General features: G+C 57.9%; 54 protein-coding genes (1 of these 54 running past the window's edge). 30 read left to right on the top strand and 24 right to left on the bottom strand.

Annotated features, from left to right (window positions below; genetic code table 11):
* From G411_RS20135 to G411_RS20140, 4 genes are all read left to right on the top strand, one after another.
* Positions 1-989, top strand: partial view of an alpha/beta hydrolase family protein gene (locus G411_RS20135; protein WP_022959187.1) — the 3' portion only. The gene continues 160 nt to the left of window position 1, outside the view; 989 of the gene's 1,149 nt are visible here — the last part of the coding sequence; its start codon lies off the left edge, out of view; its stop codon occupies positions 987-989.
* A gap of 83 nt (positions 990-1,072) precedes the next feature.
* The gene (locus G411_RS0110635) at positions 1,073-3,733 is read left to right on the top strand and encodes a CehA/McbA family metallohydrolase (protein ID WP_022959188.1); all 2,661 of its coding nucleotides are present in this window, start codon (positions 1,073-1,075) and stop codon (positions 3,731-3,733) included.
* A gap of 137 nt (positions 3,734-3,870) precedes the next feature.
* Positions 3,871-4,542 carry a YiaD family glycine zipper/OmpA-like lipoprotein gene (locus tag G411_RS0110640; RefSeq protein WP_022959189.1) on the top strand — a complete coding sequence of 224 codons (672 nt, stop codon included), beginning with the start codon at positions 3,871-3,873 and terminating at the stop codon, positions 4,540-4,542.
* Positions 4,543-4,610: 68 nt separating this feature from the next.
* Entirely contained in the window at positions 4,611-5,072 is a 462-nt protein-coding gene (locus G411_RS20140; protein WP_022959190.1) for an LEA/WHy family protein, read from the top strand.
* Between the two features lies 1 nt (position 5,073).
* Here the strand turns inward: G411_RS20140 and G411_RS0110650 are convergent, their stop codons facing one another.
* Both G411_RS0110650 and G411_RS0110655 read right to left on the bottom strand, forming a co-directional pair.
* On the bottom strand, positions 5,074-5,868 hold the full coding sequence (locus G411_RS0110650; protein WP_022959191.1) for a ParA family protein: 795 nt from the start codon (positions 5,866-5,868) through the stop codon (positions 5,074-5,076).
* A gap of 75 nt (positions 5,869-5,943) precedes the next feature.
* Positions 5,944-6,198: a DUF1145 domain-containing protein gene (locus G411_RS0110655; RefSeq protein ID WP_022959192.1), complete on the bottom strand. Its 255-nt coding sequence runs from the start codon at positions 6,196-6,198 to the stop codon at positions 5,944-5,946.
* Between the two features lie 107 nt (positions 6,199-6,305).
* On the opposite strand from G411_RS0110655, the gene G411_RS0110660 reads away from it, so the two are divergent.
* Complete coding sequence (locus G411_RS0110660; RefSeq protein WP_022959193.1) at positions 6,306-6,929, top strand: riboflavin synthase; 624 nt, start codon at positions 6,306-6,308, stop codon at positions 6,927-6,929.
* Between the two features lie 26 nt (positions 6,930-6,955).
* On the opposite strand, the gene G411_RS0110665 is transcribed toward G411_RS0110660, so the two are convergent.
* Positions 6,956-8,083, bottom strand: a complete 1,128-nt coding sequence (locus tag G411_RS0110665; protein WP_022959194.1) for a nitronate monooxygenase — start codon at positions 8,081-8,083, stop codon at positions 6,956-6,958.
* Positions 8,084-8,309: 226 nt separating this feature from the next.
* Between G411_RS0110665 and G411_RS0110670 the strand changes: the two genes are divergently transcribed.
* A complete protein-coding gene (locus tag G411_RS0110670) occupies positions 8,310-8,510 on the top strand; it encodes a YdcH family protein (RefSeq protein WP_022959195.1) in 201 nt (66 codons plus the stop codon).
* 246 nt (positions 8,511-8,756) lie between these two features.
* Positions 8,757-9,521 carry a methyltransferase gene (locus tag G411_RS0110675; protein ID WP_028968346.1) on the top strand — a complete coding sequence of 255 codons (765 nt, stop codon included), beginning with the start codon at positions 8,757-8,759 and terminating at the stop codon, positions 9,519-9,521.
* Between the two features lie 3 nt (positions 9,522-9,524).
* Here G411_RS0110675 and G411_RS0110680 read toward each other — a convergent pair whose 3' ends face one another.
* The 5 genes from G411_RS0110680 to G411_RS0110705 form a co-directional block, all read right to left on the bottom strand.
* Positions 9,525-9,983: an Mpo1 family 2-hydroxy fatty acid dioxygenase gene (locus G411_RS0110680; RefSeq protein ID WP_022959197.1), complete on the bottom strand. Its 459-nt coding sequence runs from the start codon at positions 9,981-9,983 to the stop codon at positions 9,525-9,527.
* 99 nt (positions 9,984-10,082) lie between these two features.
* Entirely contained in the window at positions 10,083-10,457 is a 375-nt protein-coding gene (locus G411_RS0110685; protein ID WP_022959198.1) for a PPOX class F420-dependent oxidoreductase, read from the bottom strand.
* Between the two features lie 348 nt (positions 10,458-10,805).
* Positions 10,806-10,928, bottom strand: coding sequence for a hypothetical protein (locus G411_RS22510; protein ID WP_022959200.1), 123 nt, complete (start codon positions 10,926-10,928; stop codon positions 10,806-10,808).
* A 263-nt stretch (positions 10,929-11,191) separates the two neighbouring features.
* On the bottom strand, positions 11,192-12,367 hold the full coding sequence (locus G411_RS0110700) for a glycerol-3-phosphate dehydrogenase/oxidase (RefSeq protein ID WP_022959201.1): 1,176 nt from the start codon (positions 12,365-12,367) through the stop codon (positions 11,192-11,194).
* Positions 12,360-13,094, bottom strand: a complete 735-nt coding sequence (locus G411_RS0110705; protein ID WP_022959202.1) for a glycerophosphodiester phosphodiesterase family protein — start codon at positions 13,092-13,094, stop codon at positions 12,360-12,362. The genes G411_RS0110700 and G411_RS0110705 overlap by 8 nt, the downstream gene beginning before the upstream one ends.
* A gap of 140 nt (positions 13,095-13,234) precedes the next feature.
* Between G411_RS0110705 and asnS the strand changes: the two genes are divergently transcribed.
* A complete protein-coding gene (gene asnS / locus G411_RS0110710) occupies positions 13,235-14,632 on the top strand; it encodes an asparagine--tRNA ligase (RefSeq protein WP_022959203.1) in 1,398 nt (465 codons plus the stop codon).
* Here the strand turns inward: asnS and G411_RS0110715 are convergent.
* Complete coding sequence (locus tag G411_RS0110715) at positions 14,629-16,545, bottom strand: VacB/RNase II family 3'-5' exoribonuclease (protein WP_022959204.1); 1,917 nt, start codon at positions 16,543-16,545, stop codon at positions 14,629-14,631. The two genes, asnS and G411_RS0110715, sit on opposite strands and share 4 nt — an antisense overlap.
* 373 nt (positions 16,546-16,918) lie before the next feature.
* Here G411_RS0110715 and G411_RS0110720 point away from each other — a divergent pair, with 373 nt between their 5' ends.
* A complete protein-coding gene (locus G411_RS0110720; RefSeq protein ID WP_022959205.1) occupies positions 16,919-18,304 on the top strand; it encodes a PhoH family protein in 1,386 nt (461 codons plus the stop codon).
* 105 nt (positions 18,305-18,409) lie between these two features.
* Positions 18,410-18,652, top strand: coding sequence for a hypothetical protein (locus G411_RS20145; protein WP_022959206.1), 243 nt, complete (start codon positions 18,410-18,412; stop codon positions 18,650-18,652).
* Here G411_RS20145 and G411_RS0110730 read toward each other — a convergent pair.
* From G411_RS0110730 to G411_RS0110755, 6 genes are all read right to left on the bottom strand, one after another.
* Complete coding sequence (locus G411_RS0110730; RefSeq protein WP_022959207.1) at positions 18,649-19,050, bottom strand: gamma-butyrobetaine hydroxylase family protein; 402 nt, start codon at positions 19,048-19,050, stop codon at positions 18,649-18,651. The two genes, G411_RS20145 and G411_RS0110730, sit on opposite strands and share 4 nt — an antisense overlap.
* Positions 19,051-19,065: 15 nt before the next feature.
* Positions 19,066-20,382 carry an ATP-dependent protease ATPase subunit HslU gene (hslU, locus tag G411_RS0110735; RefSeq protein WP_022959208.1) on the bottom strand — a complete coding sequence of 439 codons (1,317 nt, stop codon included), beginning with the start codon at positions 20,380-20,382 and terminating at the stop codon, positions 19,066-19,068.
* A 28-nt stretch (positions 20,383-20,410) separates the two neighbouring features.
* Positions 20,411-20,950, bottom strand: a complete 540-nt coding sequence (hslV, locus tag G411_RS0110740) for an ATP-dependent protease subunit HslV (protein ID WP_022959209.1) — start codon at positions 20,948-20,950, stop codon at positions 20,411-20,413.
* 127 nt (positions 20,951-21,077) lie between these two features.
* The gene (locus G411_RS21470) at positions 21,078-21,677 is read right to left on the bottom strand and encodes an SPOR domain-containing protein (RefSeq protein WP_022959210.1); all 600 of its coding nucleotides are present in this window, start codon (positions 21,675-21,677) and stop codon (positions 21,078-21,080) included.
* A gap of 2 nt (positions 21,678-21,679) precedes the next feature.
* On the bottom strand, positions 21,680-23,437 hold the full coding sequence (gene argS / locus G411_RS0110750) for an arginine--tRNA ligase (protein ID WP_022959211.1): 1,758 nt from the start codon (positions 23,435-23,437) through the stop codon (positions 21,680-21,682).
* A gap of 76 nt (positions 23,438-23,513) precedes the next feature.
* A complete protein-coding gene (locus tag G411_RS0110755; RefSeq protein ID WP_022959212.1) occupies positions 23,514-25,682 on the bottom strand; it encodes a primosomal protein N' in 2,169 nt (722 codons plus the stop codon).
* 244 nt (positions 25,683-25,926) lie between these two features.
* Between G411_RS0110755 and rpmE the strand changes: the two genes are divergently transcribed.
* The 3 genes from rpmE (at position 25,927) to G411_RS0110775 (ending at position 28,415) form a co-directional block, all read left to right on the top strand.
* Complete coding sequence (gene rpmE / locus G411_RS0110765; RefSeq protein WP_028968347.1) at positions 25,927-26,145, top strand: 50S ribosomal protein L31; 219 nt, start codon at positions 25,927-25,929, stop codon at positions 26,143-26,145.
* 73 nt (positions 26,146-26,218) lie between these two features.
* Entirely contained in the window at positions 26,219-27,022 is an 804-nt protein-coding gene (locus G411_RS20155; protein ID WP_022959215.1) for a thermonuclease family protein, read from the top strand.
* A 145-nt stretch (positions 27,023-27,167) separates the two neighbouring features.
* A complete protein-coding gene (locus G411_RS0110775; RefSeq protein ID WP_022959216.1) occupies positions 27,168-28,415 on the top strand; it encodes a malic enzyme-like NAD(P)-binding protein in 1,248 nt (415 codons plus the stop codon).
* Between the two features lie 75 nt (positions 28,416-28,490).
* On the opposite strand, the gene G411_RS20160 is transcribed toward G411_RS0110775, so the two are convergent.
* Positions 28,491-30,098 (bottom strand): FAD-dependent oxidoreductase, encoded by a 1,608-nt coding sequence (locus G411_RS20160; RefSeq protein ID WP_022959217.1) that lies wholly within the window; start codon positions 30,096-30,098, stop codon positions 28,491-28,493.
* 14 nt (positions 30,099-30,112) lie between these two features.
* Positions 30,113-32,314 carry a TonB-dependent receptor gene (locus G411_RS0110785; RefSeq protein WP_022959218.1) on the bottom strand — a complete coding sequence of 734 codons (2,202 nt, stop codon included), beginning with the start codon at positions 32,312-32,314 and terminating at the stop codon, positions 30,113-30,115.
* 219 nt (positions 32,315-32,533) lie between these two features.
* Between G411_RS0110785 and G411_RS0110790 the strand changes: the two genes are divergently transcribed.
* The 3 genes from G411_RS0110790 (at position 32,534) to G411_RS0110800 (ending at position 34,282) form a co-directional block, all read left to right on the top strand.
* Entirely contained in the window at positions 32,534-33,112 is a 579-nt protein-coding gene (locus G411_RS0110790; protein WP_022959219.1) for a TetR/AcrR family transcriptional regulator, read from the top strand.
* A gap of 79 nt (positions 33,113-33,191) precedes the next feature.
* Entirely contained in the window at positions 33,192-33,626 is a 435-nt protein-coding gene (locus G411_RS0110795; protein ID WP_022959220.1) for an OsmC family protein, read from the top strand.
* Positions 33,627-33,757: 131 nt separating this feature from the next.
* A complete protein-coding gene (locus tag G411_RS0110800) occupies positions 33,758-34,282 on the top strand; it encodes an outer membrane beta-barrel protein (protein WP_022959221.1) in 525 nt (174 codons plus the stop codon).
* A 24-nt stretch (positions 34,283-34,306) separates the two neighbouring features.
* Here the strand turns inward: G411_RS0110800 and G411_RS0110805 are convergent, their stop codons facing one another.
* On the bottom strand, positions 34,307-35,206 hold the full coding sequence (locus G411_RS0110805; RefSeq protein ID WP_022959222.1) for a LysR family transcriptional regulator: 900 nt from the start codon (positions 35,204-35,206) through the stop codon (positions 34,307-34,309).
* 119 nt (positions 35,207-35,325) lie between these two features.
* On the opposite strand from G411_RS0110805, the gene G411_RS0110810 reads away from it, so the two are divergent.
* Both G411_RS0110810 and G411_RS0110815 read left to right on the top strand, forming a co-directional pair.
* Complete coding sequence (locus G411_RS0110810) at positions 35,326-36,546, top strand: acyl-CoA dehydrogenase family protein (RefSeq protein ID WP_022959223.1); 1,221 nt, start codon at positions 35,326-35,328, stop codon at positions 36,544-36,546.
* A gap of 10 nt (positions 36,547-36,556) precedes the next feature.
* Positions 36,557-37,384: an SDR family oxidoreductase gene (locus G411_RS0110815; RefSeq protein WP_022959224.1), complete on the top strand. Its 828-nt coding sequence runs from the start codon at positions 36,557-36,559 to the stop codon at positions 37,382-37,384.
* Between the two features lie 5 nt (positions 37,385-37,389).
* On the opposite strand, the gene G411_RS0110820 is transcribed toward G411_RS0110815, so the two are convergent.
* A complete protein-coding gene (locus G411_RS0110820; RefSeq protein WP_022959225.1) occupies positions 37,390-37,812 on the bottom strand; it encodes an MAPEG family protein in 423 nt (140 codons plus the stop codon).
* Positions 37,813-37,895: 83 nt separating this feature from the next.
* Between G411_RS0110820 and G411_RS0110825 the strand changes: the two genes are divergently transcribed.
* The 8 genes from G411_RS0110825 to G411_RS20170 all read left to right on the top strand — a co-directional run bounded on the left by G411_RS0110825 (position 37,896) and on the right by G411_RS20170 (position 47,676).
* The gene (locus G411_RS0110825) at positions 37,896-38,645 is read left to right on the top strand and encodes an SDR family oxidoreductase (RefSeq protein WP_022959226.1); all 750 of its coding nucleotides are present in this window, start codon (positions 37,896-37,898) and stop codon (positions 38,643-38,645) included.
* Between the two features lie 27 nt (positions 38,646-38,672).
* Positions 38,673-39,179, top strand: coding sequence for a protein tyrosine phosphatase family protein (locus G411_RS20165; RefSeq protein ID WP_022959227.1), 507 nt, complete (start codon positions 38,673-38,675; stop codon positions 39,177-39,179).
* Between the two features lie 123 nt (positions 39,180-39,302).
* Entirely contained in the window at positions 39,303-40,964 is a 1,662-nt protein-coding gene (gene ettA / locus G411_RS0110835; protein WP_022959228.1) for an energy-dependent translational throttle protein EttA, read from the top strand.
* A gap of 172 nt (positions 40,965-41,136) precedes the next feature.
* Positions 41,137-43,134: a transketolase gene (gene tkt, locus G411_RS0110840; RefSeq protein ID WP_022959229.1), complete on the top strand. Its 1,998-nt coding sequence runs from the start codon at positions 41,137-41,139 to the stop codon at positions 43,132-43,134.
* On the top strand, positions 43,134-44,135 hold the full coding sequence (locus tag G411_RS0110845; RefSeq protein ID WP_022959230.1) for a type I glyceraldehyde-3-phosphate dehydrogenase: 1,002 nt from the start codon (positions 43,134-43,136) through the stop codon (positions 44,133-44,135). Before tkt ends, G411_RS0110845 begins: the two co-directional genes overlap by 1 nt.
* Before the next feature lie 105 nt (positions 44,136-44,240).
* Positions 44,241-45,404, top strand: coding sequence for a phosphoglycerate kinase (locus tag G411_RS0110850; RefSeq protein ID WP_022959231.1), 1,164 nt, complete (start codon positions 44,241-44,243; stop codon positions 45,402-45,404).
* 70 nt (positions 45,405-45,474) lie between these two features.
* A complete protein-coding gene (gene fba, locus G411_RS0110855) occupies positions 45,475-46,539 on the top strand; it encodes a class II fructose-bisphosphate aldolase (RefSeq protein ID WP_022959232.1) in 1,065 nt (354 codons plus the stop codon).
* A gap of 153 nt (positions 46,540-46,692) precedes the next feature.
* Positions 46,693-47,676, top strand: coding sequence for an alpha/beta hydrolase (locus tag G411_RS20170; protein ID WP_022959233.1), 984 nt, complete (start codon positions 46,693-46,695; stop codon positions 47,674-47,676).
* A gap of 86 nt (positions 47,677-47,762) precedes the next feature.
* Here the strand turns inward: G411_RS20170 and G411_RS0110865 are convergent, their stop codons facing one another.
* The 3 genes from G411_RS0110865 to G411_RS0110875 all read right to left on the bottom strand — a co-directional run bounded on the left by G411_RS0110865 (position 47,763) and on the right by G411_RS0110875 (position 49,982).
* Positions 47,763-48,344, bottom strand: coding sequence for a YceI family protein (locus G411_RS0110865; protein WP_022959234.1), 582 nt, complete (start codon positions 48,342-48,344; stop codon positions 47,763-47,765).
* A gap of 67 nt (positions 48,345-48,411) precedes the next feature.
* On the bottom strand, positions 48,412-48,978 hold the full coding sequence (locus G411_RS0110870) for a cytochrome b (RefSeq protein WP_022959235.1): 567 nt from the start codon (positions 48,976-48,978) through the stop codon (positions 48,412-48,414).
* Between the two features lie 125 nt (positions 48,979-49,103).
* On the bottom strand, positions 49,104-49,982 hold the full coding sequence (locus G411_RS0110875) for an LLM class flavin-dependent oxidoreductase (protein ID WP_022959236.1): 879 nt from the start codon (positions 49,980-49,982) through the stop codon (positions 49,104-49,106).
* Between the two features lie 152 nt (positions 49,983-50,134).
* On the opposite strand from G411_RS0110875, the gene G411_RS0110880 reads away from it, so the two are divergent.
* On the top strand, positions 50,135-51,118 hold the full coding sequence (locus tag G411_RS0110880; RefSeq protein ID WP_028968348.1) for a zinc transporter ZntB: 984 nt from the start codon (positions 50,135-50,137) through the stop codon (positions 51,116-51,118).
* A 161-nt stretch (positions 51,119-51,279) separates the two neighbouring features.
* On the top strand, positions 51,280-51,750 hold the full coding sequence (locus G411_RS21475; RefSeq protein WP_157581229.1) for a hypothetical protein: 471 nt from the start codon (positions 51,280-51,282) through the stop codon (positions 51,748-51,750).
* A gap of 67 nt (positions 51,751-51,817) precedes the next feature.
* Here the strand turns inward: G411_RS21475 and G411_RS0110890 are convergent, their stop codons facing one another.
* Both G411_RS0110890 and G411_RS0110895 read right to left on the bottom strand, forming a co-directional pair.
* Entirely contained in the window at positions 51,818-52,480 is a 663-nt protein-coding gene (locus G411_RS0110890) for a fumarylacetoacetate hydrolase family protein (RefSeq protein WP_022959239.1), read from the bottom strand.
* Positions 52,481-52,492: 12 nt separating this feature from the next.
* Entirely contained in the window at positions 52,493-53,905 is a 1,413-nt protein-coding gene (locus G411_RS0110895; RefSeq protein WP_022959240.1) for an FAD-binding oxidoreductase, read from the bottom strand.
* 91 nt (positions 53,906-53,996) lie between these two features.
* Between G411_RS0110895 and serA the strand changes: the two genes are divergently transcribed.
* Positions 53,997-55,223, top strand: coding sequence for a phosphoglycerate dehydrogenase (gene serA, locus G411_RS0110900; RefSeq protein WP_022959241.1), 1,227 nt, complete (start codon positions 53,997-53,999; stop codon positions 55,221-55,223).
* Positions 55,224-55,369: 146 nt separating this feature from the next.
* On the top strand, positions 55,370-56,392 hold the full coding sequence (locus tag G411_RS20180; RefSeq protein ID WP_022959242.1) for an LLM class F420-dependent oxidoreductase: 1,023 nt from the start codon (positions 55,370-55,372) through the stop codon (positions 56,390-56,392).
* Positions 56,393-56,472 lie beyond the last annotated feature (80 nt).

Consider the following 56,472-nt stretch of genomic DNA (forward strand, 5'->3'; position numbering starts at 1 on the left):
CCGATGACACGCGTGTTACCCAGGCGAATGGTGATTTTGCCGGCAGCGATCAGCGGTTACTGAAGACGCGCATCTGGCATGCCAATCCGATTCACAGCCGTGCGCCGCTGATTATTTACAGCCACGGTTTTATGTCGACGCGCACGGGTGGCACCTACCTCGCTGAGCAGCTTGCCAGCCACGGTTACATTGTTGCGGCCATGGATTACCCCCTTACTAATTTCAACGCGCCCGGCGGCCCGTTGGTGAAGGATGTCGTCAATCAGCCGGGAGATATCCGTTTTCTGCTCGACCAGTTTCTGAGCTGGGATCAGGAAAAAGGGCATGACTTTTACGAGGCCATAGACAGCAACCGTATCGCGGTGATGGGGCTGTCGCTGGGCGGAATGACCTCCACAATGGCCGCTTTTCATCCCCGGATGCGCGACCCTCGAATAGCCGCCGCGATTTCCATTGCCGGGCCAAGTTATGTGTTTGCGCCAGATTTCTATCGCCAGCGCTCGCTGCCCTACATGATGATTGCGTCGCCAATCGATGCGCTGGTGAACTATGAAGACAACGCGCAACACCTGCCTGAGCAGGTGCCCGGGGCTACCTTGGTGAGTATTGATAAAGCCTCACACACTGGTTTTGCTGATATGGCGAAATGGTTGCGCTGGCTGGATAACCCGGACAGCATTGGCTGCCATCAGGTCAAGCAGGGGCTGGAGAAGAGCGAGGGCGACGACTGGAGCGCGGAAATTGGCAGTGTGGAAGAGGGAATCCTCTACAACAGGCAGCCGAGGCTCTGCGAGCTGGACCCGCTGCCTTCTGCAATGAACCCCATTCGCCAGCATTGGTTGACCCGCGCGGCGGTGTTTGCCTTTCTGGAGGAGCAGTTTGCGCTCGGCGAGCAGCGTCGTCTGGATGCCTCGCAGTTTCTCCGCCAACAGTTTCCGTCGGAACAAGCTGATGTGCATGTGCGCTTCAGCTCTCCGCGTGTACCCTGAGCGGACGGAGTACAGTGGTGCAGCATAAGGGATTGACGTTGCGTCTAATCGGTTTGGCTTGTGTATTGGCGGCAGGATTTTCTGTGAGCAAGGTTTTCGCGCAGGAGCCGCTGGCGGAATTTTTCCCCCCGCCGGAAATGGGGAGCGAGCCTGTCCGCAAATCGCTGTTGCGGGCGGAGCGTATGAACGCCGACCGCATGGACAGTTATCCTCGTGGAGGCCCGGATGCCATTGGTGGCGTGGGCGATTGGTGGCTGTCGAATGGTGTGATCTGCGCCGTGGTGAGCGATGTTGAGCACGATGCGGGCATCGTTCGCGGAGGTGGCAGTCTCGTGGATCTCGGCTATTGTGACCGCGACGACGATCAGTGGACCTATGCCAACCTGCTCACCGGCCTGAGCAAAGATACGGCGATTCCCGTGCAGCGCGTCAAGGCAGAGCTTTCTGCGGTTAAGGCGGAGATCACCACGCTGGGACAGCGCGATGGCCTGCAACAGCTTATGCGTTTTCGCCTGACTCCCGACAGCACCGCGCTGGAGATGGAGGTGGAGATTCGCCGGACAGCGGACGGCGCGCCGCTTCGCATGAGCGGCTTGTTTACACTCTATTCTCAGCGCTCGTTGTCGCCATTCAGCTATTCCAGTTATGCGCCGTTGGCGACCCTGGGGTTTGAGCACCGTAAAATTGATCGTCACGATACCGGCTCTTTGATTTCCGGACTGATGCCGGCTGACTGGAATATTCTGGTCGGCAGTGAGCAATATCCCAGCGGAATCAGCTACGGGGTGCAGTTACAGTCCGCAGAATTAATTAAAGCGAGTGGAACGAGACTGGCGCTGCCGCGCTTTCTGGCCGTATTTCCCGACTACAGCCTGCACGGCTGGATGAGCCGCCCGCTGTGGTTACAAAGCGAGCGTCTCAACTGGCTGTCGATGATTCAGAACCAGTTTATGGATCTCGACAAAAATGAGCGGCTGTTGGCTCGCTTTCGAATTGTGGTGGGCAAGCGCAGCGATGTTGCGGCGGTGACGGACCAGATTTATCGCGGACCGGTGTTGCGCGGTTACAGCAATCACCCCGATGTTTCCTTCAGTATTCGCGATGAAGATCAGATTCCCGTGACACAGGTTCGGCCTGATGCCGATGGCAGCTTTACGGTACGTCTGCCAGACCGGGCGATGCGGGTGCGTGTTGAAGGCGTCAGTCCGGGGGGGCAAATGCTGGCCCGGGAACTGTCGGTAGTCGACAACCGCAATGACAGTGGCCGTTGGATATTTGATCGCAAGGGCAGCTTCAAATTGCCGCGCAGTGCGCCGATGAGTCTGTACTTCTACGGCCTCGGGGAGACCGCTGACCCCGAGTTCCGCGATGACCTTCTGGGTTTCCGGCTTGACGGTGAGCCCTTGCCAGGCAGTGACCAGCGCAATCGTATCGATCTTGCCGGCGTGGACTCGGACCCTGAAACGGTGGCATTGCCAGCGGGTAATTACCGGGTGCTGGTAGGGCGGGGGATCGAGTATGACGTCGACGAATACCTGCTCACCGTGGTGGCTGGGGAACAAAGCCAGCTCCCTGTTCGTCCGCCGCGGCGTGTCTGGTTTGGTGAAGACTGGCGCAGCGCTGACCTTCATGTTCACAGCGGCGCCAGCTTCGATTCGGCACTGCCCTTCCCTGAGCGTTTGCGCAGCTTTGTCGCGCAGGGTGCGGAGTTACTGGTGGCGAGCGAGCACAACCGGATCGTCGACCCGCGCCGAACCGTGGCCAAGATGGGCTTGAGTGACCGCGTGCAGGTGATTGTAGGGTCGGAAATCACCGGGCTTTCTCACAGTCCTGCAGCGCCGTTCACTATAGGTCACAGCAATGCTTTTCCGCTGCGTGCGCGTCCAAAAGAGTTCGCCGGCGGGCTGGTCAAAGTCGAGGGGCGGGCACTGCGTGAAGTGATTGCCGACGTGAAAAGTCGTGATCCAGGTGCCTTGTTCCAGCTAAATCACCCCCGTTCTACCGCGCCACTGGATAAAGATCTGGCGTTCTTCGAACACCTTTCCGTGGGGCGGGAATATGATCGCAGAGAACTGTTAAACAGCCCTGCTAACGAAAGCCTGCTGGCGGTTGATCCGGTCAGTGGTGCTCGCGATATCGATTTTGATTTGCTCGAAGTGCTCAACGGCAGCGAATTTGACGTATACGAAGCTGTGCGCGATGACTGGTTCTCACTGTTAAATCAGGGAGCGCGTCGCAGTGCAACGGGTAACAGTGATACCCACGGTCTGGCTCAGTTGGCCGCGGCGCCACGCAATTATATTTATTTGCCGGAGTCGGGGCCTCTGCCTGTCAGTGAATCGTCCTTCGTAGAGGCACTGGCGGCGGGGCGCAGCTATATGACGACCGGGCCGTTCATGGACGTCACCCTCCGGCATGGCGAGCAGCAGCGGGGGCTCGGGGAGCGATTTGAAGGACGGCGCGGCGAACTGCATGTGCAGGTCCGCGCGGCACCCTGGGTAACGGTGGACCGCATGACGGTGTGGGTAAACGGTCGTATTTATCGACAGCTACCCTGCCGTGGCAACGATCACAAAACCATCGAGCTGCATGTTGAGAATGACGCTTGGGTGGTCGTTGAGTTGAAGGGACCCGCAGGAGAGCGCTATCAGCAGATGTTGCCGGGCTTATCGCCACTGGCGCTGAGCAATCCCATCTATATCGATGCGGACAGCAACGGACGTTGGCAGCCGCTGGGGAACTGAGCCAGCTATACATTTGTCATTAGTTCGGACAATACTTCAGCATGTGAATAGTGGCTGTTTTTTACGGGAATCACTGTGCCATTATCTCGTCAAAGGCTATATATCTGTGGAAACAGTAAAAACAAGCAGGGGGAATCATGATTCGTTTGACTAAACCAGCGCGCCTGGCGGCGCTGATGAGTGCGGCAGTATTTATGGCCGCGTGTAGTATCGATCCGTACACCGGCGAGGAAAAAGCCAGCAACACCGCGAAAGGGGCGGGTTGGGGTGCTCTCGGTGGTGCCATTCTGGGTGCAGCGGTTTCCGATAAGGATCACCGCGAGCAAGGCGCCTGGATAGGTGCAGCGGCGGGCGCGGCCGCGGGTGGTGGTTACGGTTACTACATGGACCGCCAAGAAGCCAAATTGCGTGCCCGTCTTGAAGGCACAGGCGTTGGTGTCCAGCGTGTAGGCGACAGCATCAAGCTGATTATGCCCGGCAACATCACGTTTGATACCGGCAGCTCTGCGATTCAGGGCGGCTTTACCAGCGTGCTGGACAGCGTCGTGATGGTGGCCAAGGAGTTCGACAAGACGCTGATGCAAATCAACGGCTACACCGACTCTACCGGCAGCTTCCAGACCAACCAGTCGCTCTCTGAGCAGCGTGCGGGCAGTGTGGCGAGATACTTCATGAATCAGGGTATTCCTGCCAGTCGTATCCGCTCAACCGGCTACGGTCCACGTGATCCGATTGCCGATAACAGCACGGCGTCTGGCCGTTCGCAGAACCGCCGCGTAGAAATTGAAATGCTGCCCATGCAGCAGTAATGCTCCGGCAGGGGCGCCTCCCGGCGCCCCGTTTCCCCACCTGATATTCCATTCCACAAGGTCTTGTTGTGAAAAAACTGTTTCTTTTCCTGGCGACATGGCTGCTGGCTGCCTGTGCGACTTTTAATCCCGTCAGCAAGCCTGAAGTGGCAATTACCAGCATTAATCTCGGTCCGTCGAATGGTTTGCAGCAGCAGCTGTTGATTGGCTTGCAGCTGGACAACCCCAATGCCTTTGATTTGAAACTGGGGCGCCTGCGCTACGACATGCAAATCGCGGGGAGTAAGCTGGCATCCGGGCGCTTCAATGAGGCCATTTCGGTGCCGGCTAATGGGCAAACCGTTATCGAAGTTCCGGTGGGCATCAATCTGCTCAGTGGCCTGGGTTTTCTGAAAACCCTGATGACCAGCGCCAGCGATGAACTGGAGTACACGCTTAATCTGAGTGCGGACGTGGGCAATTTCGGCTTTGGTGATGTCAGTCTGGTGAAAAGCGGGGTGGTCAATATCGGTACCGCCCCCGCCAAATAGCCTAGCGGCGTTTGCGGCGCCCTTTGTTGGGTGTCAGGCTGTCGTGAAGTGCCACCAGCTGTTGCGTTAACTTGTGTGACGGCGCCATGTGGATCAGCGGCAGCTGCCGATTGCGTGATTCCTTCATTTTGACCGAGCTGCTCAGATGGGGCTCAAAAACCGGCAGGCCATCGGCCTTCAGTTTCTCAACCAGTTGCGTGGGCAGGCTCGCCTGACTTTGGAACTGGTTAACCACAATACCTTCCAGCGTCAGCCCCGGATTGTGGTCCTCACGAATTTCCTCAACAGTCTCCAGCAGGCCCATCAGTGCGCCCTGTGAGAAGCTGTCGCAATCAAAAGGAATCAGCAGGCTGTCTGCGGCAATCAACGCGGATCGACTGTAGAAGTTGAGCGCTGGCGGCGTGTCGATGTAGATGTACTCATACTCTTTTTCCAGCTCGGCCAGTGCATCGCGCAGCTTGTATATCTTGTGCCGGCTTTCCAGCTCGCGCTCAATCACGGCCAGCTCGGGGCTGGCGGGCATCAGATAAAGGTTTTCAAATTCGGTTTCGTAAACGCAGTCGCCCGCGTCCTTGCTCTTTTTACCGAACAGGCTCAGTTTCTGCTTAAAGAAACTGGCAGCGTTGTCTTCCAGGTCTCGGAATTGCTCACCGACCAGGTATTCGCTGCTATTCCCTTGAATATCGAGATCAATCAGCAGTGTTTTGGCGCCTTTCCAAGCGCTGATTGCCGCAAGGTTGCAGCTGATACTGGTTTTACCAACACCGCCTTTCTGATTGAAAATCACCCGCTTCATTGTCTGGCCCTATTGCACATTGACTGGAGTCATTAATGCTAGCAGCTCTGCGTAAAGCGGGCTACGACTCTGTACTCAGGCGGCGCTTTTGCGCTCGTTGAGCCAGTGTGAAGTGCGACCAAAGCCAAGCAGCAGCACGGTGATATAACCCGCGGCGAGCTTGCCTTGGTAGTCTCGGTGTAGCTCTTTGCGGAAAAACAGACACTCACCGAAATGGGCCGCCAGGAGTGCATAGCCTACCCAGCTGATCCAGTGGCTGTTTTCGCCGACTAGCGGTTGGAAGAAATTGACGACGAATGCCACCCAGAAGAGCAGAGTGACGGCGTTCATGATACGTAGTCCCATAGTTGCCTCGTATTCAGTATTGTTCTTGTTGGCTGGCCGCGCATAATGCAGGGCTGAGGTATTTTGCCGTTTTACTGCACAGGGGGCCAGCGATGTATACCGGTATTGTTCATGGGGCGTATCCGCTCAGTGGTTTGACTGAAGAGCCGGGGCTGCGACGCTTTGTTATGGCGCTGCCAGAGGTGCTGCGCGATGGGCTGGAGATCGGTGCCAGCGTGGGGCTGAACGGCGTGTGCATGACGGTGACACGCATTGAAAATGATCGTGTCCACTTTGATGCGATGCAGGAGACCCTGTCTTTGACCACGCTTGGGCAGCTTGCCGTCGGCGATCTGGTGAACGTGGAGCGATCCGCCAAACAGGGGGCGGAGATCGGGGGGCACCTGATTTCGGGGCATGTGGATGGCCGAGCCGTTGTGACGGCTGTGGAGCGCAGTGAAAATAATCTGACGCTGTTTTTCCAGCTGCCGAAAACGCTGGTGAAATATGTGTTTCGCAAGGGCTTTATCGGACTGCACGGCTGCAGCCTTACCGTGGCGAGCATGGACAGTAGTCGCGGGGTATTTTCGGTGTGTCTGATCCCGGAAACCTTGCGCAGTACCAATCTCGGCGCGCTGTCGGTGGGGGCAGAAGTGAACATCGAAGTGGATCGCCAGACGCAGGTAATTGTTGATACGGTCGAGCGGGTATTGGCAGAAAGAGAGGCGGCGCAGTAAGCTCTGCGCCGCCGCAGCGAGGCTTATTAGGCCTCGGGCATCAGGCTGTTAACGTGCTCCAGCGCGTCAACATACTCGGTGATCAGGCGGAAGATCACGTTGCGGGTAGATTCCACTTCGTTGATCTGGCCAACCACCTGGCCAACGGGGTTAAATGCGACCTTCTGGCACTCGCCTACGGCCGCATATTTTGCGGTGCGTCGAATACCGTCACCCGTTACCAGACCCTGCAGCGGCATGCCCAGGGGCTCCGGGTTGCCGGGGGTCGCCCAGGCGTTGGTCCATTCGTTCTTCAGCATGCGGCAGGGCTTGCCAGTCCAGGAGCGTGAACGCACGGTGTCTTCGCTGGTGGCCTTGAGCAGAGACTCTTTCTGCGCGGGTTCAGCGTGTGCTTCTTCCACGGTCAGCCACAGAGAGCCGGTCCAGGCGCCAGCACAGCCCATCGCCATCGCTGCCAGCATTTGTTTGCCGTTGCCGATACCGCCGGCCGCCAGTACGGGAATGCCTTCAGCCGCTGCAACGGCTTGTGGCCAGAACACGATCGAGCCGACATCACCGGTGTGACCGCCACCCTCGCCACCCTGTGCGATGATGAAGTCGAGACCGGCAGCAACGTGTGATTTGACCTGTTTTACCTTGCCGCACAGCGCGCCTACCAGGCGGCCGCTGTCTTGGATTTGTTTAACTTTCTCAGCCGGCGGAGTGCCCAGTGCATTGGCGATCAGCTTACACTTCGGGCGGCGCAGTGCTTCTTCCAGCAGTGGGGTGGCGGTGGCTTCAGTCCAGCCCAGCAGCCCCATGCTCTTGGTGCCGTCTGGCCACTCGGGTACGCCGTGATCAGCCAGCAGTTTTTGTGCGAATTCGACGTGCTCTTCCGGCACCATGTCCCACAGTTGTTTCTCAAGGTCTTCCGGGCTCATGTCGCCCATGCCTTCGTATTTCTGCGGGATAACAATATCGACGCCGTAGGGCAGGTCGCCAATGTGCTCGTCAATCCAGTCCAGTTCTTCTTTCAATTCTTCGGGAGAAAAACCTACCGCACCGAGTACACCAATGCCGCCGGCCTTGCTGACGGCCACCACCACGTCGCGGCAGTGGGTAAAAGCAAAGATAGGGTATTCAATACCCAGTTTCTTACAAAGTTCCGTTTGCATGATGTAACCTCTGTCTGAACGTACTTGTTGTACCTGCACCGCGCAGGTCTGTTGATAGTGGCCGACAGTATTGCCAAGCGCGTGAGCGCCAACAATGGCCTAAGCTATCAATGCCCAGTGACGAAAAAGATCAGAGGACACGCTGGCCGCGCTTGTTTTACGGGTGATGCCAGAGTAAAAATAGACATTCCGCTGCCTCTCCAGCCACAGGATCTGGCCCACAACTATGGATAACTGTCTGTCTCCCGCCGGACGTTTGCTGCTCCTTCAACGCCGCCATAGGGCATTGGATGATGAGATCACTCAGTTGTCGGAAAACCCCTGGCAAAACCAGTTGCTGTTGCGCCGCCTGAAAAAAGAGAAGCTGATGTTGCGCGATACCATTGAGCGGATGAAGAGCGGCTTGATTCCCGATATGGATGCCTGATGTTTGTGAGATATCTCTCACAAATCGTGGTGCTTATGGCGACTGTTTTGATTTTTCTAGTAGTGGTCTAATTAAAAACGTCAGGACGACGTCGGCATTCAACGGATTGAGTGCGACAGCGGATGTCAAATATTGTAAAGCCGGTGCCACGCACCGGCTTTTCTGTTTCTGGCCCTCGTGCACCAGCGTTGCTCCGCGCTAAGCGAGCCCTTACACTCGCGATTCCTCGCAAGATTGTTTATCACCATGTCTGACCGCAATTTCGACGGTATTGCCCAGCGCTTCCACCGCAATATTTATCACAGCCCAAAAGGTGAGCTGCGTTTGGCCAGTTGTCGCCGGGAACTGCAAGAGCAATTGCCGGAACGCCTGCTGGCGCCTGATATCCGGGTTTGGGATGCCGGCGGAGGGATCGGCCAGATGTCGGCCGACTGTCTGGAGCGAGGGCAGTCGGTAGTACTCAATGACGTGTCGGGCGATATGTTGGCACTGGCCGCGACGGAACTCGCGGTATACTCCGACAGTGGCCAGTTGTCGCTGGTTCAGTCGCCCATTCAGGCGTTAGCCATCGATGCGCCGTTTGACCTGGTGATTTGTCACGCCGTGCTGGAATGGGTGGGCGATATGGAGGCGGTGCTGGACGCTCTCACCGATGGAATGGCGCCTGACGGTTATATGTCGTTGATGTTCTACAATCTCAATGCCTTGATTATAGGGAATATGATCAAGGGTAATCTCTACAAGCTGCGAGACGAAGACTTTGCCGGGCATCCCGGTGGGCTGACCCCTCCAAAGCCGAGAGATCCGGTAGAGGTGATTAATGCATTGCAGGCACGGGGGTTGGAAATTGTCGCGCGTCGGGGTGTGCGTCTAAGTTACGACATGATGTCGAGAAGCCTGAGGGCGGAGCGCAGTGTTGACGATATGCTCGCTATTGATTGGCAATACGGCGCCCGCGAGCCATTCTGGGCTCTCGGGCGCTACGTGCACCTGTTATGCCGACGCGCCTGAAACTCAGTGGCGGTAGCGGATGCCGAGTTTGTCAAAGACCGCGCCGAGAATCCAAAGTGGGCCAATCAGCAGAAACAGAACATCGGTAAAGAATGAAGGCTTTTGTGCTTCAGCTTTATGTCCGACAAACTGCAGGAACCAGGCAACAATCCAGATGATTGCCGCGGGAATCCACATCGCCAGCGCTACATGCTGTTGGTAGGCGACAATCCCTGCGGCCATCGCCAGCACCAGCGGTAACATACCCAGTGCCAGCTTGCTTGACAGGTAGCCGTAGAAAAACATCGCGGCAATCAGCGTCAATTGCCCGAGATTGGCCGGTGTGCCCGGAATGGGGACAAGCCAGAGCAGCGCTACTGTGGTTACCGCAATGGCGGGTACACACCAGTAGTGTATTTGTTTGTTGCGGGGATTTTGGTGGGCATCGCTATATTCATCGAGCCACTGTTCCAGAGTGCGCATGGGAATCTCTCGTCGCAAATGATTACAACGCACAACCATACAAACTGTGCATTGCTGTTGGCAATGACTGCACTGACACCCTTTTGTGTGGCGCTGGGGTCAGTCCTTGGGCAAATCAATGCGAATGTAGCGGCGTTTGCGTATTTTTCCGCTCAGCCAGGCGGCCAAGTCCAATAAACGCATCTGTAAGCCATATTTTTTCAACAGCTGACGATGGGCTTCTCCGGCGTCTGTGTCGTCAAGGACAAAGCCCTGCGCAGCAATTTCAGGCCCCAAGGGCTTCCCGGTGACGGTACAGGGAGCCAGTCTGATGTCGGCAAAGTTGCGGAGTCGTTTGATTTTTCCCGCCTTACCTTCTGAGACGACAAAGAGTTGATGAGCGTCGCCCGCGGCCCATACGGGTGTGGCGACCCAGCTGCCATCGCGTTTGCGGGTGCTGAGTAAAAGGTAGGACTGCGTGTGGAGTGTCTGCATGGCTCGCCTCTTGTGAAGCGAAGAGAAAAACAGAAAGCCGCCCGCTGTGCAATAGCGGGCGGATGGCTCGGCGTGATGACGATGTTCAGTAGCCTTGCCGCAGGACGGGTAGTCGGTCCTGTTTAGCGGTGATCACTGTGCGGTACTGGATGAACGGTGTGCACAGTTTGTTGCCTGTCGATAGTGATGACTTAGCGTCGGTGGTGATTACGGTTTACAGTGCCATCAGGCAGACGCTAAGGCCTGCAGTAACAATGCCTAACAGGCCAAGGCGTGCACCGATGTCGGCAGCGACTTCAATCTTGTGGCTCATGGTCTCTCTCCTATGGAGTTGCGGATTTCGTTTGCTTACAGTGCAACCAGGCAGGCAATGAAGCCGGCGGCAACAATGGCGGCCATGGCAACACGTGCGGCAACGTCGGCAATGGCTTCGGCTTTGTTTACTTCTTGAATGCTAATGCTGTGGCTCATGGTGTTTCTCCTGTGTTTGTCTTGATGACGGGGTCAGTATAGGGAGAACAGGCCATAAACGGGGTTACAGGCAAGTTGATCAATCTCGCGCGTCAGCGACGAAATATGACGAAATTTAAGCTGGGATTTTTGATAAAAAACCAATAAAAACAGTAGGTTAGTGGTTTTCTAAGCAAAAGTTCACAATGCGGTAAAGGTCCTGCAATCATGGCACTTTGCTTAAATTGTTGTAATACAAGGAAAAATGCCGCTGTCACTAGGGTTCAGGCCTTCGACAGAGGTTGTTTTCGGGTGTCAGCGATGGCCTCTCGCCCCCCCAGTTTTCGGCTGGCCAGTTGAATGCAGCGCTCGGCGGTGTGGCGGTAGGCGGTGAGTTTCCCGCCGTAGACGGCAATGACATTGGGGGCGCGATCGTCGTCGCAGAGCAGAATCGTATCGCGCGGTCGTTTGTTGGCTGAGCCGTCAGCTTTGGGAAGGACGCGCAGACCGGCCCAAGCATCCAAAAGCGTTGTCTCGGTACTCGGAAAATAGTGCTCCACAGCCTGAAGCAAGTAGGCAATTTCTTCGTCGCTTGCGGAAACCTGATCGGCGCTGGTGGTGTGCAATTGCTCGGTAGTACCAACCAAGCTGTGTTCTCCCCAGGGCATCACGAATAACGGGCGCTGGTCCAATGGTGACTCTAGATAGAGTATGCCTGTACTCAGTTTGGGAGTGAGCACAATGTGGCTGCCCCGCACCAGATCGATGCCCAGTTGCGGGGCACCCTCGATGCGATGGGCACAGTCATTGATCCAGGGGCCGGCTGCGTTGATCAGGCACCGACATCGGCCCTGCCGCTGTTCCCCCGCCTGGTTGCGCAGCTCCATCTGGTAGCCGTCGTCAAGGCGTTTTGCCGAGACTAACTCCCAGCCACTCAGTGGTTCGGCGCCGAGTGACTGAGCCGCACTAACGACAGCCTCCGTTAACAAACGGTCGTCAGTCTGGCCATCCCAGTATTGAAAAACGGCTTGCAGTCCTTCGGTTTTCAAGCCCGGAAGGTTGGACCAGCTCTGGCGGGAGAGGCGCCGGAAGCGTCCCAGCTTGCTGCCGCCACTCAACAGGCAATACAGGCTCAGTCCGGCAAAGATCTGCCAAGGTCGCCGACTGCTGTCGCGATAGACAGGAATATAAAACGGCACGGCCTTGACGAGATCGGGCGCATTGCGGAGCAGAAATTTTCGCTCTTGCAAGCTGTGGTAGACCAAGGGAAGTTGACCTGTCTCAAGGTAGCGTAAACCGCCATGAATCAGCTTGCTGGAACGCTGGGAGGTGCCCGCCGCCCAGCGATCGCGTTCAAATAGACTGACCCGATAGCCTGCCGCAGCGGCGGCCTGGGCGATGCCCGCGCCGTGAATGCCGCCGCCAATAATGGCGATCTCCGTGTCGAAAGGGTCAGACAAGTTTGGCCTCCTCAAGCAGTTCACCAATCAGAAAAGTTTCTATGCCCGCCGCGCCGCGAGCCAGCCAATCCTTCGCTTCCAGCAGGCTGCCGACCTCGTAGACCACGAGTGGAAAAGGCAATTGCCGAAGGTCGGCCTCCACGGGAATGCAGTGACGGTCAATAAAGACGACCTCGGGCGCAAGTTCAGCCAGTGATGCCAGTTGCCAGTCAGGCCAATAATCGAAAACCGCACCGCAGCGTTGCCAGCCTCGTGTTTTGGCTTCCAGCAGAGCCTCCAGCTCGAAACTGATCAGCACGCAGCGCTCTTCAATGCCTGCCAGCGCGCTAAACGTGGCATCCAACATTGGGCCGCAGCCAAATTGCATCAGGCTCTCGCCCTTGAGCTCGACGTAGGCATCCACACCGGGATGGTCCTGCAACAGCGATGCCAGTTCACGGAGAGGGCTCAGTGGTGTGCCCTTAAACTGGTCGCCAAGTCGGCAAGGTTCATGGGCGGAAAGCTTGGCGAGGGCGTCTGCGGGATAGTCCCAGATCAGGCCCTCCCGGTCGCAGAGACGGGTGAGTGTGGGATCGTGAAAGATGAATGCCTCGCCGTCAGCGCTGAGCTGGACGTCCAACTCGATATTCACCGCACCGGCCAATACAGCTTCGCGCAGGGCCAGCAAGGTGTTTTCGGGGTAGCGCTGGCGCCAGCCTCGGTGGGCGACAAAATTATCGGCTTGCATAGTGTTTTCCTGATCGCCAGCAGCACACCCTCGTGCCGCTGAATAGTATCCACTGTAGCTTGTGTTGCTGACAGGAAAAAGCCGGGTGATGCACAATACGCCCTTGTTTTAATCAGCCAGCGCTCAACCGGGGAGACACCATGCAGGCAACATCCATCAAGGCTTTACTGACGGCGCCGGACGCGCAAATCGGCGAGCAGATTGAAGTGCGGGGCTGGTTGCGCAGTCGCCGGGACTCCAAGGGCGGATTCTCCTTTCTGGCCGTACATGACGGCTCTGCCCAGGCGGCAATTCAGGTCGTCGCCCCCGGCGAACTGGAGAATTACGAAGGCGATGTACTGCGGTTGACGGCGGGCTGCTCCCTGCGGGTGCGGGGCGAGCTGGTAGCGTCTCAGGGTAAGGGGCAGTCGGTTGAAATTCAGGCATCGGAAATCGAGGTTTACGGCTGGGTGGATGACCCCGACAGTTATCCGATTGCCAAAAAGCGGCACAGCTTTGAATACCTGCGCAGTGTGGCTCATCTGCGGCCACGCACCAATACGTTTGGCGCGGTGACTAGGGTGCGTACCGTGCTGGCCAATGCAGTACACCGCTACTTTTTTGAGCGGGGTTTTCAGTGGATTAACACGCCGCTGATCACTGCCAGCGATTGCGAGGGCGCGGGTGAAATGTTTCGGGTCAGCACTCTCGACATGGCGAACCTGCCTCGCAGGGATGACGGGCGGGTGGATTTTGGCGAGGATTTTTTCGGTCGCGAGGCCTTCCTGACCGTCTCGGGCCAGTTAAATGCCGAGGCTTACTGTCTCGCCATGAGCAAGGTCTACACCTTTGGGCCGACCTTCCGCGCAGAGAATTCCAATACCAGTCGCCACCTGGCGGAGTTCTGGATGGTGGAGCCGGAAGTCGCCTTTGCCGATCTGAATGATGACGCTGCACTGGCCGAGGATTTCCTGCGCTACTTGATCTCTCAGGTGCTGGAGCACTGTGAAGATGACCTTGCCTTTTTCAACCAGTTTGTCGACCAGGGTGTATTGGCGCGATTGCAATCGGTGTCGGGCAGTGAGTTCGTTCGGCTGGACTACAGCGAAGCGATCAAGGTGTTGTCGTCCGCCAAGCGCAAGTTTGAGTATCCGGTGAGCTGGGGGCTGGATTTGCAGTCGGAGCACGAGCGTTATCTTTGCGAGGAGTATGTTGGCGGGCCGGTGATCGTTTGCAACTACCCCAAAGACATTAAAGCCTTTTACATGCGTCTCAATGACGATGGCAAAACCGTGGCGGCGATGGATGTGCTGGCGCCTGGCATCGGCGAGATCATCGGCGGCAGCCAGCGCGAGGAGAGGCTGGATGTACTCGACCAGCGTATGGCAGAGCAGGGCTTGGACGGGCTGGAGTGGTACCGCGATCTGCGTCGCTATGGCACCGTCCCTCACGCCGGTTTTGGGCTGGGCTTTGAACGCCTGCTCAATTACATCACCGGCATGGAGAATATCCGCGACGCGATACCGTTTCCGCGCACGCCGCGGCACGCAGACTTTTAAGCGGCGGGCGACTCGGCCAGCGCAAACATCAGTTTGCGTTGGAAGGGGTCGACGTCTGCCACTTTGACCTGCACCGCCTGTTCCAGCTGGAACTGCTGCTTGTCGTTGAATAGCCGCAGGGTGTCGGCATCAAAGCTGAGTTTTTCGGGAATGGAACGCGCCTCAACAAAGCCACTGATGCCGGTGTCGTTCAGCTCAACGGTAAAGCCGCCGCCATTCAGGTGGGCGATGCGTCCTTCATATACCGTATCTTTGTCTTGCTTGCTCAAATACTCGCAGAGCAGCCATTGCTCCATATCTCGGGTGGCCTGACGCAGGCTGCGCAATTTCTCCTGCATGGTGCTCAGTACTTCATCGCTCGCGGCGCCGCCATTGTTGCCGTCAAGGCAGGCGCGGATGCAGCGTTGCACAATCAGATCGCTGTATTTGCGCAGCGGCGAGGTAAAGGTGCTGTAGGCCTCGAAGCCCAGCCCAAAATGCGGCTTGGCGGTTGCACTGAGCTCGCCGGGCTGCAGCATGCGCGCCATGATGCTGCGCAGCGGCAAAGCATGGTCGCCATTGGCGGCAGCGCGCAATACCTTGCGGTAGTCATCGAGGGTGTCGATATTGGCCTCGGCTAATTCGGGCAGGGCCTGTTGCAGCAGCTTGCGTACACTGTCGAGGCGCTCTTCCCGGAAGCCCGCGTGAGCGTTATACAGTGCGCGACCCTCCGGGCGTTGCTCCTTCAGCCATTCTGCGGCGCTGCGGTTGGCGGCCAGCATGCATTCTTCCACCAGTCGGTGGGCGTCATTGCGATCCTGGCGCGCAATCGCGGTGATGTGGCCCTTGTCGTCAAGCGTGTAATGAAAGTCAGCCTGTTCGGGCATGATCAGGCTGTTCACGTCGCGCCACTGCCGCAGGGCATCGCTGACGGCTTTCAGTGCATCGAGCTGTGGATACGGCAGTGCGTTGTTGCCCGCCAAGTGCTCGGCGACGTCGGCGTAACTCAGCTTGGCTTTTGAGCGAATGAGGACCTCGCGAAACTGAACGTCGCTGACCTCCCCCGTGGGGCTGACCTGAAGACTGCACAGTAGGGCGGCGCGGTCTTCGTCGGCCACCAGCGAGCAGGCCTGTTGGCTGAGGGATTCCGGCAGCATAGGCTGGGTGCAGCCGGGCAGATAAACCGTGCTGGCGCGTTGGCGGGCGGCCTTGTCGAGTTCACTATCCTCGGGAATGAACGCACCGGGGTCGGCAACTGCGACATCCAGGCGCCAGCCCTGAGCATTGGCTTCGGCGTAGAGGGCATCGTCAATGTCACGGGTTTCCTGCGAATCGATGGTGACAAAGCCGTGCTCGCGAAGATCGTCGCGCTTTTCTTTGCGGCTGTCGGCAGCAGCTTCTGCCCCTTTGGGCCACTGGCTGTCGATGCCGAATTTACAGAGGATATACTTGCCTTCCACGCCGGCGTCGTCAGGTGCACCGATACGGGCCAGCACCTTGACCTGAGACTTGCCGTCGCGCCAAGGGTGCCGTTGCACTTTGCAGTGCAGGTAGTCACCGGGCTGTGCCTTCTTGCGCTCCGAGGGCGGAATAAACAGCAGCTTGTTAAAGCGGGGCAGATCGGGCTCGACGAAGTGGCCCTGGCCGCGCACGACATAGCGCCCGGTAAATTCCTTCAGCGGGCTGTCGATCAACTTTTCCAGCTCGCCTTTGAATTTGCCTTTATCATCGGTCAGTACATTCACCTTCACCCGATCGCCAGGGAAGACGCGCTGCATGGTTTCCGGTGGCAGGAAAACGTCGCGGCCATCATCCAGTCGGACAAAGCCGAAGCGGCGCTGGCTGCCACGCACTTCGCCCTCGCCCTGATCTTTATTATCTTCAATGTCTTTTTTAAGCTGGCGCAGCTGTTGCAGGGTGTTCTGGTCGAGCATGGTGAGGGCGTACCTTGGATTGGCTGATAGCAAAGGGGCCATAGAGTAGCCGAAATCGCCGCCGACGTCTTGCGTAGCTCAGTGACAGCGTTGCCGGGCTGCGCCCTGAATCCGGAGTCCGATGATAAGTGGTTGACATTCCGAGCGGCGACGTGAACTATCGAAAGCGTGGATGTTGTTCATGGAGCGCGCGTTTGCCCCGTCGTGAAGTGGCCCCCGGCCCGACACCAGTTTCTTCTCAATGCTGCCGTACCCCTCTGGCAGCAGGCCCGCGACACAGCCAATGTTCGCATCTTCTTACTGTCCGCTTTTCCCCGGTTTTTACCCAATCGTTTTGCCGTTTTTCCCTCCCCCTGCCTGTAGAGAGTCGCTGATGGAAAAAATCTACGTACTGGATACCAACGTCCTGCTGCACGACCCGATGGCACTCAGTGCCTTCCATGAACATCGCGTGGTCATTCCCATGACCGTGCTGGAAGAGCTGGATCACATTAAGGATCGCCGTGATAAGGACGTCAGTCGCGAGGCGCGTATTGCAATCAATGCCATCGACAAAATTCTGTTTAATGCCAATCCCAAACAGATTCAGGAAGGGGTGGAAATTCCCACTATGCGTGAGGGCGACAGGGCGGGCACCCTGGCGATATTCCCCGACCAGTTAATTAACCACGATACTGCGGCCCCTTATCTGGATGGCAGTCAGCAGCAAGCCAACGACAATCGCATTATTAATGTGGCGCTGCATTTGCAGCTCAAAAATCCCGAAGCCTATGTTTGCCTGGTGACCAAAGACATCAATATGCGGCTCAAGGCCAAAGGCTCGGGCTTGGAGAATGTTGAGGATTATCGCCGCGACCGCGTACTGGACGATATTCAGTTTATGGCCAAGGGCTATGAACACATTCCGGGCAACTTCTGGAGTAAGGTCGAGAGCGTCGACACCCAGCGTGAAGGCAGCCAGACGATACATATTCTGGATCGCTCGTTACTGCCTGCGGCTCATGTGAATCAGTTTATCTACGACGATCAAGGCTTTGTCGGGTTGGTGAAGAGTCTGGACGGCGATCGCCTTACCTTGCTGGATCTCTGTCGCGATCAACTGATGCACCAGAGTATGTGGGGCTTGCAGCCTCGCAATATGGAACAGGCCATGGCCTTTTTCCTGATTTCTCAACCCAGTATTGATATGACGGTGCTGACCGGGCCGGCCGGTTCGGGTAAAACCCTGATTGCTCTGGCCTATGGACTGCATGCCATCCTTGAAGAGAAGCGTTATGACAAGCTGATTGTGGCGAGATCGACGCCGCCGATTGCTGAAGATATCGGCTTCCTGCCGGGTACTGAAGAAGAGAAAATGGCGCCTTGGCTGGCGGCGTTTGACGATAACCTGGAGGTGCTGCACGGTACGGATGAGTCGCCGTTCAGCAGTATCGATTACGTTAAAGATAAGGCCAATATCCAGTTCAAATCGCTTAACTTCATGCGCGGTCGCTCATTCAATAATGCCTATATCGTGATTGACGAAGCGCAGGGGCTGACGCAATTTCAGTTGAAGTCGATCATTACCCGGGTCGGGGCCAACTCGAAGATTGTTGTGTTGGGCAACCTTGCTCAGATCGATAACAAGTACATCTCCCCGCTGACCTCGGGCCTGACCTATCTGGTTGAAAAGAGTAAAAACTTCCCCCACGCGGGCATTATGCATGTGAATGGTATTGAGCGTTCGCGCTTGGCTGCATTCGCCGAGGAGAACCTCTGAGCCATCGTCTAACACCTGTCAATAGGGTTTATCCCTGCTGCTGCACTGGTTTGAGCCGGTGTAATGTGGGCGCAGTAAGAGAACCGTTCTTTGACAGGAGTTGCCATGATGGAAGAGAAGCGCATTGGTGTTGAGCCCGTGCCAGCTAATCTCGAAGAGCTGCTGACCGATTCGCAGCGGGCAGCCCTTCGTCGTATCGAAAACTTCGGCTGGCAAATCAAATTTATTCGCCGTCCGCGCTTTCAGCCGCCACTGGTGGTGGTAGAAAACACGACCGGTATGAATGTTGGTGTGCTCGAAGAAGATGGCGGCGTTAACCTGCGTCCAGCCATCTGTTTGCGCGATTAATGGGGTTTGGCGGCCGGGTCGAACAGGGTAACAATCTGTTCGTCCGGATCGCGACTGGCGCCCGCCGCATTAAGTCTCTGCAGATAGGTTTCCCACAGTACTGACTGCTGGTCGGCCAGTTCTTCCAGATAATCCCAGGAATAAATGCCGCTGTCGTGACCGTCGTCGAAAATCAGCTGCAGGGCATAGTTCCCCACCGCCTTCACATCGATAATCTCCACGTTCAGCTTGCCCGTTTGCAGCACTTCCTGGCCGCGACCGTGCCCCCGAACTTCTGCCGAAGGGGAATATACCCGCAGGAATTCGGCAGGCAGCCGGTGTTCGCGGCCATCCTTGTAGTGCAGGGATAGCTCGCGGGATTTGCGATGTAGCTTGATCTGCTGCGGCACGTTCGCCATGTCGACCTCGTAGGCTTATAGAATGAAGCGGCTCAGGTCTTCATCTTGAGACAGCTCGCCGAGCTGCTTGTCGACATAGGCGCCGTCAATAGTCAGGCTGTCGCCACTGTCTCCCGCGCTGAAAGAGACTTCTTCCAGCAGTCGCTCCATTACGGTGTGCAGGCGGCGGGCGCCGATATTCTCGGTGCGCTCGTTCACTTCCCAAGCCGTTTCGGCAATGCGGCGAATACCGTCTGCGGTGAACTCTACTTTCAGTCCCTCGGTGGCCAGCAGCGCCTGATATTGCTCGGTAATGGAGGCGCGAGGCTCGCTGAGAATGCGCTCGAAGTCATCCGGGGTGAGGGCTGACAGTTCTACACGTATCGGCAGACGGCCCTGCAACTCCGGAATCAGGTCGGACGGTTTACTGAGGTGGAAGGCGCCTGAGGCCACGAACAGAATATGGTCGCTGCGGATCATGCCGTGCTTGGTGCTGACCGTGCAGCCTTCTATCAATGGTAGCAGATCGCGCTGTACACCTTCGCGGCTGACGTCGGCGCCGCCGCTTTCCTGACGTTTGGCGACCTTGTCGATCTCGTCGATGAAGACGATACCGTTCTGCTCGGCGGCCTCGATCGCGCGGGCTTTGAGCTCGTCCTCATTCACCAGTTTGGCGGCTTCTTCGTCCTGAATCTGCTTGTATGCGGCTTTTACGGTCATACGGCGGGTCTTTTTGCGGTCGCCGCCCATACGCGAGAACATCCCCTGCAACTGGTTGGTCATCTCCTCCATGCCGGGAGGGGCCATGATCTCCACGCCCATGGGTGTCGCGCTTATCTCGACCTCAATTTCCTTGTCGTCCAGCTCCCCCTCGCGCAGCTTCTTGCGGAATATCTGCCGGGTCGAACTGTCGCGGTCGGTCTCGCCCTCGCCGCGTGCGGGCGGCAGCAGGGCATCGAGAATGCGTTCTTCGGTAGCATCTCGTGCCCGGTGAGAGACTTGCTCCATCGCCTGCTCGCGGTGCAGCTTCAATGAGACGTCGACCAGGTCGCGAATGATAGATTCCACATCCCGGCCCACGTAGCCTACCTCGGTGAACTTGGTGGCTTCCACTTTAATAAAGGGGGCGTTAGCGAGCTTGGCCAGGCGGCGGGCGATTTCGGTTTTGCCGACCCCGGTGGGGCCAATCATCAGGATATTTTTGGGGGTGATTTCGCTGCGCAGATCATCGCTGAGCTGCATACGGCGCCAGCGGTTGCGCAGGGCGATGGCCACAGCGCGCTTGGCGTCTTGCTGGCCGACGATATGTTTATCGAGTTCGTGAACGATTTCTCGGGGTGTCATGACTGACATGATGACTCCATGCGCCGGTTATCCGGCCTCAGTATTCCAGGGTTTCGATGCGGCGATTGTGGTTGGTGTAAATGCAAATGTCGCCGGCGATATCCAGGCCTTTTTCGACAATGTCCCGGGCGCCCAGCTCGGTGTTATCCATCAGCGCGCGGGCGGCGGCGGTGGCGAAAGAGCCGCCGCTGCCAATGGCGATCATATTGTCTTCGGGTTCAATGACATCGCCGTTGCCACTGATCACCAGCGTGGTTTCCTTGTCGGCGACAATCAGCAGGGCTTCCAGCTGGCGCAGCGAGCGTTCGCTGCGCCAGGCCTTGGCCAGTTCTACGGCGGCGCGAACCAGCTTGCCTTGGTATTTTTCCAGTTGCGCTTCAAACAGTTCGAACAGGGTGAAGGCATCGGCGGTGCCGCCAGCAAAACCCGCCAGCACCTGATCGTTGTACAGGCGCCGCACCTTGCGGGCGTTGCCCTTCATAACGGTATTGCCCATGGTGACTTGTCCATCGCCACCGACAACTACGCAGTTGCCCCGACGCACGGAGAGAATAGTGGTGCCGCGAAACTGTTCCACGCGGGACTCCTTCTTTGAGATGAAAACGGCTTGGCCGATGCTGGACCGGCTTGAATGGCTATCAATGAGGGCGCCGCCTTTAAATTTCAAGGCGACGCTGCCGATCAAGGAGTGGCAAAAGGTGTGGTCAGGGCGTCTTCTGACGAATGACGAGGGTATCGATGCTCTCGTTGATCAGCTTGGAACGAGCGCTGGACAGCGTATTGTGGGTCAGGAACGGGCCGACGTAGACCCGGTGCCAGCGGTCGCCATTGGCTTCCACGAGTTCGACTTTGGCATCCAGCCCCAGCAGTAGAATCTGCGCGCGGCGACGGTCGGCATCTTCGTTATTGCGGAACGAGCCCGCCTGAAGAATATAGCGTTCGCCACTCTGGAAGCGCTTGCTGTCGTCTTCGGGTGGTGGCGCTTCATTGGCGACCACTTTGGGTTTGCGAGCAGGTTGCGGGGTTTCGTCGGGAACAATGACCTCGCGCTCCGGCAACACGGTAAAGAAGTCAAACTTGGTCGTGGTGGTCTTTTCAGCGGGCGGCGCCGGCTCGACTTTTTCCGCGCGCGTATTCTGTTCCGGCGCGTTTGGGCTGCGTTCGTTCATCATGTTGAACACCAGTACGGTGCTCAATACCCCGGCGATAAAGCCCGTACCGAGCATCACTGAGGCGGGCATGCCCTTCTTCTCAGGGCTCCGCGTTGCGCCTCGGGTGGGACGTTTTTTCTTGGCGGTGGCCATGCTTACATTTCCTCGGGGGCCGAAACGCCCAGCAGTTGCAATCCATTGCGCAGTACCTGCTGCACGGCAACCGACAGTGCGAGTCTTGCGTCGCGCAGGGTGGCATCCTCGCCCAGCATTTTATGGGCGTTGTAGTAGCTGTGGAAGTCGCCTGCCAGTTCACGCAGGTAGTGTGCCAGCGTATGTGGCTCAAACTGCTCGGCCGAGCTGGCAAGTACTTCCGGGTAGCGGGTCAGTTTGACCAGCAGCTCGCGTTCCACGTCCTGATCCAGTCGCGAAAGATTGGCGAGGCCGTTCTCCGCCTGCCACTGATCTCCGGCCTCGGTCAGTTTGCGCAAAATGCTGGAGACGCGGGCGTGGGCGTACTGAATGTAATACACCGGGTTGTCTTTGCTTTCTGACTTCGCCAGCTCCAGGTCGAAATCCGTGGCCTGATCAGCTTTGCGCATGATGTAGAAGAAGCGCGCCGCGTCGTTGCCTACATCGTCACGCAGTTCGCGCAGGGTAACAAAAGACCCGGAGCGGGTGGACATCTGCACCTGTTCATTGCCGCGAAAGAGTGAGACAAACTGCACCAGCCTTACCACCAGACGCTCGGGGTCGATTTCCAGCGCTTGCAGGGCGGCTTTCACACGAGCGATGTAGCCGTGGTGGTCGGCGCCCCAGATGTTGATGACGCGATCAAAGCCGCGCTCGAATTTGTTCAGGTGATAGGCGATATCTGACGCAAAGTAAGTGGTCTGCCCATTGTCGCGGCGCACTACGCGGTCCTTGTCGTCGCCGAAGCGGGTGGACAGGAACCACAGCGCACCGTCGCGCTCTTCAATAAAACCGTTGTCCTGCAAGCGGGCGATGGCGCGGCTGACCTGATCCGGATCGGTGGTCAGGCTGCGCTCAGAGAACCACTGTTGATAATGCACGCCGAATTCGGCCAGGTCTTCGCGAATATCGCCGAGAATGGCGTTCAGGCCTTTGTCGAAGGCGATCTGGTAATCGTCGCCGAGCAGGGTTTTGGCGCGGTTGATCAAGTCGTCGATGTGCTTTTCTTTGTCGCCACCGGCAGGTGCGTCGTCGCAAACGCCGTCAAACACGTCGGTTGCCGAGTGGCGCAGACGTTCGCCATGTTCGGCCAGCAGCTCGCGGCCGTAGTCGGCAATGTAGTCACCCTGGTAGCCGTTGCTGGGGAAAGTGAGGGTTTCGCCGCAGGACTCGAGGTAGCGCAGCCAGACGCTGGTGCCGAGGATGTCCATCTGGCGGCCCGCATCGTTCACATAGTATTCCCGCTCCACGGTATAACCCGCCGCTTCCAGCATGTCGGCGACGCTGGCGCCATAGGCGGCGCCGCGACCGTGGCCCACGTGCAGTGGTCCGGTGGGGTTGGCGGACACAAATTCCACTTGCACCCGCGATTTTTTCGGCGCGCCGCGGCCGTAATGTTCACCCTGACTGAGAATGTCGCGAATGACCTTGAAGTTGGCCGCTTCATCCATAAAGAAGTTGATAAAGCCAGGACCGGCGATTTCCACCTTCACCACGTCGTCGCTGGCGGGCAGAGCGTCGACAATTTGCTGGGCGATAGCGCGGGGATTGCTGCGCAGTGGCTTGGCCAGCATCATCGCGACATTACAGGCCAGGTCGCCGTGGCTTTTATCCTTGCATCGCTCGATCTGAATCGCCGGCTGCAAATCTGCCGGCCAGTCGGCCGTGCTGCGCAAAGTAGTAAGCGCCTGATCAATCAACGCGGCGACGATATCTTTCATGTCGGTTCGAGCTCTCTTGGAATATGGGGGAAACAGGGTCGCGTATTATCGCTGTTCCGGCGGCAGTCTGCCACCGTCAGAACAGTTCGATGGGATCCACGTCTACCGACCAGCGCAGCGAGCGCTGGCCCAGCGCTTCGGCTACCGTGCAGGCGTGCTGTAACTGGCGGTGCAGTTGTCCCCGCTGCTCGGCCTGTAAGATCAGCGAGGCGCGGTAGCGGCCGGCGCGACGAGTCATGGGTGCCGGCAGCGGGCCGATCAGCTGCCAGCCGGGTTCCGGCGGCGACAGTGCTCCGCGCAGTTGTTGCAGGAACTGCTCCGCGTCGTGCAAATGGGGCGCGTCGCAGCGAATCACCGCACCGAAACTGAAGGGCGGCAGTTCCAGCAAGCGTCTCTCGGCGAGCTGTGTTGCCGCAAAGGCGCGATAGCCCTGCTGGCTCAGGCTCTGCAATACCGGATGAGCAGGGCAGTGGGTTTGCAGCAGGACTTCGCCGGGGCGGTCGGCCCGCCCGGCCCGGCCCGCGACCTGTAACAGCAGTTGCGCACTGTTTTCGATGGCCCGGTAGTCGCTGCTGAACAGTCCCGCATCCATGTCGATAATGCCCACCAGCGTGACTGCCGGAAAATGATGGCCTTTGGCAAGCATCTGAGTGCCCACCAAAATGCAGGGTTCACCGGCATTCACTTCTTCCACCAGGTCTGCCATGGCGCCGCGATTGGCCGTGGTGTCGCGATCGATGCGCAATACCGGCTGAGAGAAGCGTTTTTGCAAAAATAATTCCAGCCGCTCAGTACCCGGTCCGTCGTAAATCCATTGACTATTGCCGCAGTCCGGGCAGCTATCGGGCATCGCGCGCACCGCTTCGCAGTGGTGGCAGCGCAACTGGCGCCGACGATAGTGCACGGTCATGCGTGCATCGCAGGCGGTGCAGTCGGCAATCCAGCCGCAGCAGTGACATTGCAGCGTGGGAGCGAAGCCGCGGCGATTGAGGAACAGCAGTACCTGATTGCCCGCCGCAAGGGTCTGCTCGCAGGCGTGGAGCAGAGCATCGCTAAGCCCTTCATGCAGCGGCTGTTGGCGGATATCCAGCAGCCGAATCGGTGCCTGTTGGGCGTTGCCGGCGCGCTGGGTCAGGCGCAGGAGTTGGTATCGCCCCTGGTCGGCATTGTGCAGGCTGTCGAAACTGGGGGTGGCGCTGCCCAGAATGACCGGGCATTGGTGGTCGGCGGCACGTTTTACCGCAATGTCGCGGGCACTGTAGCGCCAGCCGTCCTGCTGTTTATAGGAGCTGTCGTGTTCCTCGTCGACGATTACCAGTCCCAGCCTTGGCAGTTCGGCAAAAATCGCCGAGCGGGTGCCCAGCACAATGTCGCAATCGCCGCGACGGGCGGCCTGCCAGTGGCGCAGCCGATCGCCGTCGCTCATCCCCGAATGCATGGCAACGACCCGGCCGGGGAAACGGCACTCGAAGCGCCGCAAGGTTTGCGGAGTAAGCCCAATTTCCGGTACCAGTACCAGGCACTGCTGACCCCGTGCCAGCGTGGCGGCGATGGCTTGAAGGTAGACCTCGGTCTTGCCGCTGCCGGTTATACCGTCCAGCAAGAAGCGGCTGAACTGGTCTTGCTGGTCACGAATACTGGCGAGGGCGTCGCGCTGTTCCTCGTTGAGTGTTGGTGGCTGTTCCGGGTTGGCCGGCGATGGGTTTGCGGCGGCGACCAGTAAGCCCTGCTCCCGAAGTGCGCGAAAAACCGCGTCGCTGAAACCCTGCTCGCGAATGTCGTCCCGGCTCAGGACCGGCTGTTCGATAAAGGCAGTGAAGAGGGCGCGCTGCTTTGCAGCGCGGGAGGGGATGTGTTCGAGTTCGGCACCGTCGGCCAATTGCCAGTGCTGTGGCTTGGCGTCGGCGGGCGGCGTGTTTCGGCGCAGGGCTACGGGCAGCATCTGATGCAGGCAATCGCCGATGGGGTGGTGATAGTAGCGCGCCGCCCAGCGTCCCAGTGCCAGCAGCTCTGCCGACAGGCTGGGACTGTCGTCCAGCACCTCGCTGACAGCACGGAGCTTGGCGGTATCTACCTGGCTGCCCTCGCTTTCGCCCAGGACCACGCCCACAAGCTCGCGACGACCAAACGGTAGCCGTACTCGCAGTCCGGGTTGCGGCGCGCAGCCCAATGTGTCGGGCCACAGATAATCGAAATGGCGGCGCAGAGGGCAGGGGATGGCGATGGAAACCAGCGTGTCGGCCATGGTTCTCTGAAGGCAAAAGCGCCAGTGTATAAGAATTGCGACGGTGTGGGGGCGGTAATTTCGCCGCAATGCCCGGCGGTGCTTGCTTATGCGCCCAGTTCTGCTAATATGCGCGGCCTGTTTTTCGGTGGTTTTTTGTTCAGTTGTGCGATGCCAATAGGGGCGCGTATGACAACCACCCAGCATCAGCCCAGCGCGGTGCCCGGCAAGAGATCGGGTGGCGGCGCCTGAAGAGGATTCATTGATGAAAGCCGATATCCATCCGAAGTACGAAGACATCAACGTGACTTGCAGCTGTGGTAACAGCTTCCAGACACGTTCCACCCTGGCCGAAGACCTGCACGTTGACGTGTGTTCAGCCTGCCACCCGTTCTACACCGGCAAGCAAAAAATGCTGGATACCGGCGGCCGTGTTGATCGTTTCCGCAAGCGTTTTGGCAATCGCGGTGGCGTTAAAAGCTAAGCGCTTGAGTCGCTTGCCCGGATTGGGTAAGCCGACAGTGGCAGTGCCAGCTACAACGCCAGCCACAAAAAAAATGCCCGGGCCTTTGCGTCCGGGCATTTTTGTATTGGGCCTGCTGTTCACGGGTGGGCTGGCTGCCGACTGCAAACCGCTCGGCGACGTGCGGAGTGTGGGGCTGGCTGCGGTGACGGACGGTGACAGCCTGCGTCTCAGCAATGGTCAGCGTGTGCGGCTGCTGGGTATCAACGCCCCGGAGCTGGGGCGGGACGGTCGCCCCGCCGAGCCATTGGCTGAAGAAGCCAGGCAGGCGTTGCAGGCGCAGTTGAAGGACCGGGAGGCCGTTTACTTGCAGGCCTATGGTCACGACCGTTATGGCCGTGTGCTCGCCGAAGTTTTTACCCGGCAGGATGGCGGCCATGTGGGAGAGACCTTGCTGAGCAAAGGTCTGGCGCGTGCGGTTGTGGTGCCGCCCCGCTGGCGGTCAGACGACTGCCTGTGGCGTGCCGAGGAAACGGCCAGAGAGCAGTCGCGGGGACTCTGGAGTACACCGCCGCTGCCATCGCGGGCAGCCACGGCAAAGGACCAGGGCTTTGTGGTGATGACGGGGAGAGTCGAGTCCGTGTCGCACAGCCGTCACGCAGTATGGGTAGATTTAGATGGCGATGTGGTCATCAAAATTGCCGAGTCGGACTGGCCGTATTTCGGCAATGAGGATTGGCAGCAGTGGCCTGGCCGAGAGGTAGAGCTTCGGGGCTGGCTGCGCAGCCGTCGGGCCAAGCCGGGGTTTGCATCGCTGAAGATGGATCTGCGCCATCCGGCGATGATGCGCTGGATGCCCCGTTTGAGCGAGGACGGGCGAAGTAAATACTCTCGCTGAATAGACTGAACTTGCAGGCTTTGTCGGGGCGTCCGGCTTGTGAGTACAGGGAGTTTTCTATATGATTTCTCGCCTTCGAGAGCGCAGCACAACAACAGAAAAGCGTTCCGCCCCCCCTTTTTAAGCACAAACCGAGAGCATGACGATGTCTAAAGATGTTAAGCAGGCGGCTCTGGATTATCACTCGATTCCAACGCCAGGCAAGATCGGCATCAGCCTGACGAAGCCCGCCGAAACCCAATACGACCTGTCGCTGGCCTACAGCCCGGGCGTTGCGGAGCCGGTGCGCGAGATCGCTAAAGACCCACTCAACGCCTACAAGTACACCAGCAAGGGCAATCTGGTCGCGGTCATCTCCAATGGCAGTGCCATTCTCGGTTTGGGTGATCTTGGCCCGGCAGCGAGCAAGCCGGTAATGGAAGGCAAGGCGCTGCTGTTCAAGCGTTTCGCTGATATCGACTCCATCGACATCGAAGTGGATGCAGAAGATCCGCAGGCGTTTATTGACACCGTGCGCCGTATTGCCGACACCTTCGGCGGTATTAATCTTGAAGATATCAAGGCGCCCGAGTGCTTTGAAATTGAGCGGATTCTGATCGAGCAGTGCAATATCCCCGTCTTCCACGACGACCAGCACGGCACGGCTATCGTGACCGCAGCGGGTATGCTGAACGCACTGGAAATTCAGGGTAAATCCATCGAGACAGCTCGCATTGTTTGTCTGGGTGCCGGTTCGGCGGCCATCGCCTGTATGCGTCTGCTAGTGAGCCTGGGGGCGAACAAGGCCAATCTGTTTATGCTCGACCGTCGGGGTGTGATTACTCCGGGGCGTGAAGGCTTGAACGAGTACAAGGAAGAGTTTGCCAACGGCAGCGGCCCGACCACCCTGGAAGAAGCTATTCTGGACGCCGATGTCTTTGTCGGCCTGTCTGGCGCAGACTTGCTGAGCGAAGCAAATCTTCGGGCGATGGCGCCAAACCCCATCGTGTTTGCCTGCTCAAACCCGGATCCGGAGATCAAGCCGGAGCTGGCAAAAGCCGTACGCGACGATCTGATTATGGCAACGGGCCGTTCCGACTACCCCAATCAGGTCAACAATGTATTGGGCTTCCCGTTTATTTTCCGTGGTGCATTGGATGTGCGTGCCACCGAGATTAACGAAGCAATGAAAGTGGCGGCGGTGCACGCCATTCGCGAACTGGCGAAAGAAGATGTTCCGCAGGTCGTTGTGGACGCCTGTAACTGTGGTGAACTGAGCTTCGGCCCCGAATACATTATTCCTAAACCTGTAGATCGCCGTCTGCTGGGACAGGTGGCCGCTGCGGTTGCCCGCGCTGCTGTTGACAGCGGTGTGGCATTGTTGCCGTATCCGGAGCACTACCCGCTGAGCTAATCTTCAGTGAGTAGATGTTAAAAAGCCGCGCAATTGCGCGGCTTTTTCGTTTTAGGGGACGGGGTTTCGCCGGTCTTAGCCGCTAAGCTGCCGGCCGGCAATATAGGCAAAGGTCAGCGCCGGGCCAAGGGTGCCGCCACCGCCGCCGTAGAGTGCGCCGGGTGAGCCGACGCCGGTCGTATTGCCCGAGGCGTACAGCCCGGCAATGGGCTGGTCGAAAACATCCAGAACCTCCGCCTTGCCGTTCACTTTCAAGCCCCCGCAGGTGCCGATATCGGCCGGTGAAACCTCTGCACCATAGAACGGGCCTTTGCTGAGAGGGCCCAGTGTACTGCGCGGATCACCGGAGCCGTAGGTATCGTAAGCGCTTTCGCCGCGATGGAAATCCGGGTCTTTGCCCTCGGCGGCAAAGCGGTTAAAGCGTTCGACCGTCGCCGTCAGGCCACCGGCATCTATACCCAGCTTGTCAGCCAGTGCCTCAAGCGTATCCGCTTGCTGAACCCAATCCGGCAGGGCCTCGTCAGCAGTGCGTCCGGCGAGTGGATAGTGTTCGCGATAGCCCTGGTCAAACAGTTGGAACGCAGGCAAGTTGCGGTAGCCCAGGTCGCCCCAGTTTTCCCAATCGTGATAGCTGCGCCATGTGGCGTCGTAGTCGGCGGCTTCATTGCAGAAGCGCTGACCGTGACGGTTGACCACAATGCAGCCGGCGTTACGCCGCTCGATCTGGGCTGACAGGGAAATGCCGCCGCGGCTCTGGCCATTGGCCTCGGCGTCGCCCTTGTACACACTCAACCCCCAGGCTTCATTCATGTTGCTGAGTGCTGCGCCCAGTGCCATACCCATACGGATGCCGTCACCGGTATTGGTTTCGGTGCCGAGTGTGTAGGGTGAGGGGCCGCGCAGGAAGTGTTTTTTCATTTCCCAGTTGCGTTCGAAGCCACCGCTGGCCATTAGCACGGCCTCCCTGGCGCGCACTTTCTGTGGGCGACCGTCGCGGCGAATACTGACGCCGGTAACCCGGCGTTGACCCTCTTCCTGCTGTACGCTGTGCAGCGCCTCGGCGGGGCAGTCGGTGAGCAGGGTCGCGCCGGCGGCGATCGCGGCCTGCAGCATATCGCCGACCAAAATGCCTCCTGCCAACGCGACTTGCGGCTGGACCGGTTCCACGGAGCGACCTTTGCGCAGCGCGCCGGGCCACTCGGGGTGGTAGTCGGCGACGTCGCCCATCAGCTTCGAGACCCGAAAGGTCATGGCGGTGTTGGCTTCCAGGTAGTCCAGCATGTCTGGGCCGTTATCAATGAAAGCATCGATCAGTTCGTCGCTGGACTGCCCCTGGCTGAGTTTTTCAATGTAGCGCCGCGCGGCGTCGCGGTTATCGCGAAGTCCCTCGCGTTGCATCACGCGGTTATTGGGGATCCACAGTACGCCGCCGGAGACGATACTGTTTCCGCCGGGGGCGCTGTTTTTTTCCACAATCAGTACGCGTTTGCCGGCCTTGGCCGCCATCAGCGCGGCCAGCAGACCGGTGCCCGAGCCGATGACAATTACATCGTACTCGTCGTCCCAGTGCTCGTCGGAAGGAACCTTGCTGGCCGCCAGCGCCGGAGCACCGCTGGCAGCGGCGAGGCCGCCGAGCAGGCTGCCTTTCAGCAGACTGCGTCGTTTCAGTTCTTTGCTATCCATATTGTTGGCGCCCCTTAAAATTCGTAGATGATGTCCAGTCCAAAGCTACGGGGTTCATTGTAGGCAATGGTGGAGCCGGCGCCCGCCGTGAAGCGGTGGCTGACATAGTCCTTGTCCTGAATGTTTTTACCCCAGAGGGCCAGTCGCAGCTCGCCGGTTTTTACGGCTGCGGCGGTCAGCGTGAGCCGGGCATTAAGCAGGCCGTAGCTGTCGATTTCCCAAAGTGCTTTCTGCTGCGCGCTGGCACCGGTGCCGGCGGTGGCATAGTGGCTGTCCTGCCAGCTATAGCTCAGGTTCAGCCAGAAATCCCCCAGCGAGCTTTCGCCAAACTGGTAATCGAGGCTGGCGGTGTAGGCATTTTCCGGCGCATAGGGCAGCACAAACTGCTCGGAAATATCCTGGCCACTGACCGGATGGTTAACCTCATCAATGCTCCAGTCGAGGTAGGCGTAGTCCAGCGAGACAGATAGCTGCGCGGTAAGCTGGGCGAGAATATCCAGCTCCAGGCCGCTGACCTCGGCGGTGCCTGCATTGTAGGTATTCACTACCGCAATTTGCGCCGGGTCCGGTGAGAGGTCGAGCTGCATTTCTTCGTAGTCAGAGCTGAATGCCGCCACGTTGACGCGCAGGCGGCGATCCAGCCAGTAGGACTTCAGTCCCAGTTCGTAGGAGGTGATTTCCTCGGGGTTATAGTCGATGGTGAAGTCGCCGCTGGACTCGGCAAAACCGCCGGATTTGTAAGCGGTAACGACTTTGGCGTAGACGCTGGCATCATCGGTTAACTGGTAATTGGCGGACAGCATCGGGTCGGTGCTGCTGTAAGAAACGGCGTTGCGGGTGCCGTTTTCAATCGGGACTACCGTGTTGAAATTGAGAATGGTGGCCTGATAGTCGCGGATACCGTCGCGCTCATCCTCGGTGTAGCGCAGACCTGCGGTCAGCGTGAGCCGGTCTTCCAGAATCATGGGTGTGTAGCTGACCTGGCTGTACACCGCCTGGGAGTTGGTGTCGGCGTTCACGTAGCGGTCGTACAGCATGTCGTGAGGTGCGGGAAAGTTGTTGCCGGGGTCGAAATCGTCCTGCAAGTCCTGCAGCCAGATACGCTGGCGGTGGTTGGCTTTTTCTTCGAAGTAGTACACGCCCGCGACATATTCCAGGCGAGCATCCAGGGCCGAGCCGACGATCTGGAATTCCTGCGACCACTGGTGGCTGTCGATAGAGTCATCGGTTTCGTAGTAGCCGACAACGAAGGCGGCGTTCAGATAGTCCTGGAAATAGCGGGTATCCAGCTCCCGGTAACCGGAGATCGACTTCACAGAGACATTCTCGCTCAGGTCCCAGCTCAGGGTCAGTGAGTGGCCGTTGAAGTCGGTGGTGCTGGTGGGCAGGTTCGCCCGGCGCGGTGTTTTGGTGTGAGGGCTGGTGGGGTAGTTCGGGCCTGCCAGCAGGTCGTTCTGGTAATAAATGGGGGTATCTTCCGAATCGCCTATTTCAAACGCATAGTCGGCACTCAGCGTGTCGCTGATATCCCAGCGCAGGGCGAGGCGAGCCCCCTGTTGATCCTGTTCACCATAGTCATTGCCGCCCCGGTTGCGGACGTAGCCGTCCTTGCTGCTGCGCACATAGGACAGTTTGGCGGACACATCGCCCACCGCGGGAAGGTCGATCGTGGTCAGGCTGCGCAGACGCCCCTGGTTGCCGATGGTGAGCTGTTCTTTGAAGGCGAATTCCCCGCTGGGTTTGCGGGTGTGAATATTGATGGCGCCGCCCGTGGTGTTGCGTCCGTATAGCGTACCCTGGGGGCCGCGCAGCACTTCGATACGCTCAATGTCTGCGAGATCCATGCTCGAGGACTGCGGGCGCGCCATGTAAACACCGTCGATGTACATACCGATAGCGCCTTCCTTGGTGATCTGGCCGACGTCGTTTGCGCCTTGGCCGCGCATGAACAGAATCAGCGCGCCACTGGAGGAGGGGTAGGGGGCAAAGGTCAGCGCGGGAACGGTGGTGGCCAGTCCGCTGATATCGTTGGCGCCCTTCATTTCCAGTGCGTCGCTGCCATAGGCGTTGATGGCAATCGGAATTTCCTGGGCCGATTCACTGCGCTTTTGTGCGGTGACGACGACTTCTTCAATCTGTGCCGTCGCGGCCAGTGTGGTGGTGGCTGGGCTGAGTAACAGTCCCAATGTCAGCATGCGGTAGGGGTGCTTCGTCATTTTTCTTATCTCTCTATGGCGCCAGTCAGTGCTTGCCACGCCCGTGGCGCCAGTATCGGGCATTGGCAAACCTCGTTAAGCAGAGCCAGCATAAGCGAGCTTGTTACATAATACAATATGTGTAACATGTAACTAACGTTATTGATATTCTGCATCAGCTGATGTTTGAGAAATACTGCGGGGGCTGCTAATTTGCGCGGTCTTCTAGGGGAGAGAAATGTGTCAAACCAGCATCTCAGGGAAGCCATCCTTGATGCCGTAGAACAGTGCTTTGCACAGTACGGACTGCAAAAAACCACCCTCGCTGATGTGGCCGAGCGGGCGGGTGTGTCGAGGATGACCGTGTACCGTCATTTCAAGGACCGCAAGGCGTTGTTCGACGGTGCTTCACTGCGCAATATTCGTCGGCACTGGGCCGAGATTGCCGCGCAGCTGACCCATGTTGAGCGCTTGGACGAGTGGTTGATTGAGGGCATGCTCCTCTATCAGTTTGACATTGCCAGCGACCCGCGGGTGCAGCTGTATCTGGACCTCGGGGCATTCGATGACGGCCTCGCGGTGTCGCAGACGGAGGTTGGTCTGCAGGCGGCTATTTGCCAGTTTGAGCATCTCTTCAATCCGCTGGCGGATGCTCAGGGGCGGCTCAGCAATGGCTTGGACGCCTATCAATTGGCCGAGTGGGTTCATCGCAACAACCACAGCCTGCTACGCTATCCCAGCGACCGATTGGCTGATCGAGAAGTGCGCCGCCGCTGGTTATCGGCGCAGATTTGCGGCGGCTTGGTGCCCGCACACTGAGCAGCGCGCAGGTCTTTGATCCAGCGCAAGGTTTGCCAGCTCAATCCGGGCTGTAATGAAGGAAAAGGAGGATTCATTCATGCAAGCACTTCCCCATCGTTACTATGTTTGCGCGAGCGCCGAAAGCGAGGGCGACGTTACCCTCAAATCCGACGGGCTCAGCAATATCTCCTCGGATGCACCTGCTGAGTTCGGAGGTCCCGGTGACAAGTGGTCGCCGGAAACCCTGTTGATGGCTGCGGTGGCCGATTGTTTTGTACTGAGCTTTAAAGCGGTTGCCAAAGCGGCCAAGTTTGACTGGTTGGCGCTGGACTGCCGGGCCGAGGGCAAACTGGACAAGCAGGAGCGCAAGGTCTGCTTCACCGAATTTGAAGTGTTTGTCAGCCTGACGGTGGCGGCAGACGTCGACGAAGAGCAAGCCACGCAGTTGCTGGAAAAAGCCGAGCGTAACTGTCTGGTGGCGAATTCGCTGTCGGGGCCTTCGCAGTTGTATATCGAAATTCTGAGAGGCTAGTCTCTCCCGTCAGCGAGGTATACAAAAGTGCTCGCGCAGTCCTAAGTATTAATGCCAATAGGTTTCTGAGCCATAGTCGCTAGGCTGTGTCTCAGCACTATTCTGTCAGCTTGTAAAAAAGGAATTGAACCATGAAAGGACTCGCCCCCCTCGCTTGCCTGTGTCTGCTTTCCAGCGCCGTTTATGCCTATGAACCGGAGCCCGTGGTCTATGTGGGTGCGTCGTACTCACATCTGGAATACTCCGAGTCATCGATCGAAGCGGACTTGTCGTCTGTCGGCGTCACGTTTGGTGCCCTGATTAACGAGAATTTCGCGCTAGAGTTGCGATATGCGCAAGGTTTTGATGATGAGACGGTCATGAATATCGCGACCCTGGAACTTGACCACATGGTCAGTGGATACCTGAGGGCAGGCATGCCCGTGACCGAGCGCCTTTATCCCTATCTGGTGGTGGGGCGAAGTAAGGTCGAAATGAAAGCCTCGGGTGCTGGCCTGTCTATCTCGGGAAAGAAAAGTGATATCAGCTATGGCTTGGGTCTGAATATCTCCTGGCCGGAGTCGCCGGTGATTGTGAACATGGAATACACCCAGTTTGTCGATAAGGATTACTTTGAAATTGCGGGGCTGACGATCGGTCTGCAGCTCGAATACTAAGCACGCCTCTTCCCTCAGGCGGCGCTAGGCTTGTTCATCAAGCGCCGCCACTCTCTCCATGATTTGTTCCCTCAGCCAGCGATGACCTGCATCGGCATTAGCACTGCGGTGCCAGTAGATATGCATGTCGAGTGCGGGCAGTTCCAGCGGCAGTGGATGGAGCCTCAGCCCCAATAGCTTGGCGTAGCGCTCGCCCAGCTGTCGCGGTAGCGTGAGCAACAAATGTGAAGCGGCAACCACGTGACTGGCGGCGTGGTAACTCTGCCCGCGTATGCGTACATCTCGCTTCAGCCCCCTCTGCAAGAGCTGCCGGTCTTCAAATAACACGCCCTCTCCGCGCCCGGATACTCCGACATGAATCGCCGCGAGATACGCCTCCAGCGTCAACGCTGCTGTCAGTGGGTGATCGGCCCGCATCAGCACACACAGGGGCTCGCTGCGCAGTGGGACGTGCTCAATGCTGTCGTCGACGGGCTGCGGTACATCGACAGCCAGTGACAGCTCGCCGAGGGCCAGGTGGCGGCTGAGCTGATCCCGACGCAGCCGTCGGCTTTGAAGGCGAATGCCCGGTGCGACCGTGTTCAGGTGACCGGCAAGCGGTGGCAGAAGCAAAAACTCCATGGTGTCGCCCAAGCCGAGAACAAACCGCCGCTGGGAGTCGCCGGCGTCAAAATGTTGCCCTCGATAAACGCTGTCTTGCAGTGTGCTCAGCGCAGCTTGCACGTCGTCGGCTATGCTGTCTGCGAGGGGGGTTGGCGCGATCTGGCGGCCGCGGCGCACGAACAGTGGGTCGTCGAAGTGTTGGCGCAGGCGGGCGAGGGCATTGCTGACGGCGGGCTGGCTCAGATGCAGGTCGCGAGCCGCTTCGGTCAAAGAGCCCGCGCGGTAGATGGCGTCAAAAACGCGGAACAGATTCAGGTCCATTGGCTTCTCTCGGGGCGTAAAATATATTCGCTTTATGAATAATAAAGGATTTATAAAATAAATTAGACTGATGTTTTGCCGCGGACTATGGTACGTGGAGTTTGTGTGGAGGATACCCTATGGATTTCAGCCTCAGCCCGCGCTGCCAGGCGCTGCGCGATCAGATTCGCCAATTTATCGATACCGAGATTGCCCCGGTGGAAGCGGCCTTGTTGCCCGGCCTGCTGGAAAGCCCCCGTGGTGCAGATTGGACACAGTGGCAGGTGCTTCCGGAAGTCGAAGCCCTGAAAGAAAAAGCCAAAGCCCAGGGCTTATGGAATCTGTTTTTGCCCGATCCGGAACTGGGGGCGGGTTTGTCAGTGGCGGAATACGCGGTACTGGCTGAGCAGATGGGGCGCTCGCATTTTGCGCCGGAAGTGTTTAACTGCAACGCGCCCGATACCGGCAATATGGAAGTGTTGTGGAAATACGGCAGCGAGGCACAAAAGGCCCAGTGGCTGACGCCCTTGCTCAATGCCGAGATTCGCTCGGTATTTTTCATGACCGAGCCCGACGTGGCGTCCTCCGATGCCACCAATATGCAGGCGACGATTACCGTCGATGGCGACGAACTGGTATTGAACGGGAAAAAATGGTGGTCCACCGGTGTGGGCGACCCGCGCTGCGAAGTGGGTATCTTTATGGGCCTGAGTGATCCTGAGGCGCCTCGTCACAGTCGTCACTCGATGGTATTGGTGCCGATGAATACCCCGGGCGTGACCATCAAGCGGATGCTGCCGGTGTTTGGCGGCTTTGATGAGCCCAGTGGCCACGGTGAAGTGTGGTTTGAAAATGTTCGGGTGCCGATGGATAACCTCATTCACGGCCTGGGGCGTGGCTTTGAAATCGCTCAGGGGCGCCTCGGCCCCGGCCGCATCCACCATTGCATGCGCGCCATCGGCGCCTCTGAACGCGCGCTGGAGCTGATGATTCAGCGTGGCATGAGCCGTGAAGCCTTCGGCAAGCCCTTGATTAAACTCGGGGGCAATCCCGAGCGAGTGGCTGAGCTGCGCATTGCGATCGATCAAGCGCGGCTGTTGACTCAGTACGCCGCCTGGAAAATCGACGAGGTGGGTGCCATGCAGGCGCTCAGCGAAATCTCCGCGATCAAGGTTGTTGCCCCGAACGTGATGCAGCAGGTGGTCGACGAGGCTATTCAACTGTTCGGGGGTGCCGGTGTGAGCAATGACACGCCGCTGGCGGCCCTGTTTGCCATGGCGCGGGTGCTGCGCCTGGCCGATGGCCCCGATGCCGTGCACCGCAGTTTGATCGCCCGCCTTGAATTTGCCAAATACCGCTAGGAGACGCTTGATGAGCAATAACTATAAGACGGGTCAGTCGCGCATTTTTATCACCGGTGGTGCGTCGGGTCTGGGGCGCGCGCTGGCCGAGCGTTTTGCCGCAGCGGGCTATGCGGTGTGCATCGGCGATATTCATGCTGAGCGCGGGGAGGAAACCCTGGCGGCGCTGCAGCAGAAAACGGCGGCGCACTTTCTCACTTGCAATGTCCAGCGTGAAGAGGATTTGCAGGCCGCGGCAGACTGGCTTCGCGAGCATTGGGGAGGCGTGGATATTGTCGTCAACAATGCGGGGGTGGCCGCTGCCGGAAATATCGATGCGCTGCCGCTGGAGGATTGGCAGTGGGTCATGGACATCAATGTGCTGGGTGTGGTGCGTGGCAGCAAGGTGTTCACGGCGCTGATGAAGGAGCAAGGACACGGTCACATTGTGAATATCGCGTCACTCGCCGGCTTGATTCATCCGCCGAAGATGGCTGCTTACTGCGCTTCCAAGGCGGCGGTGGTGGCGATCTCCGAGAGCATGAGCCTGGAGTTGGCCGACGACAATATTGGCGTATCGGTGGTCTGTCCGGCGTTCTTCCGGACGAATCTTGCCGAGTCAGCGAGGGCGTCAGATGCCGATTCTGCCGGTATGACGAATCGCCTGGTGAACAAAGCCAAAATCGGCGCCGAAGAGATTGCCAATTACGTGTTCGAGGCTGTGCAGCGCGGCGACCACTATATCCTCACACACGCGGAAAGCCGTCGATTGTTCCGTCTGAAACGTCTCGTGCCTTTCAGCTGGTACCGCCGTGTGATGCTGAAAGGCACGTCGCGCATGGCTAAAAAGCGCGCCTGAGAAGATTACAGCAGTGCGCGCAGGGCGTTAATCGCCATTGCCAGCAGAGCGAGGGTACTGATGGCGAAAATGCTAAAGCGCAGCGGCACGTAGTTATTGGTGCTCTGCACAATGCTGTGCAGCACGCGGGCGACAACGTAGGTCCAGGCCAATGTCAGGTTGATACCGTCGCCCAAGCCCATCATGGCCAGTGTCAGCGCGGTAGCGTAGAACAGGGTGGGCTGCTCCATCAGGTGATTGTAATTGTCGGCCTTCCACTGAATGCGTTTATCCATCAGTGTGGCCAGCTCGGCAGTGCGTTCTCCCGCCGAGGGCGGCAGCCCGGCTTTGTGGATGGCGGGCAATCGCGTTAAGGCCATCCAGGCAAGCATCACCAGGCTCCAAAGCACCAGCGTAATGACGGGAAGAAAAAGAGGGGATGCACTCATGCGTATTTCCTGTTTTATCGTCTATGTGTCAGGGTGAGGGAAATATAGCAGCCGCATCGACATAACCACACAACGAGGACGCGATGTTTAGAAAAAATATTTTGATCACCGGTGCCAGCTCCGGTCTGGGTGAGGGAATGGCGCGGGCGTTCGCCGCGAAGGGCAGTAATCTGGCCCTGTGCGCACGCCGGGTGGAGAATCTGGAGGCCATCAAGGCCGATATTGAAAAGGCGCATCCCAATGTCACCGTGCTGATCAAGGCGCTGGACGTGTGCGACTACGATCAGGTGTTCACCGTGTTCCGTGAATTCCGTGAAGAATTGGGCAGTCTCGACCGGGTGATCGTGAATGCCGGGATGGGTAAGGGCGCGTCGATGGGCACCGGATATTTCCATGCCAATCGCCGCACCGCCGAGACCAATTTCATTGGTGCCATTGCCCAGTGCGAGGCGGCCATGGAAATCTTCCGCGAGCAAAATGCCGGGCACCTGGTGACGATTTCCTCCATGAGCGCGCTGCGCGGCCTGCCTCGCGCGGTGAATATCTATGCGGCCACCAAGGCCGGACTGCGCACCCTGAGCGAGGGCTTGCGGGCCGATGTGTTGGGTACGCCGATTAAAGTGAGCTGCATCCTGCCCGGTTTTATTCTCACGCCGATTAATGAAGAGATGAAAAAAGCGCCGCTGCGGGTGGACTTGGAAACCGGCTGTCGCGCTCTGGTGAAAGCTATCGAAAAAGAGCCCGGTGAGGCCAAGGTGCCCGCTTGGCCGTGGGTGCCTGTGGGTTGGGCGATGAAGCTGCTGCCCTTGCGCCTCGTTGCTAAAATGACCTGATCAACGGGAGCGGGCGGAGAGATTGCAATGAAAATGTGGATGGCACTGCTGGTAGTGCTTGTGGCGCCCCTGAGCTGGGGCGCGAATGAGATGCCCGCGGAGAATCGCTATGTGGGCGGCCAGCCTTCGGCGGCAGACTTGCAGCGCCTTGCGGCGTCGGGAGTGCGCCATGTGATCAATCTGCGTCCGGCCGCCGAGCAGGCCGGTTACGATGAGTCGGCAGCCGTGACGGCAGAGGGGATGCAATACCATAATTTGCCGGTCGCCGGGGCGGCGGATATCAGCTTTGCCAACGCTCAGGCGCTGGATGCGCTGCTGGCCGATATCGGCGACGAGCCGGTGCTGTTGCACTGCGCCAGCGGCAACCGTGTCGGTGCGCTGATGGCGCTGCGGGCGGCCATGCAAGGGCAGGATGAGGAGTCCGCGATTGCTGAGGGGCGGCGCTGGGGCATGACGCGTCTGGAGCCGGTGGTGCGCCAGCGACTGCAGGAGCAGGAGCAGGACTGTCTGATAGCGATGGAATCACCCTGCTAGGATTCTGTCCGGGGGTGAAAGGCGCGCTTTGCCGGTAAAAGAATTGCGCCTGAGGCGCCCTTTAGGTACCGTTCGCTCAGTTTTCATGCCGCTTGACGCGGCGTTTCTGTATCAGGAGTGATCGTGGCGCAATTCGTTTACACCATGAACCGCGTGAGTAAGGTCGTGCCGCCCAAGCGCGAAATTCTCAGCGATATTTCCCTTTCGTTTTTCCCCGGTGCCAAGATCGGCGTACTCGGCCTGAACGGCGCGGGTAAATCCACGCTACTGCGTATTATGGCGGGGGTCGATACCGAATTTAACGGCGAGGCGCGCCCGCAGCCGGGTATCAAAATCGGTTACCTGTCACAGGAGCCCGAGCTGGACCCCGCCAAGGATGTGCGCGGCAATGTTGAAGACGGTGTTGCCGAAGCCAAAGGCGCGCTGACAGAGTTGGATCAGGTCTATGCCGCCTATGCCGAGCCGGATGCCGACTTTGACGCGCTGGCCAAGCGCCAGGCTGAGCTGGAAGATATTATTCAGGCCACCGACGCCCACAACCTCGACCACAAGCTGGAAGTGGCCGCCGATGCTCTGCGTTTGCCGCCCTGGGATGCCGACGTCACCAAGCTCTCGGGCGGTGAGCGTCGCCGTGTGGCGCTGTGTCGCCTGCTGATGTCCAATCCCGACATGCTGCTGCTCGACGAGCCCACCAACCACCTGGATGCGGAATCGGTGGCCTGGCTGGAGCGCTTCCTCTGCGATTTCCCCGGCACTGTGGTGGCGATTACCCACGACCGCTACTTCCTCGATAACGCCGCCAACTGGATTCTGGAGCTCGACCGCGGCCGCGGCATTCCCTACGAGGGTAACTACTCCGACTGGCTGGAAGCCAAGGAGCAGCGACTGGCTCAGGAAGCCAAAGCCGAGGCCTCGCGCAAGCGCGCCATTGCCACCGAGCTGGAGTGGGTGCGCAGCAATGCGAAGGGGCGCCAGAGTAAGAGCAAGGCGCGTCTGGCCCGCTTTGAAGAAATGCAGTCTCAGGAGTTCCAGAGCCGCAGCGAGACTAACGAGATTTATATTCCGCCAGGCCCCCGTCTGGGCGACAAGGTGATCGAGCTGAACAATGTCAGCAAAGGCTACGGCGACCGCATGCTGATCAACGACCTGAGCTTCAGTATCCCCAAGGGGGCGATTGTCGGCATTGTGGGGGGTAATGGCGCGGGTAAATCGACTCTGTTCCGCATGATCAGCGGCAAGGAACAGCCCGACAGCGGCAGCGTCGAGCTGGGTGAAACCGTCAAGCTGGTGTCAGTAGAGCAGATGCGCGATGCCCTGGACGATAATAAAACCGTCTGGGAAGCGGTGTCTGATGGGCTGGATATGCTGCGTATCGGCAGCTATGAAATCCCGTCGCGGGCCTACATCGGTCGCTTCAATTTTAAAGGCAGCGATCAGCAGAAACGCGTTGGCGAACTGTCGGGCGGTGAACGTGGTCGCCTGCAACTGGCCTGCACCTTGAAGGAAGGCGGCAACGTCTTGCTGCTCGACGAACCCTCCAACGACCTCGATGTGGAAACCCTGCGTGCCCTGGAAGATGCGCTGCTGGACTTCCCCGGTTGCGCGCTGGTGATCTCGCACGACCGCTGGTTCCTCGACCGGATCGCGACCCACATTCTCGCCTATGAGGGCGACAGCGAGGTGGTGTTCTTCGAGGGTAACTACACCGAGTATCACGAAGACTTCGTGGCCCGCAAAGGCAACAATGCGGCGCCCAAGCGTATGAAGTACAAGAAGCTCAAATAAGCGGGCGGCGGCGAATTGCCGCCAAACGTGTTCCGCAGATGGCCGTCGGTGTGCAAATCCGCAGATTTGTTGCCCCGCACGGCCATTTTTACATTCCAGAGGTTTGCTGTATGGCCCGGGGTAAGGGAAAATAGCGCCCTCTTTGCCGCCACCACAGTATCAGGAGCTCCCGATGCCCTCTCGCCGCGACCTTGCCAACGCTATCCGTGCCCTGAGCATGGACGCCGTCCAGAAAGCCAATTCCGGTCACCCCGGTGCGCCAATGGGAATGGCGGACATTGCAGAAGTGCTGTGGCGGGACTATCTCCAGCACAATCCGGCCAATCCGAACTGGGCCAATCGCGACCGCTTTGTGCTGTCGAATGGTCACGGCTCCATGCTGATTTACTCGCTGCTGCACCTCAGCGGCTATGAGCTGACGATCGACGATCTGCAAAACTTCCGTCAGCTGCACAGCAAAACTCCCGGCCACCCCGAATACGGCTATGCACCCGGTGTAGAAACCACCACTGGCCCATTGGGGCAGGGCATTGCCAACGCCGTGGGCATGGCAACGGCCGAAAAAATCCTGGCGGCCCAGTTTAACCGCGACGGCCACGACGTGGTCGATCACTACACCTACACCTTCCTCGGCGACGGTTGCATGATGGAAGGCATCTCCCACGAAGTCTGCTCGCTGGCCGGGACCTTGGGTCTGGGCAAGCTGATTGCTTTCTACGATGACAACGGCATTTCCATCGACGGCGAAGTGGAAGGCTGGTTCAGCGACGACACCCCGAAACGTTTCGAGGCTTACGGCTGGCAGGTGATTCCGGCGGTTGATGGCCACGACAGCGATGCCATTACCGCGGCCATCGAAGCGGCGCGCGCCGAGACGGGCAAGCCGACGCTGATCTGCTGCAAGACCGTGATCGGCATGGGTTCGCCCAATAAAGCCGGTAAAGAAGAATGTCACGGCGCGCCGCTGGGCGACGAGGAAATCGCTCTGACGCGCGAAGCGCTGGGCTGGAACTACGGCAGCTTTGAAATCCCCGACGATATCTACGCGGAGTGGAGCGCCCGCGACAGTGGCGCGGCCGCCGAACAGGCCTGGAACGAAAAGTTTGAGGCCTACGCCGCGGCGCACCCGGAGCTGGCTGCCGAATTCAAACGTCGCGTTGGTGGCGAACTGCCTGCCGATTTTTCCCGTCAGGCCGAAGCGTTTATCTATCAGTGTCAGGACGAAGGCAAGGAAGTCGCAACCCGCAAGGCCTCGCAACTCTGCCTGGATGCCTTTGGTGAGATGCTGCCGGAGCTGCTGGGCGGCTCTGCTGACTTGGCCGGTTCCAACCTGACTTGGTGGAAAGGCTCCAAGGCGATAACGGCCGACGATGCCAGCGGCAACTACCTGCACTACGGGGTGCGCGAGTTTGGTATGTCGGCGATGATGAACGGCATTGCCCTGCACGGCGGCTTTATCAACTACGGCGCCACCTTCCTGGTGTTTATGGAATACGCCCGCAACGCGGTGCGCATGGCGGCGCTGATGAAGCAGCGCAGCATTTTTGTGTACACCCACGACTCCATTGGCTTGGGCGAAGACGGCCCGACTCACCAGCCTATCGAGCAAATTGCTTCACTGCGCGGCACCCCGAATATGTCACTGTGGCGCCCCTGCGATATGGTGGAATCTGCCGTTGCCTGGCGTGCGGCGATTGAGCGTGCCGATGGCCCGACTTCATTGATCTTTACCCGTCAGGGCTTGCCCCACCAGAATCGCAGCAGTGCACAGGTGGCGGCGATTGCCCGCGGTGGCTATGTGCTGAGTGACTGCGATGGCGAGCCGGAGGCCATTATTATCGCCACGGGCTCTGAAGTGAAACTGGCGATGGCGGCGCAGGAACAACTGGCTCAGTCCGGTCGTAAGGTTCGTGTGGTCTCCATGCCCAGCACGGATGTATTTGAACAGCAGGATGCCTACTACCGCGAATCGGTGCTGCCCAGCAATGTGCTGGCACGCGTCGCTGTGGAAGCGGCTCATAAAGACTACTGGTACAAGTATGTTGGCCTCGATGGTCGCATTGTGGGTATGGACAGCTTTGGTGAGTCGGCACCCGCCGGTGAGCTGTTCAAGTTCTTCGGCATTACCGCCGAGGCGGTGGTCGCCGCAGTTGAAGACTGCACCGACTGATGATCCGACTGGCGATCAATGGTTATGGCCGTATTGGCCGCTGTGTACTGCGGGCGCTCTATGAGTCGCCCCTGCGAGAGCAGTTGCGCATTGTTGCCATTAACGAGCCTGCTGACCTGGACACCATCGCCCACCTGACCCGTTATGACAGCACTCACGGGCGCTTTGTCGGTACGGTGGAAAAGGGCGTTGATAGCCTGCATATCAATGGCGATGAAATTGTGGTTACCCACCACAGTTCGCTGCGCGAACTGGACTGGAGTCGTCACAATATCGATGTGGTGCTTGAGTGCAGCGGGCAGTTCCTGAGTCATCGCGAGCTGGAGATGCATCTGGAAAACGGCGCCCGTCATGTGCTGCTGTCCAACCCCGGCGAGGCCAGTATTCCCACTTATGTTTACGGTCTGAATCACGAGTCACTGGACAGCGAGCAGCGCATCGTTTCCAACGCCTCCTGTACGACCAACGGCATCGCGCCGGTCATTGATGTTTTGCACCGCGCTTTTGGTGTGCGTTCGGGGTGTATCACCACGATTCATTCCGCGATGAATGACCAGCCCGTACTCGATGCCTATCACAACACGGATCTGCGCAAGACGCGGGCGGCGGGTATGTCCATGATCCCCATCGATACCGGTCTGGCGGCGGGCATCGGCCGTATTCTGCCCGAGCTGGATGGCCGCTTTGCCGCGCGGGCGGTGCGCATTCCCACCCATAATGTGTCGGCGATGGAGATGAGCGTGACGCTGCAGTCGCGGGTGAGTGCCGCCGATATCAATGCGGCGCTGCAAATGGCGGCGCGGGGGCGGCTGCGCAAGGTGCTGGGCATTACCGAGGAGCCGCTGGCGTCCTGTGATTTTAACCACGATCCGCGCTCGGGGATTGTCGATGCCGGACAGACGCGTGTTGCCGATGAACTGGCCAGCGTCCTGACGTGGTTCGATAACGAGTGGGGCTATTCCAACCGCATGCTCGACATGGTGGTCCACTGGTTGCATTGATTTTGGCGGCGGTGGTCGGCCTTGAGAACGGCGTCCACTGACATAACACGATGGCGTGCGGCTCTCGCACGGACAGGATAAACAAGCGAAAACACGGGAAGCACTATGAACGTACTGAAAATGCGCGATCTGGACCTGGCTGGCAAGCGCCTGCTGATCCGCGAAGATCTCAACGTGCCAATCAAGGATGGCAAAGTCAGCTCCGATGCCCGCCTGCGTGCGGCACTGCCCACGCTGAAACTGGCCCTGGAACAGGGCGCCAAAGTGATCGTGATGTCTCACCTTGGACGCCCCACGGAAGGTGAGTTCGAGCAGCAGTTTTCGATGCAGCCAGTGGCGGATTACCTCAGCGAAGCGCTGGGTCAGTCAGTGCCGGTGGTGGCTGAATGGCGCGAGGGTATCGAGCTGGAAAACGGCCAGTTGGTGCTGCTGGAAAACGTGCGTTTTAATCCCGGTGAGAAAAAAGACGACGAGGCGCTGGCACAAGCCTATGCCGCGCTCTGTGATATTTTTGTGATGGATGCCTTCGGTACGGCTCATCGGGCCCAGGCATCGACCCATGGTGTGGCCAAGTTTGCACCCACTGCCTGCGCGGGCCCATTGTTGGCGGCCGAGCTGGAAAATCTCGAAAAAGCCCTGGCAAACCCGGCGCGACCAATGGTGGCGATTGTCGGTGGCTCCAAGGTGTCGACCAAACTGACCGTGCTCGAAACGCTGTCCGACAAAGTCGATCAGCTGATTGTCGGTGGTGGTATTGCCAACACCTTCCTTGCGGCGGCCGGCTATAACGTTGGCAAGTCTCTGTGTGAGGAGGACTTGATCCCTCAGGCCAAGGCGCTGATGGAAAAATGCGATATCCCATTGCCCACAGATGTGATGACCAGCAAGAAATTCGATGAAAATGAGCCGGCGACACTGCGTCCGGTGGAAAACATCGGCGACGACGATATGATCTTCGACATCGGCCCGGTGTCAGCCGCGGTATTGGCAGAGATTCTGCGCGATGCTGGCACCATTATCTGGAACGGTCCGGTCGGCGTGTTTGAATTCGACCAGTTTGCTGACGGTACGGAAGATATTGCCCGTGCGATTGCCGAGTCCGATGCCTTCTCTATTGCAGGCGGCGGCGATACCCTGGCGGCCGTTGATAAATTCGGTATTACCGATAAGGTGTCTTATATCTCTACCGGCGGCGGCGCCTTCCTCGAGTATGTGGAAGGTAAAGAGTTGCCAGCGGTGGCTGTTCTGGAAGCCCGCGCCAACGGCTAATGCGCGGGGCCTACGCTGGATGTCGCAGGGCGGATTACACAGTTTTTAAAGACTAAAAAGGAAGTTCACTATGGCTCTTATCAGCATGCGTCAAATGCTGGATCACGCCGCAGAATTTGGTTACGGCGTCCCGGCGTTTAACGTTAACAATCTTGAGCAGACCCGCGCCATTATGGAAGCGGCTCGTGAAACCAACAGCCCGGTTATCATGCAGGCCTCTGCAGGCGCCCGCAAATATGCTGGCGCGCCGTTCCTGCGTCACATGATTCTGGCGGCCATCGAAGAATTCCCGGAAATCCCGGTGGTGATGCATCAGGATCACGGTACCAGCCCGGCAGTGTGTCAGCGTTCTATTCAACTGGGTTTCAGCTCGGTCATGATGGACGGCTCACTGCGCGAAGACGGCAAAACGCCATCGGATTACGACTACAACGTCGACGTAACGCGCACGGTTGTCGACATGGCCCACGCTTGCGGCGTGTCGGTGGAAGGTGAGCTGGGTTGCCTGGGCTCGCTGGAAACCGGGCAGGCAGGTGAGGAAGACGGTGTGGGTGCCGAGGGTACGCTGTCTCACGACCAGATGCTGACTGACCCGGAAGAAGCTGCGGACTTTGTGGCGAAGACCGGTGTTGATGCCCTGGCCATTGCCTGTGGTACCAGCCACGGCGCTTACAAATTTACCCGCCCGCCCACGGGCGATATTCTCGCGATTGACCGCATCAAGGCGATTCACGCCCGCATTCCCGACACCCATCTGGTAATGCACGGCAGCTCCAGCGTGCCTCAGGACTGGTTGGCAATCATCAACGAGTTTGGTGGTGAAATCCCGGAAACCTACGGTGTGCCGGTTGAGCAGATTGTGGAAGGTATCAAATACGGCGTGCGCAAGGTGAATATCGATACCGACCTGCGTCTGGCGTCTACCGGTGCAATTCGTCGTTTCCTTGCGCAGAACCCCAGCGAGTTCGACCCGCGCAAATATCTGAAAGAAACCATCAAGGAAATGAAGGCAATTTGTGTGGCGCGCTACGAGGCCTTTGGCACCGCAGGCAATGCCTCCAAGATCAAGCCAGTGAGCCTGGATGCGATGTTCGCGGATTACGAGGCCGGCAAGCTGGACCCCAAAGTCCGCTGAGCATAGCCTTGGTGACACGACAAAGCCCGGCCCTGTGCCGGGTTTTTTATTGCCCGATGATCGCTGCTTGCAGAGGGTTTGGCTTTTTCCACGTCGAGGCGGCAAACTTGTCGATCGCTGATTCACCGAAATGTCGCCGCAAAGGAGAGAGCCATGTTCTGGCCGGATAATGTCGATCAACAGCACTTGCCGGAGCTGTCGCCGCTGGGACTGGACGCGACGCTGGACAGTCAGCCTTGGCTCCGTGAGTACTGCGCCTACTACGACATTGATTTCGAGCAACACTACCCCGGTCTCGAACATTTTATCGGTTATTTCACCGCCGAAGGCGAGCGCATTGCCACGCAGGTGTTTCGCTTGCCGAATGCGACGCGCACTGCCTGGGTGTATCACGGTTACTACGATCACGTGGGCCTGTTCAATAACGTCATCAATTACTGCTTAAAGCATGGTCTATCGGTTGTGGCGTTTGACCTGCCGGGCCACGGCCTGTCCTCAGGAGAGCGCGCAGCCATCGACAGCTTTTTTCGCTACCGCAGTGTATTGCGCAATGCCTTCGAGGCGGTTGGCGAGTTCGGCCTGCCAGCGCGTAAAGTGGCTATCGCTCAAAGTACCGGCTGCGCCATTGTCGGCTCCCATTTGCTGGATGGTGGGAGTGAGGACTTCGAGAACGTCGTGCTGCTGGCGCCACTGGTTCGGCCCTGTGATTTCTCCTGGGGGCGACCGCTGCATGCGGTGCTGAAATACTTTATGCACAGCATTCCACGGCGCTTTGCTGACAACTCTGATGATCAGGCTTTTCTCGAGTTTCTGCGTGAGCGAGACCCGCTGCAGCCGCGTATTTTGCCGTTGAGCTGGGTGGGCGCGCTGAAAGACTGGCTGCGCTGGTTTGTCGATCAGCCGGCTTGTGATACCCCGGTATTGATTCTTCAGGGGGATGCCGATGCAACGGTCGACTGGCGTTATAACCTGCCAGTGCTGCGTGGCAAGTACCGCCAGCTTCACGAGGTGATGATTGCCGGGGCGCGCCATCATCTGGTCAAAGAGGGGGAGCAGTATCGGGCACAGCTCTGGCAGGCGATGGATGATTTTCTGCAACTGGGTGAGGCCGCATCAAGCCTGAAAACGCCCGCATAAAAAAAGGAGCCACTGTTGGGCTCCTAAAGAGGGTATCGAGATAGGTCGATAATTGAGACTGGGGTGGGAAGCAAAAGTTCCCGGTGTTACATCATGCTTTGGGCGATACCTTCCACGTCGAGGATCAGCTGCACGGTGCGCGAAGCCGGTCCCAGGTCGTAGTCGATACCAAAGTCCTTCAGTGCAAACTCAGTGGTGCCGTGGAAGCCTTGACGGTAGCCACCCCAGGGATCTTTGCCGCCGCCAATTTCGGTGACATCAATGCTGATTTCTTTCGTCACACCATGCAGGGTCAGCTTGCCTTTTAGCTCCGCTTTGCCGTCACCTTTGGGAGTAAAGCTGGTGCTGACAAACGTGGCTTTGGGGTACTTGTCTACGTTCAGGAAGTCCTTGCCACGCAGGTGCTTGTCACGTTCAGCGTGATTGCTGTTCAGGCTGGCGGTGTTAATTTCCACGTTGACGCTGGACGCTTCCGGTTTGTCAGCATCGTAATTGAAACGACCGCTAAATTCGTCGAAGCGACCGTATAGCCAGCTATAGCCAAGGTGTTTGATTTTGAACTGGATGAAGGCGTGAGCGCCGGCAGTGTCGATTTTGTACTCGGTGGCGTGGAGCTGACCACTCAAGCCCAGTAACAGGCTCAGGGTAAGGGCAAATGCTCTGATCATGATCGTTTCCTTTGTCGTGATGAATGGTGCATTGATAGCGTGGTTTGTTGGTAGTGTGGCTGCGCCGCTAGTCGCGGCGCGGCTGGCGCGATAAACCGAGCATTTTCAGCAGGGTGTTATCGCGGTTATAAAAATGGTGTTTGAGTGCAGCGGCAGCGTGCACGCCAGCGAGAATAATCAGTATCCAAGCAAGGAATTCGTGGATTTCGCCGGCAATATCTTCCTGATTTTCCAGCCCGTGCAAGGTCGCCGGGACACTGAACCATCCGAAGACGTCGATGGCTCGGCCATCCGCGGTCGAAATCAGATAGCCGGCCAGCATCAAGGCCAGCAGCAGTGCGTAAAGGGCGTAGTGTGTCAGGTGAGCAGTGATGCGCTCCCAGGCTTTCATACCGGGCGCATCCTGTGGCCGAGGGTTGATCGCGCGCCAGAACAGACGGAAGAGCAGCAAGCCAAGCAGGAGTATGCCGATGCTCTTATGGATAAATGGCCCCTGACGATACCAGGGGTCGTAATAGCTGAGGTCGCGCATCCACACGCCCAAGGCAAACATGCCGAATACCGCCAGTGCCATTGACCAGTGGAGGGCAACACTAAGCCAACCGTAGCGGTCGTGGGTGTTTTTCATCGGCATGCCGGTAACTCCTATACCCGAGGCATTATTGCCCCGCTGCGCAAGATCGATGAGCTGAGTATAGGAGAAGCTGATCGATAGAAAAGCGCATTTATTCGCCTCTATTAATCAGCTTTTTAGATGGTTTATCGTCCCGCCAGCAAATTGGCCAGCCGATCGACTTCGGCGATGTCGCCACTGGCGGGCACAAGCTGCAGTTCGTCGCAGCCCAGTTCTTCAATGGCTGCAATACCGTCGAGAATAGCTTGGGGGTCATGCATGCGCATGGTGCGTGCGACTTTCTCTGCTTCATCATCACCGAACACTTTCAGGTAATCAAACACATAGTCGCGCAGTGCCTGCTGACTGTTGTCGGCGAGGGAGTACCAGAAGCCGCCCATGCGGTAGGGTTTTTCCTTGCGGCCGCTTTCCGCCCAGGCGCGATCGGCGCTGCTGAAAAAGTGATTGATGAGTCCAGCATCGCCGTCCATCGCAAAACCGTAGAGGCCGTCTGCCCACTTGGATACACGCTGAATGCTTTTCGGCCCCATGGCGCCGACAAGAATGGGCGGGCCACCGGCTTGCACAGGGTCGGGGCCGATTTCGTCAAAGTCGTCGATTTGTTCGCCGCGCCAGATGCGTTTCATCAAGGCGATCTGTTCGTCCATACGCTGGAAGCGGCCTTTCATTTCTGCCCCCAGCGCCTGATAGTCTTTCTCGCGCCCGCCAACGCCTACTGTCACGGTTACGCGGCCATTGGAGAGAATGTCCAGGGTGGCAATTTCCTTGGCCGCCTGCACCGCACTGTGCATGGGCAGCACATAGAGAGAGGGAATAATCCGAACCCGCTCGGTGCTGGCGGCGGCAAAGGCGAGGATATTACGCATTTCCATGCTGTAGCCGGTAACGCGCTCACCACAGGACAGGCTGGAGAACGGTCCTTGATCGATAATACGACACCAGTCCTGAAAGGTCTGACGATTCAGGCCGCGTTTCATATACGGCAGGCAAACACCAATTTTCATAACAGCACTCACATTATTTTTAATTAGAGATTGTAGAGATTTCCCTGCGTTCTACACTCACCCAGAAAGGCGATATTTTCGTATACCAATAAAACTAGGCCAGTTGCGCACACCGTGCGATGATCGCGGCGGTCGCACAAAAAGGGAATGCCATGAGTCAGTTCATTATTTACGCCTATCTGTTCGATGGTGAGGGTGGTGCCAGCGTGTTGGATGAAAAAGCCCTGTCGGCATGGAGCCCGGAGCAGGGCGTGCTGTGGGTCCACCTTGACTACAGTCATCCCGAGACTCGCCCCTGGTTGCAGCAATTCAGTCAGCGCAGTGACAGTGCGCTGGATGATATCTCGGTGTCGGCGCTGTTGGCGGAAGATACCCGGCCTCGTGCGGCGGCGCACAATGGCGGGCTGCTGATGGCCTTGAGGGGCGTCAATATGAACCCCAATGCGGATCCCGAGGATATGGTGTCCATCCGCTTGTTTGCCGACCAACATCACATTATCAGTTCTCGCAAGCGCAAGCTGTTGTCAGTGGATGACATTATCAGTCGCTTTGGCAAGCGCGAGGGCCCCTGTAACAGCGCTGAGTTCGTCGCCTTGCTCTGTGATCGTCTGGTGTCGAGAATGTCGGGCCCTATTGATGAAGCCGAAGATCAGGTGGATTTGCTGGAAGAATCCCTGTTGAGTACGGCGCGAGTAAAGCTGCGAAGTCAGTTGAGTGACTTGCGGCGTCAGGCGATTGCGTTGCGCCGTTATCTGGCGCCGCAACGTGAGGCGCTGAACTGGATACTGAGTGAGCGGGTCGCCTGGTTTGAAGCCGAAGATCGGGCGCGGGTCAGAGAGGCCGGGGATCGGCTTGCGCAATATATTGAAACGCTCGACAGCGTGAGGGAGCGTGCGGCGGTGACGCAGGAGGAGCTGATTAACCAGATTTCGGAAGAATCCAATGCGCGTATGTATATTCTTTCGATAGTGTCTGCTGTATTCCTGCCGTTGGGTTTTGCCACGGGGTTGTTGGGCATCAACGTGGGGGGTATTCCCGGCGCGGATAATGATCAGGCGTTTATGATCTTTATTGCGATGCTGGTGGGGCTGGCGGCATTGATGCTGGTTTACTTTAGATATAAACGCTGGTTGTAGTTTTCTGCAAAACGACGAAAAGTGCGTATAGAGAATTGTGAATTTGGCGGAAATTGTCGGCTAATTACTGGTAAATGCGGCCTTTTTCAATGTGCTGAGTTTATTTATCTGAATTAGTGAACGATAATACGGATTGATAAGTCTTAAATGACTGGCAATGGATGCTAAATGTTTTTAGCCATCGTGATGTTGTTAAATCAGGATGGTGCAGTAAATTTCATTCAATGTGTTATCCCGATAATTTAAGGACTGTTATGGATATTTCTAAGCTGCAAAAACAACTCGAAGAAGAGCACAAAGCGCTGGACCAGAAATTCAAATTTATTTCTGATCTGCAGGCCTTGATGAAAAAGCATGGCCAGACCACGGAAAGCCTGAAAGAAATTCTGGGCGAGTCAGTTGAAGCAGCTCCCAAGAAGCGCGGTCGCAAGCCGGGTTCAAAAGTCGCTGCTAAAGCGGCGCCGAAAGCCGCAGCCAAAAAGCCGCGTAAAAAGCAGGCAGCGCGTCCGCTGCGTAAGTTCAAGAACCCCAAGACTGGCGAGATCACAGAAACTCGCGCGCCGCAGGTTAATAAAACCATTAAGGCGTGGGCGGCTGAATCCAAGCTCGATTGGCGCAAGCTGGAAGTTTAAGCTTGTCGCAAGTGATAAAAAAACCGCCTCCAGGGGCGGTTTTTTTATGGGTGGCGTTTCAGGGGGCTTATCCGACAGTGGTTTCCACGGTCAGCAGGCCATCGAGTTCGCAGCGTAGCCGGTCGCCCGGGTTTAATGGCCCGACGCCAGCCGGAGTGCCGGTGAGCACGATATCGCCGGGCAGCAAGGTAAAACTCTGGCTGATATCTGCCAGCAGTGCCTCAATGGGGAACAGCATGTCTCGGCATTGCCCGTCCTGTTGCAATGCGCCGTTGCGCTGTAATTGCAGGCGCAAGGCTTTCCAATCGCCAATGGCTGCCGCTGGCACAAACGCGGATACCGGGCAGGCACCGTCGAAGGCTTTGGCGCGCTCCCAGGGCTGTCCTTTTTCTTTTAATTGGGATTGCAGCTCACGCAGTGTTAAGTCCAGAGCCAGACCATAACCGGCAATCGCTGCCAGCGTTTCCTCCGCGCGGGCTTCACTGAGCGGTTGGCCGATCAGTAAGGCCAGTTCCAGTTCGTGATGACATTCGCCGCGGTCGCGGGGAATCGCCAGCGGTTGATCAAGCGCTGCGAGAGCCGTACTGGGTTTGATAAATAGCAGCGGTTGCTTCGGGATTGGGTTATTCAGCTCCCTTGCGTGCTCGGCATAGTTGCGCCCGACACAGACGATTTTGCCGTTGGGTAATTCGCAGGGGCGGTCATCGCTAAAGCGGTGCTGGTAGAGCATCCTGCATGTTCCTCAGTCGAATATTTTGCCGGGGTTCATCAAGCCCTTGGGGTCGAAGATCTGTTTCAGTTGTCGCATCAAAGCAATTTCTTCGGGGCTTCGGGAGTACTGCAAGTAATCTTTTTTAAGCAGGCCAACGCCGTGTTCTGCCGATACGCTGCCGCCATAGCGTTTGACAATATCGAATACCGCGAGGCTGACTTTGCCGCACTGTTCGAAGAATACGGCTTTATCAAGATTGTCCGGCTTTAGAATGTTCAGGTGCAGGTTGCCGTCGCCGATATGGCCAAACCAAATAATTTCAAAATCCGGGTATTCCGCATTAACGACGTCCTCCACGGCATTGAGGAAGTTCGGGACCTTGGAGATAACCGTCGAAATATCATTCTTATAAGGCGTCCAGCGAGAAATGGTTTCGGAAATATCCTCGCGCAGGCGCCACAGGTTTTTCAGCTGTTCAAGACTTTGGCTCATGACGCCGTCGAGTACCCAACCCTCTTCCACGCAGGCTTCAAACAGGGCCATGGCCTGTTCTTCGGTTTCATCGTTAAGTTTTTCAAACTCCAGCAGGGCATAGTAAGGGCATGTTGATTCGAAGGGGCGAGGCAGCTTGCTGTGCTCGATAACTTTTTGCAGGGCCTGCTCTGAGAAAAATTCAAAGGCCGTCAGGTCCATTTCCGACTGAAGGCGGTTGAACAGACTCATGATACCGTCGAAGTTTTCCACGCCCAGTACAAACGCGGTGAGGTTTTTTGGCTGTCGGGTCAGCTGCATGGTCGCTTCGCAAATCAAGCCCAGCGTGCCCTCGGCACCAATAAACAACTGGCGGAGATCATAGCCGGCATTGTTTTTCAGCAGGCCGTTATTGAGGTGCAGAATCTCGCCACTGCCGGTGACTACGGTCAGTCCGGCGACCCAGTCGCGGGTCATTCCCCAGCGCAAGACTTTGATGCCTCCGGCATTGGTGGCGATGTTGCCGCCAATCTGTGAGGAGCCTGCAGAGGCAAAGTCGACGGGGTAGTACAGTCCCTGTTCCTCAGCATAGTGTTGCAGTTGCTCGGTAATCACGCCTGCCTGGCAGCGCACGGTGCGGTCAATGGGATCGAAATCGCTGATCTGATTCATATAGTCAAACGACACCACCAGCTCACCGTTGGCCGCGACGGCGCCGCCACTGAGACCGGTGCGGCCACCGCTGGGTACCACTGCCAACTGTTCGGTGTTGGCGAGTTGGACAATGGCTTGAACTTGCTCGGTGCTGCGCGGAAACACCACGGCCATTGGGGCGGGTTCCCAGGCCTTGGTCCAGTCTCGGCCATGGCTGTGCAGGGTGTCGGCATCGAGGCGGACCTTGTCGTCGCCGACAATGGCTTTCAGCTCAGTAATAATGCGCTCTGCGTGGGGGTGAGCGGGGGCAGATGACATGGCGGATTGCCTCAGAAATTGACTACGGGAAAAGCGTTTTATGATACCATATTGCGCTTTCACGTTATCCCCCCTTCGAGAGCGCAATCCGATGGCAAAAACCTCCCTCGATAAGGCAAAAATCAAATTCCTTCTGCTTGAAGGTGTTCACCAGTCCGCCGTAGACGCACTGCAGGCCGCCGGTTACAGCAACATCGACTACTATCAGAAGGCCCTTCCCGACGACGAGCTTAAGCAAAAGATTGCCGATGCCCACTTTGTGGGAATTCGCTCGCGCACGCAGCTTACTGACGACGTTTTTGATGCGGCGAAAAAGCTGATTGCCGTGGGCTGTTTCTGCATCGGTACCAACCAGGTCAATTTGCAGGCGGCGACCGAACGCGGCATTGCCGTATTCAACGCGCCGTTCTCCAATACCCGCTCTGTTGCCGAGCTGGTGATTGCCGAAGCGATCTTATTGCTGCGCGGCATTGCCGAGAAGAATGCCGCGGCTCACCGCGGCGAGTGGATGAAGAGCGCGGTCGGTTCCTATGAAATTCGTGGCAAGCGTCTGGGGATTATCGGTTACGGCTCGATCGGTATGCAGCTGTCTGTCATTGCAGAAAGCCTTGGGATGGAAGTCTGTTTCACCGATGTGGTGAACAAGCTGCCACTGGGTAATGCCGTTCAGGTCAGTCTGGGTGAGTTGCTTGCGACCTCGGATATTGTCAGCCTGCATGTGCCGGAAACCGCGTCCACGCAGGACATGATTGGCGCGGGAGAACTGGCGCAGATGAAGCCCGGCTCAATTCTGATCAATGCCTCGCGTGGCACGGTGGTGGATATTGACGCACTGGCCAACGCGCTGAGCGATGCTCACCTGTCGGGGGCGGCTATCGATGTGTTCCCGGAAGAGCCGCGTGGCAACAACGACGAATTTATTTCGCCGCTGCGCGAGTTCGACAATGTGTTCCTGACGCCCCATATCGGTGGGTCCACCATGGAAGCGCAGCAAAATATTGGTTCTGAAGTGGCGGACAAGCTGGTCAAATATTCCGACAACGGTACCACGACATCCTCGGTGAACTTCCCCGAAGTGGCGCTGCCGGCGCATCCGGGCAAGCACCGCATTCTGCATGTGCACCGCAACGTGCCGGGTATTCTCAGCGCCATCAACCAGATCTTCTCCGACAACCAGATCAATATTTCGGGGCAGTATCTGCAAACCAATGACAAGATCGGCTACGTGGTGATCGATATCGACAAGGCCTCCGGTGCGCTGGCACAGGAGAAACTGTCTGAGATCCCCGATACCATTCGCTGCCGTCTTTTGTTCTAAGCGGTCCTCTTCGCGCCGGTGCACACTGCCCCGGCGCTGATCTTTTTCGCCACCTCCTATTTGGCAAATGAGCAGTTTTGCCATAGGTCACTTCCCGGTCGATTCATATACTTGTGCGACATTTGCACAGGTAGTGAGGAACCACCATGAAACTGGGCCTGCATCTGGGGTACTTCCAAAAACACCCCACCGACCGCTTTATCGAATTGGCGCAAACGGCTGAGAAGCTGGGGTTTGATTCGGTTTATACCGCCGAGGCCTACGGCTCAGACTGTTTTACTCCACTGGCCGCGATTGCGGCGACGACGTCTAAAATTCGTCTGTGTACCGGCGTCATGCAGATTTCGGCGCGCACGCCGGTCTGTGCCGCGATGTCTGCGTTGACGCTGGACCATATCTCCAATGGCCGTCTCAGCTTGGGCGTTGGGGTATCGGGGCCGCAGGTTGTTGAAGGTTGGTACGGTCAGCAGTTCAAGCGCCCGCTGGAGCGCACCCGTGAATGGCTGGATATCTTTCAGGCGGTGATTGCTCGTGAAGCGCCGGTGGAATATCAGGGGCGTCAGTATCAACTGCCGTATCAAGGGCCGGAGAGTCTGGGACTGGGCAAACCCCTGAAGAGCATTACGCACCCGCTGCGCAAGAAAATTCCCGTATTCCTGGGCGCTGAAGGCCCGAAGAATATCGCCCTGGCTGCCGAACGGTTTGATGGCTGGATGCCGATATTTGTTTCGCCTTACCGCATGGGTATTTTCGATGAAAGTCTGGCCAATAAGCCCGATGATTTTGAAATCAATGCCATGGTGAACTGCATCGTTAACGATAATCTCGAAGAGGCCATGTTCCCCGGCAAAATGACGATGGCGCTGTACCTCGGCGGCATGGGTGCCCGCAAAGACAACTTCCACAAAAATCTGATGGGCCGTATGGGCTTTGGCGACGAGGCCGAGAAAGTGCAGGATTTGTGGTACGACGGCAAGCATGAAGAAGCCATCAAGGCGGTGCCGGATGCACTGGTGGATGAAATTTCACTGGTCGGACCGAAAGACCGTATCAAGGAGCGCTTGCAGGATTGGAAGAAGTCGCCGGTTACCACACTGATGATCGGTCACCGCGACCATTTCGACACCTCCGTGGAAACAATGGAGTTTCTGGCAGAGGCCCTGCTCTGAGGCTAGTCTGAAAACCCTCCTCGAACGGCGCCTGTGGGCGCCGTTTTTGTTTGCGGCTATGGCAGCAAACACTGTGTCTC

It is taken from the genome of Spongiibacter tropicus DSM 19543 (genome assembly GCF_000420325.1).
Lineage (GTDB): Bacteria > Pseudomonadota > Gammaproteobacteria > Pseudomonadales > Spongiibacteraceae > Spongiibacter > Spongiibacter tropicus.

Coding starts and splice junctions, on each gene's coding strand:
- G411_RS0110640 (WP_022959189.1), top strand. CDS start 3,871: ATGATTCGTTTGACTAAACCAGCGCGCCTGGCGGCGCTGATGAGTGCG.
- G411_RS0110650 (WP_022959191.1), bottom strand. CDS start 5,868: ATGAAGCGGGTGATTTTCAATCAGAAAGGCGGTGTTGGTAAAACCAGT.
- G411_RS0110655 (WP_022959192.1), bottom strand. CDS start 6,198: ATGAACGCCGTCACTCTGCTCTTCTGGGTGGCATTCGTCGTCAATTTC.
- G411_RS0110660 (WP_022959193.1), top strand. CDS start 6,306: ATGTATACCGGTATTGTTCATGGGGCGTATCCGCTCAGTGGTTTGACT.
- G411_RS0110665 (WP_022959194.1), bottom strand. CDS start 8,083: ATGCAAACGGAACTTTGTAAGAAACTGGGTATTGAATACCCTATCTTT.
- G411_RS0110670 (WP_022959195.1), top strand. CDS start 8,310: ATGGATAACTGTCTGTCTCCCGCCGGACGTTTGCTGCTCCTTCAACGC.
- G411_RS0110675 (WP_028968346.1), top strand. CDS start 8,757: ATGTCTGACCGCAATTTCGACGGTATTGCCCAGCGCTTCCACCGCAAT.
- G411_RS0110680 (WP_022959197.1), bottom strand. CDS start 9,983: ATGCGCACTCTGGAACAGTGGCTCGATGAATATAGCGATGCCCACCAA.
- G411_RS0110685 (WP_022959198.1), bottom strand. CDS start 10,457: ATGCAGACACTCCACACGCAGTCCTACCTTTTACTCAGCACCCGCAAA.
- G411_RS22510 (WP_022959200.1), bottom strand. CDS start 10,928: ATGAGCCACAGCATTAGCATTCAAGAAGTAAACAAAGCCGAAGCCATT.
- G411_RS0110705 (WP_022959202.1), bottom strand. CDS start 13,094: ATGCAAGCCGATAATTTTGTCGCCCACCGAGGCTGGCGCCAGCGCTAC.
- asnS (WP_022959203.1), top strand. CDS start 13,235: ATGCAGGCAACATCCATCAAGGCTTTACTGACGGCGCCGGACGCGCAA.
- G411_RS0110715 (WP_022959204.1), bottom strand. CDS start 16,545: ATGCTCGACCAGAACACCCTGCAACAGCTGCGCCAGCTTAAAAAAGAC.
- G411_RS0110720 (WP_022959205.1), top strand. CDS start 16,919: ATGGAAAAAATCTACGTACTGGATACCAACGTCCTGCTGCACGACCCG.
- G411_RS20145 (WP_022959206.1), top strand. CDS start 18,410: ATGATGGAAGAGAAGCGCATTGGTGTTGAGCCCGTGCCAGCTAATCTC.
- G411_RS0110730 (WP_022959207.1), bottom strand. CDS start 19,050: ATGGCGAACGTGCCGCAGCAGATCAAGCTACATCGCAAATCCCGCGAG.
- hslU (WP_022959208.1), bottom strand. CDS start 20,382: ATGTCAGTCATGACACCCCGAGAAATCGTTCACGAACTCGATAAACAT.
- G411_RS21470 (WP_022959210.1), bottom strand. CDS start 21,677: ATGGCCACCGCCAAGAAAAAACGTCCCACCCGAGGCGCAACGCGGAGC.
- argS (WP_022959211.1), bottom strand. CDS start 23,437: ATGAAAGATATCGTCGCCGCGTTGATTGATCAGGCGCTTACTACTTTG.
- G411_RS0110755 (WP_022959212.1), bottom strand. CDS start 25,682: ATGGCCGACACGCTGGTTTCCATCGCCATCCCCTGCCCTCTGCGCCGC.
- rpmE (WP_028968347.1), top strand. CDS start 25,927: ATGAAAGCCGATATCCATCCGAAGTACGAAGACATCAACGTGACTTGC.
- G411_RS20155 (WP_022959215.1), top strand. CDS start 26,219: ATGCCCGGGCCTTTGCGTCCGGGCATTTTTGTATTGGGCCTGCTGTTC.
- G411_RS0110775 (WP_022959216.1), top strand. CDS start 27,168: ATGTCTAAAGATGTTAAGCAGGCGGCTCTGGATTATCACTCGATTCCA.
- G411_RS20160 (WP_022959217.1), bottom strand. CDS start 30,098: ATGGATAGCAAAGAACTGAAACGACGCAGTCTGCTGAAAGGCAGCCTG.
- G411_RS0110785 (WP_022959218.1), bottom strand. CDS start 32,314: ATGACGAAGCACCCCTACCGCATGCTGACATTGGGACTGTTACTCAGC.
- G411_RS0110795 (WP_022959220.1), top strand. CDS start 33,192: ATGCAAGCACTTCCCCATCGTTACTATGTTTGCGCGAGCGCCGAAAGC.
- G411_RS0110800 (WP_022959221.1), top strand. CDS start 33,758: ATGAAAGGACTCGCCCCCCTCGCTTGCCTGTGTCTGCTTTCCAGCGCC.
- G411_RS0110805 (WP_022959222.1), bottom strand. CDS start 35,206: ATGGACCTGAATCTGTTCCGCGTTTTTGACGCCATCTACCGCGCGGGC.
- G411_RS0110810 (WP_022959223.1), top strand. CDS start 35,326: ATGGATTTCAGCCTCAGCCCGCGCTGCCAGGCGCTGCGCGATCAGATT.
- G411_RS0110815 (WP_022959224.1), top strand. CDS start 36,557: ATGAGCAATAACTATAAGACGGGTCAGTCGCGCATTTTTATCACCGGT.
- G411_RS0110820 (WP_022959225.1), bottom strand. CDS start 37,812: ATGAGTGCATCCCCTCTTTTTCTTCCCGTCATTACGCTGGTGCTTTGG.
- G411_RS0110825 (WP_022959226.1), top strand. CDS start 37,896: ATGTTTAGAAAAAATATTTTGATCACCGGTGCCAGCTCCGGTCTGGGT.
- G411_RS20165 (WP_022959227.1), top strand. CDS start 38,673: ATGAAAATGTGGATGGCACTGCTGGTAGTGCTTGTGGCGCCCCTGAGC.
- tkt (WP_022959229.1), top strand. CDS start 41,137: ATGCCCTCTCGCCGCGACCTTGCCAACGCTATCCGTGCCCTGAGCATG.
- G411_RS0110845 (WP_022959230.1), top strand. CDS start 43,134: ATGATCCGACTGGCGATCAATGGTTATGGCCGTATTGGCCGCTGTGTA.
- G411_RS0110850 (WP_022959231.1), top strand. CDS start 44,241: ATGAACGTACTGAAAATGCGCGATCTGGACCTGGCTGGCAAGCGCCTG.
- fba (WP_022959232.1), top strand. CDS start 45,475: ATGGCTCTTATCAGCATGCGTCAAATGCTGGATCACGCCGCAGAATTT.
- G411_RS20170 (WP_022959233.1), top strand. CDS start 46,693: ATGTTCTGGCCGGATAATGTCGATCAACAGCACTTGCCGGAGCTGTCG.
- G411_RS0110865 (WP_022959234.1), bottom strand. CDS start 48,344: ATGATCAGAGCATTTGCCCTTACCCTGAGCCTGTTACTGGGCTTGAGT.
- G411_RS0110870 (WP_022959235.1), bottom strand. CDS start 48,978: ATGCCGATGAAAAACACCCACGACCGCTACGGTTGGCTTAGTGTTGCC.
- G411_RS0110875 (WP_022959236.1), bottom strand. CDS start 49,982: ATGAAAATTGGTGTTTGCCTGCCGTATATGAAACGCGGCCTGAATCGT.
- G411_RS0110880 (WP_028968348.1), top strand. CDS start 50,135: ATGAGTCAGTTCATTATTTACGCCTATCTGTTCGATGGTGAGGGTGGT.
- G411_RS21475 (WP_157581229.1), top strand. CDS start 51,280: ATGCTAAATGTTTTTAGCCATCGTGATGTTGTTAAATCAGGATGGTGC.
- G411_RS0110890 (WP_022959239.1), bottom strand. CDS start 52,480: ATGCTCTACCAGCACCGCTTTAGCGATGACCGCCCCTGCGAATTACCC.
- G411_RS0110895 (WP_022959240.1), bottom strand. CDS start 53,905: ATGTCATCTGCCCCCGCTCACCCCCACGCAGAGCGCATTATTACTGAG.
- serA (WP_022959241.1), top strand. CDS start 53,997: ATGGCAAAAACCTCCCTCGATAAGGCAAAAATCAAATTCCTTCTGCTT.
- G411_RS20180 (WP_022959242.1), top strand. CDS start 55,370: ATGAAACTGGGCCTGCATCTGGGGTACTTCCAAAAACACCCCACCGAC.